At 61.0% G+C, this 56837-nt stretch carries 58 protein-coding genes, 2 pseudogenes and 2 other annotated features (2 of these 62 only partly in view); of the genes and pseudogenes, 24 read left to right on the top strand and 36 right to left on the bottom strand.

Annotated features, from left to right (window positions below):
- Positions 1-2125, bottom strand: the 5' portion of a protein-coding gene (locus IY145_RS01675; protein WP_196406642.1) for an ATP-binding protein. It extends 929 nt beyond the left edge of the window; 2125 of the gene's 3054 nt are visible here — the first part of the coding sequence; its start codon is at positions 2123-2125; the stop codon falls past the left edge of the window.
- A gap of 328 nt (positions 2126-2453) precedes the next feature.
- Between IY145_RS01675 and IY145_RS26120 the strand changes: the two genes are divergently transcribed.
- The gene (locus IY145_RS26120; protein ID WP_281433654.1) at positions 2454-2582 is read left to right on the top strand and encodes a hypothetical protein; all 129 of its coding nucleotides are present in this window, start codon (positions 2454-2456) and stop codon (positions 2580-2582) included.
- Between the two features lie 286 nt (positions 2583-2868).
- On the opposite strand, the gene IY145_RS01680 is transcribed toward IY145_RS26120, so the two are convergent.
- The 10 genes from IY145_RS01680 to IY145_RS01725 form a co-directional block, all read right to left on the bottom strand.
- Positions 2869-3273 carry a hypothetical protein gene (locus tag IY145_RS01680; RefSeq protein ID WP_409455278.1) on the bottom strand — a complete coding sequence of 135 codons (405 nt, stop codon included), beginning with the start codon at positions 3271-3273 and terminating at the stop codon, positions 2869-2871.
- A gap of 248 nt (positions 3274-3521) precedes the next feature.
- Positions 3522-3872: a hypothetical protein gene (locus IY145_RS01685; protein WP_196406644.1), complete on the bottom strand. Its 351-nt coding sequence runs from the start codon at positions 3870-3872 to the stop codon at positions 3522-3524.
- Between the two features lie 94 nt (positions 3873-3966).
- Positions 3967-4503 (bottom strand): hypothetical protein, encoded by a 537-nt coding sequence (locus tag IY145_RS01690; protein WP_196406645.1) that lies wholly within the window; start codon positions 4501-4503, stop codon positions 3967-3969.
- Positions 4504-4542: 39 nt separating this feature from the next.
- Positions 4543-5970: a hypothetical protein gene (locus IY145_RS01695; RefSeq protein ID WP_196406646.1), complete on the bottom strand. Its 1428-nt coding sequence runs from the start codon at positions 5968-5970 to the stop codon at positions 4543-4545.
- Between the two features lie 9 nt (positions 5971-5979).
- Complete coding sequence (locus tag IY145_RS01700) at positions 5980-7314, bottom strand: DotG/IcmE/VirB10 family protein (RefSeq protein ID WP_196406647.1); 1335 nt, start codon at positions 7312-7314, stop codon at positions 5980-5982.
- The gene (locus IY145_RS01705; protein ID WP_196406648.1) at positions 7315-8271 is read right to left on the bottom strand and encodes a DotH/IcmK family type IV secretion protein; all 957 of its coding nucleotides are present in this window, start codon (positions 8269-8271) and stop codon (positions 7315-7317) included. It abuts the gene before it with no gap.
- A gap of 16 nt (positions 8272-8287) precedes the next feature.
- A complete protein-coding gene (locus tag IY145_RS01710; protein ID WP_196406649.1) occupies positions 8288-8914 on the bottom strand; it encodes a DotI/IcmL/TraM family protein in 627 nt (208 codons plus the stop codon).
- Between the two features lie 295 nt (positions 8915-9209).
- Positions 9210-10535, bottom strand: coding sequence for a hypothetical protein (locus IY145_RS01715; RefSeq protein ID WP_196406650.1), 1326 nt, complete (start codon positions 10533-10535; stop codon positions 9210-9212).
- 73 nt (positions 10536-10608) lie between these two features.
- Positions 10609-11058 carry a helix-turn-helix domain-containing protein gene (locus IY145_RS01720; RefSeq protein ID WP_196406651.1) on the bottom strand — a complete coding sequence of 150 codons (450 nt, stop codon included), beginning with the start codon at positions 11056-11058 and terminating at the stop codon, positions 10609-10611.
- Between the two features lie 811 nt (positions 11059-11869).
- Positions 11870-12178, bottom strand: coding sequence for a hypothetical protein (locus IY145_RS01725; RefSeq protein WP_196406652.1), 309 nt, complete (start codon positions 12176-12178; stop codon positions 11870-11872).
- A gap of 2 nt (positions 12179-12180) precedes the next feature.
- Here IY145_RS01725 and IY145_RS01730 point away from each other — a divergent pair, with 2 nt between their 5' ends.
- Together IY145_RS01730 and IY145_RS01735 are read left to right on the top strand one after the other, a co-directional pair.
- Positions 12181-12732 carry a hypothetical protein gene (locus tag IY145_RS01730; protein WP_196406653.1) on the top strand — a complete coding sequence of 184 codons (552 nt, stop codon included), beginning with the start codon at positions 12181-12183 and terminating at the stop codon, positions 12730-12732.
- A 12-nt stretch (positions 12733-12744) separates the two neighbouring features.
- Complete coding sequence (locus IY145_RS01735) at positions 12745-13953, top strand: hypothetical protein (RefSeq protein WP_196406654.1); 1209 nt, start codon at positions 12745-12747, stop codon at positions 13951-13953.
- Between the two features lie 314 nt (positions 13954-14267).
- Here IY145_RS01735 and IY145_RS01740 read toward each other — a convergent pair whose 3' ends face one another.
- Positions 14268-14648 (bottom strand): hypothetical protein, encoded by a 381-nt coding sequence (locus IY145_RS01740; RefSeq protein WP_196406655.1) that lies wholly within the window; start codon positions 14646-14648, stop codon positions 14268-14270.
- Positions 14649-14960: 312 nt separating this feature from the next.
- Here IY145_RS01740 and IY145_RS01745 point away from each other — a divergent pair, with 312 nt between their 5' ends.
- Genes IY145_RS01745 through IY145_RS01755 form a run of 3 tightly spaced genes read left to right on the top strand, consistent with a single transcriptional unit; the run spans position 14961 to position 19082 of the window.
- Entirely contained in the window at positions 14961-16088 is a 1128-nt protein-coding gene (locus IY145_RS01745; protein WP_196406656.1) for a hypothetical protein, read from the top strand.
- 53 nt (positions 16089-16141) lie between these two features.
- Positions 16142-18529 carry a DotA/TraY family protein gene (locus IY145_RS01750; protein WP_196406657.1) on the top strand — a complete coding sequence of 796 codons (2388 nt, stop codon included), beginning with the start codon at positions 16142-16144 and terminating at the stop codon, positions 18527-18529.
- Position 18530: 1 nt separating this feature from the next.
- Entirely contained in the window at positions 18531-19082 is a 552-nt protein-coding gene (locus tag IY145_RS01755; protein ID WP_196406658.1) for a hypothetical protein, read from the top strand.
- 606 nt (positions 19083-19688) lie between these two features.
- Here the strand turns inward: IY145_RS01755 and IY145_RS01760 are convergent.
- The 4 genes from IY145_RS01760 to IY145_RS01770 all read right to left on the bottom strand — a co-directional run bounded on the left by IY145_RS01760 (position 19689) and on the right by IY145_RS01770 (position 21834).
- Positions 19689-20201 (bottom strand): hypothetical protein, encoded by a 513-nt coding sequence (locus tag IY145_RS01760; RefSeq protein WP_196406659.1) that lies wholly within the window; start codon positions 20199-20201, stop codon positions 19689-19691.
- Between the two features lie 22 nt (positions 20202-20223).
- The gene (locus IY145_RS25225; protein WP_210332587.1) at positions 20224-20754 is read right to left on the bottom strand and encodes a hypothetical protein; all 531 of its coding nucleotides are present in this window, start codon (positions 20752-20754) and stop codon (positions 20224-20226) included.
- Complete coding sequence (locus IY145_RS25230; RefSeq protein WP_210332588.1) at positions 20751-21341, bottom strand: hypothetical protein; 591 nt, start codon at positions 21339-21341, stop codon at positions 20751-20753. The genes IY145_RS25225 and IY145_RS25230 overlap by 4 nt, the downstream gene beginning before the upstream one ends.
- A 61-nt stretch (positions 21342-21402) precedes the next feature.
- The gene (locus tag IY145_RS01770; protein WP_196406660.1) at positions 21403-21834 is read right to left on the bottom strand and encodes a hypothetical protein; all 432 of its coding nucleotides are present in this window, start codon (positions 21832-21834) and stop codon (positions 21403-21405) included.
- Between the two features lie 564 nt (positions 21835-22398).
- Between IY145_RS01770 and IY145_RS01775 the strand changes: the two genes are divergently transcribed.
- Positions 22399-23130 carry a DUF1186 domain-containing protein gene (locus IY145_RS01775; RefSeq protein WP_246721703.1) on the top strand — a complete coding sequence of 244 codons (732 nt, stop codon included), beginning with the start codon at positions 22399-22401 and terminating at the stop codon, positions 23128-23130.
- A gap of 131 nt (positions 23131-23261) precedes the next feature.
- On the opposite strand, the gene IY145_RS01780 is transcribed toward IY145_RS01775, so the two are convergent.
- On the bottom strand, positions 23262-23543 hold the full coding sequence (locus IY145_RS01780) for a hypothetical protein (RefSeq protein ID WP_196406662.1): 282 nt from the start codon (positions 23541-23543) through the stop codon (positions 23262-23264).
- On the opposite strand from IY145_RS01780, the gene repC (IY145_RS01785) reads away from it, so the two are divergent.
- Complete coding sequence (repC, locus tag IY145_RS01785) at positions 23532-24839, top strand: plasmid replication protein RepC (RefSeq protein ID WP_196406663.1); 1308 nt, start codon at positions 23532-23534, stop codon at positions 24837-24839. The genes IY145_RS01780 and repC (IY145_RS01785) overlap by 12 nt on opposite strands.
- 207 nt (positions 24840-25046) lie before the next feature.
- Here the strand turns inward: repC (IY145_RS01785) and IY145_RS01790 are convergent, their stop codons facing one another.
- Together IY145_RS01790 and IY145_RS01795 are read right to left on the bottom strand one after the other, a co-directional pair.
- Complete coding sequence (locus IY145_RS01790; protein ID WP_196406664.1) at positions 25047-25469, bottom strand: hypothetical protein; 423 nt, start codon at positions 25467-25469, stop codon at positions 25047-25049.
- A 26-nt stretch (positions 25470-25495) separates the two neighbouring features.
- Positions 25496-26326, bottom strand: coding sequence for a hypothetical protein (locus IY145_RS01795; RefSeq protein ID WP_196406665.1), 831 nt, complete (start codon positions 26324-26326; stop codon positions 25496-25498).
- A 278-nt stretch (positions 26327-26604) separates the two neighbouring features.
- Between IY145_RS01795 and IY145_RS01800 the strand changes: the two genes are divergently transcribed.
- The 4 genes and pseudogenes from IY145_RS01800 (at position 26605) to IY145_RS01815 (ending at position 31606) form a co-directional block, all read left to right on the top strand.
- The gene (locus IY145_RS01800; RefSeq protein ID WP_196406666.1) at positions 26605-27420 is read left to right on the top strand and encodes a ProQ/FINO family protein; all 816 of its coding nucleotides are present in this window, start codon (positions 26605-26607) and stop codon (positions 27418-27420) included.
- 569 nt (positions 27421-27989) lie between these two features.
- Positions 27990-29765, top strand: coding sequence for a tetratricopeptide repeat protein (locus IY145_RS01805; protein ID WP_196406667.1), 1776 nt, complete (start codon positions 27990-27992; stop codon positions 29763-29765).
- A gap of 556 nt (positions 29766-30321) precedes the next feature.
- Positions 30322-30771, top strand: a pseudogene (rpiB, locus tag IY145_RS25490) (ribose 5-phosphate isomerase B).
- 217 nt (positions 30772-30988) lie between these two features.
- Positions 30989-31606, top strand: coding sequence for a hypothetical protein (locus IY145_RS01815; protein ID WP_196406668.1), 618 nt, complete (start codon positions 30989-30991; stop codon positions 31604-31606).
- Between the two features lie 23 nt (positions 31607-31629).
- Here IY145_RS01815 and IY145_RS01820 read toward each other — a convergent pair.
- Positions 31630-32180 (bottom strand): annotated as a pseudogene (locus tag IY145_RS01820) (recombinase family protein).
- A gap of 176 nt (positions 32181-32356) precedes the next feature.
- On the opposite strand from IY145_RS01820, the gene IY145_RS01825 reads away from it, so the two are divergent.
- From IY145_RS01825 to IY145_RS01835, 3 genes are all read left to right on the top strand, one after another.
- Entirely contained in the window at positions 32357-33445 is a 1089-nt protein-coding gene (locus IY145_RS01825; protein WP_196406669.1) for a hypothetical protein, read from the top strand.
- Between the two features lie 209 nt (positions 33446-33654).
- Positions 33655-35091, top strand: a complete 1437-nt coding sequence (locus IY145_RS01830; protein WP_196406670.1) for an IS1182 family transposase — start codon at positions 33655-33657, stop codon at positions 35089-35091.
- A gap of 485 nt (positions 35092-35576) precedes the next feature.
- Positions 35577-36814, top strand: a protein-coding gene (locus IY145_RS01835) for an IS3 family transposase (RefSeq protein WP_210332579.1) whose coding sequence is annotated in 2 segments (ribosomal slippage) — positions 35577-35874 and positions 35874-36814 — 1239 coding nt in all. Because the reading frame shifts where the segments join, the coding sequence is not laid out codon by codon here.
- Positions 35867-35983: a sequence feature (AL1L pseudoknot), on the top strand. It overlaps the preceding gene by 117 nt.
- A gap of 132 nt (positions 36815-36946) precedes the next feature.
- Here the strand turns inward: IY145_RS01835 and IY145_RS01840 are convergent.
- Positions 36947-37837 (bottom strand): 3'-5' exonuclease, encoded by an 891-nt coding sequence (locus IY145_RS01840; RefSeq protein WP_196406671.1) that lies wholly within the window; start codon positions 37835-37837, stop codon positions 36947-36949.
- Between the two features lie 52 nt (positions 37838-37889).
- Positions 37890-39041, bottom strand: a complete 1152-nt coding sequence (locus IY145_RS01845) for a phospholipase D family protein (protein WP_196406672.1) — start codon at positions 39039-39041, stop codon at positions 37890-37892.
- 94 nt (positions 39042-39135) lie between these two features.
- Here IY145_RS01845 and IY145_RS01850 point away from each other — a divergent pair, with 94 nt between their 5' ends.
- A complete protein-coding gene (locus tag IY145_RS01850) occupies positions 39136-39603 on the top strand; it encodes a MucR family transcriptional regulator (RefSeq protein WP_196406673.1) in 468 nt (155 codons plus the stop codon).
- Positions 39604-39773: 170 nt separating this feature from the next.
- On the opposite strand, the gene IY145_RS01855 is transcribed toward IY145_RS01850, so the two are convergent.
- Together IY145_RS01855 and IY145_RS01860 are read right to left on the bottom strand one after the other, a co-directional pair.
- Positions 39774-40361: a hypothetical protein gene (locus tag IY145_RS01855; RefSeq protein WP_196406674.1), complete on the bottom strand. Its 588-nt coding sequence runs from the start codon at positions 40359-40361 to the stop codon at positions 39774-39776.
- A 48-nt stretch (positions 40362-40409) separates the two neighbouring features.
- Complete coding sequence (locus IY145_RS01860; RefSeq protein ID WP_196406675.1) at positions 40410-40784, bottom strand: hypothetical protein; 375 nt, start codon at positions 40782-40784, stop codon at positions 40410-40412.
- Positions 40785-40991: 207 nt separating this feature from the next.
- Here IY145_RS01860 and IY145_RS01865 point away from each other — a divergent pair, with 207 nt between their 5' ends.
- Positions 40992-41237: a hypothetical protein gene (locus IY145_RS01865; protein WP_196406676.1), complete on the top strand. Its 246-nt coding sequence runs from the start codon at positions 40992-40994 to the stop codon at positions 41235-41237.
- Positions 41238-41361: 124 nt separating this feature from the next.
- On the opposite strand, the gene IY145_RS01870 is transcribed toward IY145_RS01865, so the two are convergent.
- Positions 41362-41652 carry a hypothetical protein gene (locus tag IY145_RS01870; protein ID WP_196406677.1) on the bottom strand — a complete coding sequence of 97 codons (291 nt, stop codon included), beginning with the start codon at positions 41650-41652 and terminating at the stop codon, positions 41362-41364.
- Positions 41653-41755: 103 nt separating this feature from the next.
- On the opposite strand from IY145_RS01870, the gene IY145_RS01875 reads away from it, so the two are divergent.
- Positions 41756-42391 carry a hypothetical protein gene (locus tag IY145_RS01875; RefSeq protein WP_196406678.1) on the top strand — a complete coding sequence of 212 codons (636 nt, stop codon included), beginning with the start codon at positions 41756-41758 and terminating at the stop codon, positions 42389-42391.
- Between the two features lie 247 nt (positions 42392-42638).
- Here the strand turns inward: IY145_RS01875 and IY145_RS01880 are convergent, their stop codons facing one another.
- Both IY145_RS01880 and IY145_RS01885 read right to left on the bottom strand, forming a co-directional pair.
- Positions 42639-42920, bottom strand: a complete 282-nt coding sequence (locus IY145_RS01880) for a type II toxin-antitoxin system RelE/ParE family toxin (protein WP_036288787.1) — start codon at positions 42918-42920, stop codon at positions 42639-42641.
- Positions 42921-42923: 3 nt separating this feature from the next.
- Positions 42924-43418, bottom strand: a complete 495-nt coding sequence (locus IY145_RS01885; RefSeq protein ID WP_196406679.1) for a hypothetical protein — start codon at positions 43416-43418, stop codon at positions 42924-42926.
- Positions 43419-44026: 608 nt separating this feature from the next.
- On the opposite strand from IY145_RS01885, the gene repA reads away from it, so the two are divergent.
- The 3 genes from repA to repC (IY145_RS01900) all read left to right on the top strand — a co-directional run bounded on the left by repA (position 44027) and on the right by repC (IY145_RS01900) (position 47830).
- Complete coding sequence (gene repA, locus IY145_RS01890; protein ID WP_036288781.1) at positions 44027-45244, top strand: plasmid partitioning protein RepA; 1218 nt, start codon at positions 44027-44029, stop codon at positions 45242-45244.
- Positions 45241-46263, top strand: coding sequence for a plasmid partitioning protein RepB (gene repB, locus IY145_RS01895; protein WP_196406680.1), 1023 nt, complete (start codon positions 45241-45243; stop codon positions 46261-46263). Before repA ends, repB begins: the two co-directional genes overlap by 4 nt.
- A gap of 232 nt (positions 46264-46495) precedes the next feature.
- Positions 46496-47830 (top strand): plasmid replication protein RepC, encoded by a 1335-nt coding sequence (gene repC / locus IY145_RS01900; RefSeq protein ID WP_196406681.1) that lies wholly within the window; start codon positions 46496-46498, stop codon positions 47828-47830.
- 42 nt (positions 47831-47872) lie between these two features.
- Here the strand turns inward: repC (IY145_RS01900) and IY145_RS01905 are convergent, their stop codons facing one another.
- The 4 genes from IY145_RS01905 to IY145_RS01920 form a co-directional block, all read right to left on the bottom strand.
- Positions 47873-48787, bottom strand: a complete 915-nt coding sequence (locus IY145_RS01905) for a recombinase family protein (protein WP_196406682.1) — start codon at positions 48785-48787, stop codon at positions 47873-47875.
- 3 nt (positions 48788-48790) lie between these two features.
- On the bottom strand, positions 48791-49285 hold the full coding sequence (locus IY145_RS01910) for a nucleotidyl transferase AbiEii/AbiGii toxin family protein (protein ID WP_196406683.1): 495 nt from the start codon (positions 49283-49285) through the stop codon (positions 48791-48793).
- Positions 49282-49905 (bottom strand): type IV toxin-antitoxin system AbiEi family antitoxin domain-containing protein, encoded by a 624-nt coding sequence (locus tag IY145_RS01915; protein ID WP_196406684.1) that lies wholly within the window; start codon positions 49903-49905, stop codon positions 49282-49284. Before IY145_RS01915 ends, IY145_RS01910 begins: the two co-directional genes overlap by 4 nt.
- Positions 49906-49967: 62 nt before the next feature.
- A complete protein-coding gene (locus tag IY145_RS01920; RefSeq protein ID WP_196406685.1) occupies positions 49968-50126 on the bottom strand; it encodes a hypothetical protein in 159 nt (52 codons plus the stop codon).
- 105 nt (positions 50127-50231) lie between these two features.
- Here IY145_RS01920 and IY145_RS01925 point away from each other — a divergent pair, with 105 nt between their 5' ends.
- Positions 50232-51347, top strand: a complete 1116-nt coding sequence (locus IY145_RS01925; RefSeq protein ID WP_196406686.1) for an RHE_PE00001 family protein — start codon at positions 50232-50234, stop codon at positions 51345-51347.
- Complete coding sequence (locus IY145_RS01930; protein ID WP_196406687.1) at positions 51340-51519, top strand: hypothetical protein; 180 nt, start codon at positions 51340-51342, stop codon at positions 51517-51519. The genes IY145_RS01925 and IY145_RS01930 overlap by 8 nt, the downstream gene beginning before the upstream one ends.
- A gap of 1 nt (position 51520) precedes the next feature.
- On the opposite strand, the gene IY145_RS01935 is transcribed toward IY145_RS01930, so the two are convergent.
- A protein-coding gene (locus tag IY145_RS01935; RefSeq protein WP_210332579.1) for an IS3 family transposase occupies positions 51521-52758 on the bottom strand; the annotation gives its coding sequence in 2 pieces (ribosomal slippage) (positions 51521-52461 and positions 52461-52758; 1239 coding nt in all).
- Positions 52352-52468: a sequence feature (AL1L pseudoknot), on the bottom strand. (Overlaps the previous gene by 117 nt.)
- Before the next feature lie 19 nt (positions 52759-52777).
- On the opposite strand from IY145_RS01935, the gene IY145_RS01940 reads away from it, so the two are divergent.
- Complete coding sequence (locus IY145_RS01940; RefSeq protein ID WP_246721677.1) at positions 52778-53377, top strand: SMC-Scp complex subunit ScpB; 600 nt, start codon at positions 52778-52780, stop codon at positions 53375-53377.
- Between the two features lie 75 nt (positions 53378-53452).
- Here the strand turns inward: IY145_RS01940 and IY145_RS01945 are convergent, their stop codons facing one another.
- From IY145_RS01945 to IY145_RS01960, 4 genes are all read right to left on the bottom strand, one after another.
- Positions 53453-53719 carry a hypothetical protein gene (locus IY145_RS01945; RefSeq protein WP_196406689.1) on the bottom strand — a complete coding sequence of 89 codons (267 nt, stop codon included), beginning with the start codon at positions 53717-53719 and terminating at the stop codon, positions 53453-53455.
- Between the two features lie 333 nt (positions 53720-54052).
- A complete protein-coding gene (locus IY145_RS01950; RefSeq protein ID WP_196406690.1) occupies positions 54053-55246 on the bottom strand; it encodes a sensor histidine kinase in 1194 nt (397 codons plus the stop codon).
- Positions 55247-55594: 348 nt separating this feature from the next.
- A complete protein-coding gene (locus tag IY145_RS01955) occupies positions 55595-56077 on the bottom strand; it encodes a transposase (RefSeq protein ID WP_196406691.1) in 483 nt (160 codons plus the stop codon).
- Positions 56028-56837 carry the 3' portion of a transposase gene (locus tag IY145_RS01960; protein ID WP_196406692.1) on the bottom strand. It continues 108 nt past the right edge of the window, so the window shows 810 of its 918 coding nt (coding positions 109-918); its start codon lies off the right edge, out of view; its stop codon occupies positions 56028-56030. Before IY145_RS01960 ends, IY145_RS01955 begins: the two co-directional genes overlap by 50 nt.

The following is a 56837-nucleotide window of genomic DNA, read 5'->3' on the forward strand; positions in this document are numbered from 1 at the left end:
CGAAGAGGTCCGAGGCCTGCTCCGCCGTCATGGCGATGGTGAGCTTGCCGAACATGTCCTTGACCTGGTCGGTTCTCGCGGCTCCGACCAGATCCTCCAACACAGGGACGGAGTGCCGTTGCGCCACTTCGGCGAGACGATAATTTCCGACCGCGCATAGGGCCTGCACCACGTCTCGCCAATGCGGCTCGTCATGATGCAATTCGATGCCGTGTTGTTCGATCGCTGCATCGATGTGAGGCTCGACCCCGCGCCGATAGCGCTTGGGCGACGCCCCCGGAACATCGGTGCAGAGCCGATAGGCTTCGTCGATCACGATGCCGATCATCTGGGTCATGCCTTCGAAGGGCGTGCTCTGATCCGGCGGCAGCGTGATCAGCGCGAGAAAATTCTGCAAGAAAGCCTTTTCGAGCGGCAGCGGATATGCGCAGCCGACCTGCAGGTCGAAGACGTTGAACTCGAAGCCCGGTGCGAATTGCATGCGCGTGTAGATCGCCTCGTGCCGGCGCTGTGGTCCCAGGGCTTCTTGAATGAGAAGCACGAAGCCTTCCGCCGAATCCCCGATATCGACCTTGCCGATTAGCGGCAGCTTCGCCCCGACCGCGCCGAGCGCGACGGAGCTGAGGCAGAGGCCGAGGTTGATCGTATTGGCCAGCACCGATTTTCCCGAACGGGGCGGCGCGACGAATGTGTCGAGCACCTGCGGCCGCTTCGAGCCGCCGGACGGGTCATAGGGCCACATCGCCCCATTCGGCTGGCGGAACAGCACGCTGCCTCGGTCCCAAGGGGACGCCGTTCGTCCCCAAGGCAGCATCGCCAGCACGTCTCCGATCAGCGCCACCGATGGCGGCGCCGTGGACGCCAGCGCCAGTCCCGGCACGCTGCTCATGACGCCTTCGAGCGGATCGCCGATGACGGTCGTGCCCCGGCAATTTCCCCAAGCCTCGAGTCGCTGCTTCAGCGTCGACAGTCGTAGCCGCAGCTTGCCCACTTCTCCGAACGGAGCCCAGGTCGCAAAGGACGCCCGCAGGCGCACCGCGATATGGTTGTTGTTTTCGCGCTCGCGCTTCAAAAGCTCGAAGGCGCGGGTGATGTCCCGATTGCCGGGGAACATCCACAAGAACTGCGCGCCGGCGCTCTTCAGGAGCATGTCCGAATTGCCGCCGCCCTCGATCAAGAAGGAGACGCGCCAAGGGACGCGATCCTGCCCGAGCCGCGACGACAGCTCGACGAACGGCCGCGGGTCCTCCGGCCCCATCGTCATATCGACGCAGCCATAATCATAGAGGCCGATCTCCACCCTTTGCCCGTCATGGACGACGGCGTCGGAGTCGAAGAAGAAATCGCGGATCGCCGGCCACATCAGCGTTTCCAGGATCGGACGCTCATCCTTCTCATCCGGCCAGCGCGGGCGAAAGGCGTCTCCGACCAGGGTCGGACGCCAGGCGGAACCGACCGTCTCGCGATACATGGCCTCGCGCGCGACCACCAGAGCATCATGGGCCGAGATTTCCGTCGCGGCGACGTCGAGCCCTTTCAACGACGACACGACGCGCGAGACGAAGCCGCTGTGTCGCGCCGCCATGACGTCGCTGCGCAAATAGTATTTCTGAGCGTCGCCGATGTTCGGGCATTTCTTGGCCAGCGCCGCCTGCTCCTCCTTCATCTGCTTGCGCTCTTCCTTGGTGAGCGTCGTCGCGCGCGTCCACAAGATGAAATACGCCGCCTCCCAGCGCATCATGCCGGTCCAGAGCTTTTTGCGTTCCTCGAAAATATCGCCCAGCTCCAGCCCGATTTCCTTGGCGATCTCCCGGCAGGCCGACATGTTGACGCGCTCGATTTCGACGGCCGCGAGATCGGGATCGGAGGCGTACCATCCGACGATCGCATGTCCCCTATTCTCCAGCGTTCCCGAGATGTCGATGCGCATGGCGTTGGCCAAGCGATCGATATCGGCCCGCGTCGACATGCGGCGCATGCCGCCGAGACGAAGGAAGCTCACATAGTCGCCTTGCTTGGTGACGAGCGCGTCGCCATGCGCGGCTTCGATATCGCAAAAGCTGGTGAGGGGCTGCTTCGCTATCAACGACATTGCGGCGAGCCCACGAGATATCCAATGGAGCATTATCTATCTCCTCAAAATCGAAGCGAGCCTCTCCTTGACGAGCAAGCGCGGATAAATGTCGCAGCCGTCGACAAAAAAAGCGTCCGAGCGATAGCAAGCGCGCGCCGCCGAGCAGCTCGTGGCGACGGGCGTAGGAATTCTGCGATACGAACGACAGAGCTTCGGCGAGATCGCGCGGTGAAGACGTGCCGAGGCGCTGCTTCGCGATCACACTGCGCTCGACGAGGGCGGCATAGGCCGAGCCGGCGGCGAACAGATCGCCAGGACTGTTCGCGGGAAGGGGATCGAGAGGCCACGACACGGGTTTCTCGTGTCTCGCGAAAGACGAATGCACGCGATGCACGAGCGCATTGACGGCGCCCTGCGTGAATTCCGGCGCCCAGATCAGGATGGCCTCGCGATCGATTTCGGGGCGTTCGAGATTTTGAGCGAGGCAGCACAGCGCGCAGCCAAATGACCCATCGGTAGCTTCCGATCGCCCTTCGCTCCAGTTCGTGATCTCGCATCCACAATGCGGGCAGCGATCGGCGAATTCTCGTGCGCGCGGCTGCGCTGCCGCGAAAGCGGGCCGTTTGCTATGGCTCGTTGCCGATAGTGAAAGAGTGAGCATCGCGCCGCGCCGATCTTCAAAAACTGATGCGCCCTCGCCGGTCTTCGGCTTTGCGACCGAACCACCGGCGAGGGCCGATTGTCCCCTGCGCCTCGCCGCGTCACGCCGGCGAGGAACAGGAGAGCATTGGGCATCACTGGAAGGTGATGACGCCGGCCTGGTCGGTCACTTTCGCGCCCGCGCCAGTGGTCGTGTAGGAGGCCTTCTGGATCCACGAGCCGCCGGCGACGAACAGACCGGTCAGCACGAGACCCGTGAGACCGGCGGCGACTTTCCCGCTCTCGCGATTTTCCGGCTGACGCGACTGCCACAGGAACCAGACGCCGGCGACGAAGGTCACCAGAGCGGCGACATACATAGCGGTCGAGCCGGCGAAGCCGCCGGCGGTCGAGAACTCCTTCGAAATGCTCTGCACCTGCGAGCCGAGCGTCTGGCCGGCGGCCTGAGCAAAGGCGCTCGTCGCTCCGAGAGAAACGGAGAGCGCCGCGCCGGCGAGCAACGACGACACATGGGATTTGATTTTGGCGATGGTCTGCAAGTTCATCTCCTTCGATTGAGAGAGCGCCTCACGCCCTCGAAAAAAAGTTTCGGGCGAAGCTGTGCGAATATCGAGCGTCGCGTTTGTACGCCGAAAAATATTTTTGTGAGCCTATCGCTGCCGAGCGCAGAGATGGGCGCTCACGAACAGCCACACGCCGGGGTTCATCGCGATCCCCCAAAACAAACCCTTCGCGACCTTCTCGTACATGGTTGTTGCGGGCGCCACGAGGCGATGGAGGAACCGCCTCATTGCGGGCCTGCGAGGAGAAGCATGCTCATTCCGGCGAGGCCGACGCCGACCGCCGGAACCATTGCGATATCGGCCAGCCCGTATCGTCCGGCGTTGATGAGAAATAGCCGCGCCCAACGGGCTATGGCCCAAAGATAGACGGCGCAGCTCACCAGCGCCGCCAGCCCGAAATAGAGCCCCATCGCTGTGGCGAATCGTTCCGCGAGCGCTTGCTTCTCGGCGAGGTCGAAGACAGTCGATGCCGACAATCCGAGACCCGCCATCGAAAACAACCACGAATAGAACAACGCCCAACCGACCAAGGTGATCACGATTGGAAGCTGCTTCAGCTTCTCGACAATCTGCATGATGTTTTCTCCGCGCTGGAGAGCGTTTTGGATCAAAGGGGTCTGCGTCGGTGCGCTGGAACGCGAATGCAAATCGACGGACGCCCTCGACGGTTCACGTTCGAAACACGGAAACCAGCCATGTCGCGATGGTCACGACATTGATGAGCATGATCCCGAACATGAACTGCACGCCACAACCGCCGGGGCTACGATTGCTGCGGCCCGCGATCACCGCATTCCAGGTCAGCATCGCAAAGAAGCAGGACATCGCGCCGACGGCCTGGAAGAACCCCTGGAACAGCGTCACGATATTGACGACGGAGTCGCCAGGAGTTTGTCCCAACAGATTCCCATTGACCGTCGGCGCCGTGTAGCTCGTCATCGCCCCGATCGACACTTGCAGATTGGTTCCGGCCGTATTGTTCGCCATCGTCAGAATCGACGGAAACGACGCGAAGGCGCCCGAGAGGACGAGCGCCACGAACGGAACCCAGGGACGGCCGCGATAGGGATTGTGGCTCTGTGATTGTGTCCAGAATCCCCATCCGGCCGACATGAACAGCGCGAGCGCTGTCAGATAACAAAAGGTCGGCAACAGAATCGCGATCGCGTTGCCGATCTCTCCTGCGAAATTGACCAATCCTTGCACGTCAGCCCCCTTCTACCGAATGCCGGGACGCCGACCCGCTCAGCGGATCGGCCCCTTCTCCGTCTGCACGACCCATTCGGTCCCGCGCTGGCTGATCTTGGTGACGCGCCCATAGCCCGGCACATGCGCTCCGATCCCGATTTGCAGCGGCGCGATTTCGTCGCCACTACGATCGAGCTCGGCCAACATGGCGAGTCCCGGCGACGCCGCCTGCACACGATATCGGGCGGGCGGAGTGGGAGTGTCGGGCTCGTTCTTCGTCGACAAGGACGCCGGGACGACGCCCTTCATCGCGGCCGGCCGCGTGGCCGGGGGCGCGACGGGGGGGCTCGCTTGTTCCGGCGGCGATGTCGGAGTGGCTTTCGCCGCGTCGAGCGAGCGTTGGGCCTCGCCGAGGTTCAGCCGGCGCTCGAAATCGTTCAGCTTCGCCTCGATGGCGCGCGCCGTTCTCTTGTCGCTGTCCTGCAGAGTGGCGATTTCCTCCCTGGTGCGTCGCACCAATGTCGAGAGCTCGGTGATCATGCCGAACAGCCTCGTTTCCATCTCCAGCTGCTTCTCTTCCGCCTTGACGGGCGAGTCCGGCGGCAATGACGCGACGCGCTTGATCCCTTCCTCTCTCACCTTGGCGGAGGGCTCGCCCGTGGAGGCCGGCGCCACAGCGACCGTCGCGATCGGGGCGGGCGACGTCGAGGCGGGCGCAGCCGCCGCCTTTGCGGCGACGGCCGGCGCGACTTTCGGCGCCTCGGGAGCCGCCGTCGCGGGTCTTACGCCGACCTCTCCGACGACCTCCGCCGACACCGGAGCGGGCGCGGCGCCGGCGAGGGGCTTTCGGTTCTCACGGTCCTTTTCTTTTTCGGGGCTCCAGAACGCCTGGACCTCCTCTGCGATCTTCTGAGGGGGCGACGCCGCCGGCATTTCCAAGGTGCGCTCGACGCGTTCGTTCAGCGGCACTGCAGCGAGCTTCGACGCCGGAGCCATGAGCCCGGCGTCGACGCCTTTCTCCGTCACCCCGCCCTCGAAGGCTCCGCTATTCGGCAAAAGAGCGACTGCGGCGATGGTCGCGACGCCGAGAGCCGCGAGAGAAACAGAAGTCGCGAGCTTATAGCGTTCGAACGGATCGAAGAGGTTCGTCCGCGCCTTCTTTTCTGCGGCTCGCGGAGCCGGATCGGTCTCGGCGACGAACGGGGCGTTCGGATCGGCGTCCGTGTCCGCGCCCGTTCCCGAGAAAGGCGGCTCCTCCTTCGCCGCGGCGGCGATAGGCTTTCCTCGGGGACCGAGGAATTCCGTGCGGATGCGCGCGAAGCTGGTCGCGATCGACGCGGCCAGCGTTTGCTTGTCAGAACCCTTGTCCTCCTCGGACGAGGGCTTGTTCGGCGCCGTCTCGGCGTCCGACTCCGGTAGGCCAAGCGCAAGCCCTTTGTCTTCGTCGCGTTCGACGAAATGCAGATTGGCGGCGACATCGCTCATGGTCTTCTCCTACTTCGTGTTGAGACTCGCGGGATCGACGCTCGCCGTTTCTGGCGGTGCGGCGACATTGGACAAGAAGATGACGCCGACGCCCGCATTGGCGGCGAGAAAGACGGTCGCGCCCTTCGGCGTTTGCTGTTGCAGCGTCTGTCCGATTTGTGCAGCCGCCGCGCCGCCGGCGATGCCAGCCTGCTGTCGGAAATCCAGCTTGCCGTAGCTCTGGATCATGCCGCCGTACGGCGTGTAGCCGATCGTCGAGTTCGATAGCGCGATGGCCTGTCCGAGACCGGCGACGAAAGCCGCCGCCGTCGGCAGGGCGAAGCGTTCGATGTAGTGCTGATCGACGCTGGTCGCGACGGCGGTCTCCATGCTGTCCGGCGCGATCACCAGGCCTTGCACGTTGATCGTCTGACCGTGGTGCTCGACGGAATTGATCCGGACAACGAGCCGCTCGGTGTCGCCGAACAACGCGCCGACCGCCTGGTTCTTGGAGAAGGTCCCGATCATTCGGTCTCCCGCCAGCGGTCCCGTGTCCGCCTGCAGGACGATCGGTCCTCCCGTGTCGGAATTGACCGAGAGCACCGTATGGGCGTAGACGCCGCGCCCTGCCGGGACCAAGACGTTTTCCGCCGCGCGTTGCTGTTGTTGCGCCGGCGGCGCCGAGCGCGTGCTCGTCGCCCGCGGCTCGACGCGGTTGCCCTGCCCCGGCGCGAGATCGTCTCGGACATCCGTCGCCGGCGCCAACACCAGATCCGTGCGCGGCGGCCGTCCTTCCCACTGCTTGAACAGATCGCCCACCGCCTGCCGGAATTGCTCCTCGTTCGCTCCCCCGTTCGCGTTCGCGTTCGTGCTCGGGCTCGGGGGCTCGTTGGCGGCGACCTGTTCGACGCGCGCTTCCTCTTGTGGTCTTTCGGGCGGGACGTAGATCGGCGCCGGCTCTGGTATCGGGACCACTGCCGGCTCGGGCGGAGGCTCGGACACGGCGACCTCCTCGGGCTCGCGCCGATCGACGAGCCGCAGGGGCGCCGCGGCAGGCAGGGGCGGCGTATAGGACGCCCCAGACGCGAGCGCTTTGTCCGCTTGGCTCTGCGCATGTCGCTTCAGCAGCGCGTCCTGCGCCGGATTGCTGTGCATGCCGCCCGGCAGCGGGTCGACCTCCGGCATTTTGGCGACCGACGACTCGGGGAGAGCCGGATGCGAGATCGACGAAACGCCGATGAGAAGCGCGGTCATCGACACGCCGACCACGGCGATCGTGACGATCCGAGCCGGGCCGCCCCGCCCGCCTCGGTTGAACTCGCGAAGCTGCGACAGCAGCGGGATCTTGGAAAATAGGTCGGACATTCAATCCTCCGTCAAAGAGGCCGAAACGGTGCGTCCCTGATGAGAGAGCAGCACGACCGGCGTCGCGGGAAGCTGGTAGACGGTGAGGCCCCCTTCGGCGGCCTCCGACGCCGTCCATTCCGGGGAGATCAAGGTGAGACGCGTGCGCAGATAGACGCGATCGCCGAGCCGCCACGCGCGCAGCTCGTCAGGAGAGACGCCTCGAACCGACATTGGCGTCGCCTCCGCGGGCGGAACGCCGTCCAGCATGGCGGTGAGGAACGGCGCCGCCGTGTCGGGCGCGCTCGCGCGAACAGTCCCCGCCTTCGCGTTCGGGCCGCGCTCCGCCACCTGGATCGAGATATCGGCGTCGTAGCGAGCGCCCCCGCCGATCAACAGGAAGCTGATCGGCTTCGGCGCGCCCTGCAGCGTCACCACGAGTCCGCCGCGCGGCTGTAGCGACATCGGCGTGATCTCCAGGACGTTCGATCCCTTGGCAGGCGTGCAGACGTAAAAGCCCGTGGCGGCGACCGCGGGGCCGCTGGCGTTCTGCCCTGTGTTGCAATTCCCGCCATCCGTCACAGCGGCCGGATTGCTATTCGTGTCCCATTGGATCGGCCATGGCTCGCCGGTGCGGTCGAAGAAGGAGATCGCAGTCGGATAACCCTTGACGGTCTGGATGATGTTGACCGCCTGCCCCGGTGCGAAGGACACATTGACGCGCCGGCTGGCAGGCGCCGCGAACTCCGTCGTCGCCTGTTCCTGCGCGCGCTTGTTGTCCCCGAAGCGCTTGCCCAGATCCCGGATCATTCCGGGCGTCAGAGGAATGATGTTCGCGGCTCGATCAGCCGTTCCCGACGCCTGCACGCCGCCGCCGTCCGCGGCTCCAGGAATGCTCGCCGATTGCTGCGCCAGACCGTGCGAAACAGTCGCCAACAGGACGACTGCGGCGCCGCATAATATGCGTTTGTTCAGCATCTTTTCGTCCTCATTGCTATTGGCGAACCGCCACGAGCTCGTCGATCTCCAAGCCGTCCAATCGATCCTCGTCGTTCGTTCTCGTGACGAGCGCTTTGATCACGAGATTTTGCGTGATGTTCTGCTGGCTGTTCTGGCAGGTCTGAACGATCGGAACTTGGATGCGGTAAGCGAGCGCTCCCGCGATCGTGGCGACTTCGCTGATGACGGCGGCGCGCTGCGCCTGCGCATAGCAGAGCAGCATCGACCGCTTCATCGTGTCGAAATTCTTGGTGTCCACGACGCTGGTGGCGAAACTGTTCCAGCCGCGTTTGGAGAATCTTCGACTCGCAGCGGAAAGCTGCTGCGGATAATCATTGTAGTTGATGTTGTAGGGAGCGAGCGCGGCGCGCGTCGACCAATCGAGCAGCTGCGCGTCGTCGACGATCGGCGTGTCCAGCGCAGTGACCTCGCGCGTTTTCCTTCCGTCGATCACAAAATATTTCGGGGTCGGCGGATGCGTCCACAGATACGCGTCATGGACCGCGAAGACCGTCGCCAGCAGCGACGATCCGATAGCCAGGCCGATGGTCTTGGATAGAAGAGACGCCTGAAAATCCGGATCGGACAATCGGCGATTGATCGCGGCGTGTTCGTTTTGCATGAAGCCATCCCTCTCGAATAGATTCGACGTCGACGATCATCGAGAGGGTGCGTGCGAATATGAAGCGACAAATTATCGAAGCGCTACGCTCGCCTTCTTTCGCGAAGCGCGCGAAATGACGAGGCGTCACGACGGGCTGCGTCGCGACCGTCGCGGTCGAACGACATTCGCTCACTCTGCGAATCGTGCGACGTGCACACCCGCGCACATCGGCTCACGCGCAGCGCTCGCCGTTCGCGCAGAAGCGTGCGTACAAGTGAAGTCAGCTTTGTCGGAATGCTGTCGCAGACGAAGTCTATATCGTGAAGTCGAAGGGCTTCGACAGGCATTTCATGGCGCGCAGGCTCACGCCCCGTCGAATCTCGATGCCGGCCGCCCACGCATCGTCTTTCCGCTTTTGCGCGGCGGCCGCGACGAGCTGCGCGCTCTTGCCTGTCGTCGCATTTCGTCTCTTCTCGTTGCGCTTCGCCACGATGGAGATTCGATAATCTCCGGGCGCATGGAATATCAAGCGTCGCGTCGCGCCGTCAGCCTTCGGAGTAAGCACTTTCATCGCGTCCTCGTATCGCTGCCGATCGAAGGTGAGGCTTTTCGCGCTTTTCGAGCTGAGATGCAGCCGCTCGACGTGGCTGCCTACGCACGAACGGCCGAACCCTGCCGCTTCTTGGATTGCGGGCTTGCTCATTCCGCCGAGGATCGCGATGGCCGTGATGACGTAATTCTTCGTGCCGTAATGGCGCACCGTGTCCACATTGGTGGGCAGTAGCCTCGCCATGAAATCCTCGACCGCCGCATGCCACTCGGGTTGCGTCTCGGCGGACAATGTCGACGGCTTCGCTTGCCGCGGAGTACGCGGCTTTTTCACTTTGGCGTCGACGAGCGACGCTTCCTTTTGCGATTGGGTGGGGCGATCGGAAGGAGGCGTGGCGAGCGACGGGTCCGCCGGTTCCACTTGCGTCGTCGGCGCTTCCTGCGTTGTCGCCGCCGCTTCCGCCACGGGGCAAACCATAGGCGTCGATGAGACGTTCGGCGCTGTCTGCAGCGTTTCCGGTGTCTCATGCAACGTCGGCGTTGCGAATGTTTCGGGGGACGGCTGACGATGCGTTCGCCTCCGTTTTCCCGTCGCAAGCGCGGAGGCCGCGTCGCGCGTCGTCGCCGTTGCGGCGGCGGGTTTCTTTGGCCGCTTGGACTTCCGACTACCATCCGTCTTCGGCACACGTCGCGTGGGCAAGCCGATGCGGCGCCGCTTTCCATAGAGCGAACCCGCGGAACGCCCGAGAAATTCGGCCAATGCCGGGACATGGACGCCACAGGTCCATCCGACGATGAACAGCGTGTGATCCATCAGCGACCATGCGTTCTTGCGTGGTCGGAATGGCTTTTCGAGCTGATCCAGGCCGATGGGAATCCCACGGTCCGAGATTTCGTCGAGGATGGTTGTTCGCGTACTGCCCAAATAGGCTGCGATGGCGTCGACGCCGAGACCGGCGCGCAACATGCCTTCGATGAGGCCTTCGGCGCTGGCCAATTCTCGGCCCAAAAGCGCCAAAAGCAATCCCGCCTCGTTGGGCGTGGCTTTGAAAAGGGTGGTTTCAAATGAATGACGATCGCAATCGAGCATGGTGTCTGCTCCGGTTCGTGCCGAAGCAGGCTACTCATGCGTTATGGAATGTCAACCTAAAATACGGGTCCGGTTATCGAGGCGGCTTCCCTTTCGATCCATCTTTGAGAAATTTCATGAGCTGTTCGTGAGATGCAGCCACTTTCTCAACCTCTTTGGTAAGCGCCTTGTCTTGTTCGTTGCGGGTATTCATGAACTCATTCAGCTTATCGACCACATGCACCAACTGGTGAACGGACCGATCCGTCGGCGCAGCTTGCAGCTCGGCGTCCGAAAGCAAATCCTCGATCGGCGCCTTTAGACCGGCGGCGATCCGCCGGAAAACACTCAGCGTCATATTCTGTCGTCCGCGCTCCGTGAGATATATGTACGCGGAGCTCACACCTGCAACATTTCCGAGATGCTCTTGCGTCATTCCCGCATCAACTCTCAATTTTTTGATGCGACGGCCAATTTCCACCAGGAACGGATCGGACCCTAGCTTTTCGTCCACTGGCTCTTTGACTTCCTTTTTTTTGGTCATACTCATCTTCCCCAGCTTTTCAGGCCCGCGCGCCGCGACTGAGCATATTCAGCCGCCCCATCGGCGCGAGCTTTCCCCTCATAGCGATCCAATTCGATTCGATTGAATTCTACATTTCGATTTCCGTCGTCATTCGCGCAGACCGATAGCACGCTTCGTGGCTCACACTGGAGTCATACGCTATGCGAGCCACGACGATCCTGCCAATCCTTCTCTTTTATGTATGCCCGTCCCGGTCAACGCCGATTTTGCGATGCTGCAGTCCGAAAAAGGCGACACCCCGCCCGCGACGGCGGCTTCCGCTCCCCCCAAACTCGTGGCGAAAGGGCAGAAGACCCGCAGGGAGCTGAAGCCCCCCCGCGCCCGCGGCTTTGGAAATCGTATCCCGCTCTCCTTCGCAATACGGCAAATCGTCCCGTCTCCGGTCAAGGTCAGGTTCGCCCGCGAGGACGATCGCGGCGCCCTCGTCGATTGGCGCGGCGGTCGACCATGGCCGAGCGTGCTCCGCGAGGCCGTTCGTCCGCTCGGCCTTCGTGCGGTCGTTCGCCAGAACATCGTTTCCGTCACCCCTAGATAATTCGGCTCGTTATTCGCGCACAACGCTTCGACTCTGTCGTCAAGCGGAAAAGGAGGCCGAATGCCCGATCTCGTCACAATGGACATTGGCGGCTGGCTCCACCCGAGCCAGCTAGATCTCATGAGCGAGCTGCCCGACGCGGCTCGACGCGCGGAGTTGGACCCTACGATCGAGTCGGCGGTCGTCGCTCTCGGCGTCGCCCTCGACGACGCCGCGTCGCTCGACCCGCCAGGCCTAGCGCAATGCATTCGAACCGATCCGGCTCGAACCTTGTTCCAGTCCGTGCTCGCGCAGCTCGGGAGCGAACGCCTCCTGCGCATGCTCGATTGGTTGACCGAACCCGATAAGCCCGACCGGCAGGTGATACTCGCCGCTCTCTTCGCGCTCGAGGCGGGAGACGCCACCGAGGCAATCTGTAGAGCGACGCGATTTGCGAGCAGGCATGCGCTGCTCCGACGCATCATCGCCCACATTCGCATCCGCTCTCTCGCCCTCTGCGCGATGGAGCGCCATCGAGACAAAACCAATCAAAGGAAACTTCATCGATGAGACGAACGATCATCTCGGCAACCTTTTCGATTGCCCTTTCCACTGCCGCTCTGGCGCAAACCGCGCCGCCGTCCGGTTCCGCAGGCGCGTGCGGGACGCTCTACCAACAGGCCGCCAGCGCGGCCGCCGCGCGCATCGCCGCGGACGACAAGGACATTGCACCGCCCCAGACCGTCAAATCGCTGACCTGTCTCGACAATATCTTGAAGGGCGTCGGCCTCAATGTCGTGGTCAATCTCCTGGACCCGACGAACTTATTCAACGCGATCGAAGGCCAGCTCTGCAACGCCGTGACCAACGCCTGGAAGAAGGCGCTCGGCAGCGCTCAGTGCGGCATCACGCTCAGCGGCTTCAATCTCGGCGCGTTCAACTTCGGCGGAAGTCTCGGCGGCGGTCTTTCCTGCCCGAAGCTGAGCTTCGGCGGCGGAGGGCCGCCCATGGGCTACATCGGAATCGGTGGGGCCGGTGGGAGCGGCAGTCTCTATGTCAACGGCTCCGGTCGTGCGCCGACCGGATACACGCTTCCCAACTCGATCGGCCTTTGGTGAGGAGCAATTTCAATGAACAAAACCTCTCATCTTCTTTCCGCGACGACCGGCGTCGTTCTCGGCGCGATCGTCTTCGGCGCGTCACCCGCAAGTGCGCAATTGGCTGTCTTGGATGCGACGTCGATCGCTGTTCAGCAGGCGCTGCAAAAGCTTCAGGACCAAGCCAACAATTTCTTGAACACGATCACGAGCCAGTTGGGTCTGAGTGGTCCTCTCGCGAGCTTGCTCGGCTCCAGCACCTATGGCGACGTCACGACATTGCTTCGCCAGGGCTTTACCCAAAACGCCAATTACTCGAAGGCGCAGGTCTCTGCCCAACGACAGATCGCCGACGCGTCGAACACCGCTATGGCGCGGTTCGAGCGCGATAAGCGAAACGCCGTGATCCGCGACGAGCATGTCGTCAGCCCATTGCATTGCGCCCATCTCGACAACGGACAGACCATCACTGTCGGAGCGGGCCAATCGTGGAAAGTCGCCAGTGCGATCCAGATCGTCGCCGACCAGCGCGGCGAAGCGGCAAAGGGCACGCCTTCCTATTATGGAGCCTCGCAAGCCGTCGAGGCGATCAATATGCTTCACTATTCACGATATTGCTCGGCGGACGAAGCCGCTGCGGGCCTTTGTAGCACGTCGCAACGTGAAAATGCCGATCAGCGTGCCTCTTCGCTGTTCGGCACAGGCACCTATGACGGCCAGGACGGCGTCAATTCCGCCAATGATTACGTCACCAATCTGATCCAACCCATCGTGCCGACGGCGCAGCGCGGCGGGCAAATGACGTCGCTGGTCGCCAAGGAGGCGTCGGTCCGGCGCCGTCAATACGAGTCGCGCATCTCGCTGGCGCGTAGCGTTCTCAACGAAGTCCTCGCCGCTCAATCGCCGTCGATCCCGCTCAATGCCGCGCAGAAGCAGCAGATGCAGAACGAAGGTCTTACGGCCGTCGACACCGGCTCCTGGGTGCAGGCGCTGCAACTCGACGTGCATCGCCGCTACAGCGACGTCAATTGGGCGGCGCAGCTGCAGAGCATGACGCCCGCCGCGGTCGAACGCGAGATCGCCAATGAGCTCGCCGTCACCAATTATCTGCTCCTGGAGAACTACCGGATGGCGATGAAGAACGCGAGCGTCAACGCGACGACGCTCGCCGCTGTCGCCGAACGCGACCTTCAAACTCTGAAGCCCGCCGTCGAGCTGCCGACCCCGAACCTCTCCAACTGATCGACCCATGCTCTCCACCGCAACAAATTCTTCTCCATTTCTCTGTTCCACGAGGCTAGCATCCCATGCCTACCGAACCCGAGAATTCTCCCCCCAAGCCCGATCCGACCTCTGCTTCTGACGACCGGCGCGTCGATGCGCCCAACGCGCAACATGTCGAGGAGCTGCGCGCCGAGCTGAACGGCGCAATGAACCCGCGCGAGCGCAAGGCGATCGGCGAAGAGCTGACCCGCGCCCGTGACTATATGGCGACAGCCGGGCTGCTCGCCGTGCTGGAGGAACAGCGGCCGCGGATCGAAGCGCGGGATCCGCAGCTAGCCGCTCGCATCGATCGCGTTGGCGACGCGTTCATGGACAATCCGATCGAGCGGCTCCGCGATCCAAAATTCAAGACGGATCTCGCCTATGCTCTCGAAGACACCGAAAAACTCGTCGAACCGTTGCGCGTGGACAGGGACCTTCGCGACCAGCTCACGCAACTGGCGGCGTCGAGCCCTGGGCTCAAAAACGAGCAGATGCGCAGTCTTCTTCAAAAGACCCAAACGCTCGACGACCCCGATCTGGTCCAGCGGCTTCGCGATAAGGCGGCGGAAATCGCCGCCAAATCGAACCAGACGACGAAGGCAGTCCAGGGCGAAATATTCGCCCTGTCCTTCGAGGTGCTGGAGGCCCCACGCCGAGAGGCCGTCGCGCAATCGATCGCCAATCCGCCGATCGACGTCGAACGCCCGACCGCGCAGCCTCCTGTCTCCGCTGTCTCGTCTGCCGGTCCTCCGGCGAACGGACCGGAACCGACCGTCGAAACTCGGCTCGGCACTTCGAGGCAGGCGGCGATCGACGCCTTAGATGATCCGACGGCCGGCTCCTGGCCAGCGAATTTCGATCGTGCTCCGAGCGACGCCGCACCGCAATCGGAGTCCGAGGGAGCATCGACGCGACCCGCGACCGCCGAAGGATCTCCGCGTAATGTAGCGGCTTTCGCTGCGCCGGCAGATCCGAGCGTAACCTTGCGCGACAAGCCGGCGGACGAAGCCGCGAATACACCCCCCTCGCCCCCGGATCGAAGCAAAATCGAGATCGCGGCCTTCGATGCTGCGCCTCCATCCACGGCCCGCGCGTCGACTGTTTCCGAGCCTGCCCAGGACACGCCGAACGCACAGGCGAAGTCCTCGCAATCGCCGTCATCCGAAGGTCCAGCGCCTGCTTCGCGCGGCGCTCCGGCTCCCGCGACGCCTGCCAATGACGACCGCAATCTTGCCGCCTCCGCCGCTCGACCCGCCTCGCCGGCGACGCCTAGCAACGCGCCGAAAGCGCCGGCATCGTCGGGAGCGCCGGACGAGGACGAGACTGATCCCACCACGAAACATGAAGTGCAATTCGTGCAGGAAAAGCTCGTCGTCGGCGGCGTGTTCGGGAAGGCGCTCGGGGCCGTCGGGCGCTCCGCCAGCGCCATCGGGCGAATCCTGGAGGCCGCCACGCCGTCGTCACAAGCGGCAATGCAGCCTGGCGCTCAACAGCCGCGCGAGCAATCGGCGCGTGAGAAGCAGGCGAACACCGAAGACGTCCAGCGGCGCCTGCAGAACTTCGAGAACACGCGCATGCAGTCCAAACGCAACGACTCGATGCTCCACGCCGCCGATGCGTCCGGGTGTGCGGCCCTCGATGCGATGGGCGCGCTTCGAGACGCGCCGGGAGCCTCGATCCTTAATCGTATCCAGGACGCCGCCGCCAACAACAAGGGCGGCATGAATGTCGTGCTCGAGGGCATGAAGGCCGGAGGCCCGTTCGAAGGGCTGCGCAAGGAATTGAAGGCTGCGATCGGTCAGAATAACGCATTCGGTGCCGCTTACGATCGAGCCGCCGAAGCGCTCATCCAATACGGTAAGGACCGAGGAGCGATTATCTCGGCTCTTGCCTCAAATCCCAATGCTTCGAACTGGAACGAGCATTTCAAAAAGCTCGACGCTGCCGTCGGCGAAGCCGCTTCCTCTATTCCGAAGAAAGAGGGCGACGGTAGCATGCTGGAGCACCTCGGCGAAAAGGCCCGTGAGATCGTCGAAAAAGTGCTCGAAAAAATCAAAGCCGTGTTTCACCGAGATCCCGAAGCGCGGCCCTCCCCGAGCCCGGGACCCTGACGGCCTCTTTCGCCACCCGAAATCGCTTTGGCCAATCGACACGCGAGGACATCATGTCACGCCGAATCTTTCCCACCCTATCGATCGCCCTCATCGCCCTGGCTTATGTCGCGCCGGCGCTCGCCCAATCCGCCGCGCCGACGACGCCAAACTACGACGTCAGCTGGTCCGCGCTCGATCCCGGTCAGGATTGGGCCGCGGAAGTGATCAAAGCCGTCTTCCCCATCAACGGAAGCAGCTGCAACGGCGGAGCGCAATCCGCGACATGCACCGGCTCGGCCGCCACTGTCATCGGCGAGCTGCTCGGTCGGTTCACCGGCTTCTCCATGGCTCTCGGCATGTTCTACGTGTGCTATCTGACCATCTGGAATATCTATCGCACGGCCGAGACCAGCAATCTGCTCACCAACTCGATGACCTCGATGTTCGTCGTGAGGATTGGCTTCGCCGCCATCATGATGTTTCCGATAACGTCCGGCTTCTCGATCGGCCAGGCCGCCGTCGTCCAAACTTCCATGTGGGGCATCGGTATGGCGGGATCGCTCTTCAAATTCGCGATCAAGGCCATGGGGCCGGATGCGATGGTCATCGCCACGCCGATCATCCCCGGCACGAAGAATATCGTGCTCGGCGTCCTGGAGAACGAGCTCTGCCGAGCCTTCGTCAACGAGGCGACCGCCAATCCGCAAATCGCGCCGGCCCCGACGCCGACGCTCGTTTCCGGCTCGACCACCTGGGCCTATTCATTGTCCCCCGGCAATCAGACGGGCTCGCCGAGCTGCGGCACGATCACGGTCAACCAGCCCTCCGGCGCGCAGCAGCCGATCGCCGGCGTCAACACGGACATGACGGCCAAGCAGAAAGAAATTCTGCAGAACGTCATAACATCGGATATTCGTCCCGTCGCCGAGAGCGTCGCGAAAAGTTATTGGCAGACGAAGCAGACCTCGGCGCTCACCCCACTGCTCGCCGCCTATCAGAACGCGACCCGAGATTACACGCAGCAGCTCACCTCCGCGGCCAGCGACATTCAGAAGCAGCTCCAGAACGCCATCAAGCCGCAAGACGCGCGCGCTGGGAAGCTCGGTCTCATCAACAATACGACGACCGATTTGTCGACGCTCGGATGGGCTTCGGCCGGGTCCTATTATCTGACCTTCGCCCAATTGAACGGGCGCACGCTGTCGCTGCTCAACGACCTACCGATCGTCAATGGTCCGAGCTACAGCGGCTGGAGCACTGCGCTCAAGACCGATCTCGCCCCGCTCATCCAAGCCAGCGACAACTTCCTCGCGCAGTTGCGCACCTATGTGAACACCGCCGACGGCGCCAATCCTCCGACCGGCAACGCCGACACATTCGGCAACGCTGCCGCTCGCGAAGGCGGCTCGTGGATCGAGCGGGTTTTTCGTTCGATCAATCTCAACGAGCCTCTCTTGAACTATATCGCGAACAGCATCTCACCGACGTCGAACCAATGGTCTGATCCGTTCGGCTCGCTCATCACGCTCGGTCAATATCTCATGACCGCGGCGCTGACTGCCTACGGGCTCGCGATCGCGGCGTCGTCCGGGACCGTCCAGACGGGAGCGGCCGCCTTCTCTTTGCTCACCGGCAATTTCGCAGGCGCGCTCGCCGCCGCCGGACTCGCCACGGTATCCGATGTCTTTAAGGCGCTGTTGACGCCCTTGTTCTTCGGTCTCCTGGCGCTTCTCATTCCCGGGATCATGATCGCCTATGTCCTCCCGATGATCCCCTGGGTGATGTGGATCGCCGGCGTGACCGGCTATCTGATCCTGGTGATCGAGGCGGTCATTGCAGTGCCGCTCATGATGGTCGCGCATATGACGTTCGAAGGCGAGGGCCTGCATGGCCGCGCCATCCAGGTCTATGAGCTGCTCTTCAACGTGCTGTTCCGGCCGGTCCTCATGCTCCTCGGGCTCTTCGCAGGCTATTTCGTGTTCTCGTCGGTCTCCTGGCTCATTCGTATAAGCTTCGGAGTCGCCGTGCATTTCGTTCTCGAAAAGGGCTGGTTCGTCACCAATCTGATCGGGCTCGTCGTCCTGCTGGCGATTTTCGTCTTGCTGCATATCGTCGTCGCGATCAAAGCCTTCGGACTGATCTCGCTCATACCGCATCATGTGCCCAAGATGCTGGGCTTCTCGCCCGCGAACCGTGTCGACATGGACGAGTTCAGCAAGGCGGCCGCATGGACAGGCACCGAGGGAACGATCAAAACGATCAACAGATACGCGAGAAATCAGTTGTCTGACTCGTCGGGACAAAGTGGCGGAAACGGTGTAGGGTCCTCTTCGACCCGAGCGTTATCCTCTCCGCGGAAGGGTATCACTGGTCCCGCTGACAGCTCGGCGAAAGGCGGTAACGTCGACTCGACCTTGAGCGCACAAACGGACGTCGGAGATCATAATAAGGAGGCCTGAGATGAGTGACGACGACGAACCCGGCTCCGGGAGTGGCCTCCTTTGGTATGCGGCGGGCCGTTCCAGCGGCTATTCGAGTGGTGAAGCCGATGGCCTTGAGGATGGCAAAAGGCGTGGCTTTCGCAATGGCGAACAAGCGGCCCTGCGCAATCTCAACGCCCGGCAGGACGCCGAGTATCGCGCCGGCTGGCGTTCGATCCATATCAACGATTTCAACGCCTGGATGGACCTCCTCAATGAAGAGCGGAGGCGCAACGCTCAGCTCGCCGCGGAAAACGAATCCCTGCGACAGTCTCTGGCCAACTCCGATAGTCATGGCGAAGAGACTTCCAGAAAGCTGTTGAAGACACAGGATTTCAGAAGCGGCATGGAAGAAACGCTTTTGACCCTCCTCAAAGCCTCGGAGCAAGGCAAAGCGGGCCGTCCGGAATATGCGGAGCTCAAGTCGATAATGTACCAGATGTTCGACGCATGGTCGAAAGGCGAGATCCTTTCCCGCCCCGATGCTCTGGGGCCGCGCATCGCCTATCTTTGGAAATCACTCGATGATTGACGCGCCGAGATAGGGCGCCAAATTCGCGCAGCCTCGTCGCATGATCGGCCTCCCGAAAGGAGACCATCATGCGACATCTCTTCCTCCCCTGATTTGCCTCGCCTTCCCGCTCGCGGCGTGTTCCTCGGGAAATGTCCACGCCCCGGCCGATCACGACGCGCCTCGCGCCCCCACCGTCCGGCATCCCTTCTACGACCCCTACGCCGCCTATGGCGAAGCCAACGCCACATGGCGGCCGTCGGTGATCGATAGGAACGGAACCGTGGTCAAGCCGGTGGAACCCTCCACCCAGGCTACGCGGCCCAACTACGAATCAGCGCCTTGGGCGACCGGGGCCGCGGGGGGCTCCCGCAACGCGCCTCCCGGCACGTTCTGATCGAACTCCGCGCGCGATTGTCGGCCGGGCGCGTCGCCCGGGCGAGTTGGCGTCGCTCACAGTTGCAGGCGAAATGGGTCGGGCGATGCGCGGACAAAACCTGCGCATCGCCTGAACCTTTTTCGCCATGCTGGAGATCGTTCAGAAATTGTAGCGCACCGTGCCTTTCTCGGTGCGGTCATCGACGCCGCCGAGAACAGGCGGCGTCGACCCGGAAATGCGCGCGCGATTCAGCTCGGCCAGAATTGCTCGGACGTGGTGAGATATTCCCACGCCGTCGCCAGCCGCCGCGTTCGGAGTTGATAATTTTGCAACGCGCTTTGGAACGCCGTCAGAAACAGAAATAAGCAGAACGGCGCAAACTCCAGAACCGGCGCTATGCTCCAAGACGCCCATGGCGTGATCGCGATCTCGAACAGCCAGTAGGCGAAGAGCGCCCACGCCGCGCCGAAGAAGATATAAGCAGCCAGCGCGCTTTGCCGGCGACGGCGCTGCAAGAGAACCTCGACCTGCCAGACCTTCATTCCGTGCAGAAACGCCGTCGCCTCGAGATCGAAGTGGCGATCTTCATCGACTCTGAACCGCGTGTCGCGTCGCGCTCCACGACGAACCGTTGCGATCAAACCCGACAGCATGCGGCCGCCTTCGGCGACTTCGGGCTTTGGGAATGTGCGTCCCGGAATGGAGCCGATCCACCTCACCCCGCTCCATGCTCGGTTCAGCCGCGAAACCCGTTTCGGCATTTCCGATCGTGTCGGTTTCCATCTATCGCGCCGCATGGCTTTCGCTCCCTATCGATGAGATCACTGCATTCCAATCCTCCGGCAGCCCGTCGATGCGCCCCTCGGAGCCATCCTGCTTGCGCCAGATCACCGTCGGCGTCCCGCGCAGCCCGATCGCCTCGGCGATCGCCATGTTTCGTCGAAGCAGATCTTCCGCTTCGTTCGACGCCGGCCCGTTCAAATCTCCATGCGACCAGGCCGTCGCCATTTGATCGGCGGGCTTGCTCAACATCGCCAAGGCGCTCTTGGTGCTCCGGCCTTCATCCTCATAGTCCAGCACTGACACAGGGATGATCGCGACGAGCACTCTCCCGGCCGCGGCGAAAGGCTGCATCTGCTGCAGGGCGCGGACCGAATACCCGCACAACGGATCGATGAAGACGTAGATCCGCGGCGCGGCTTCGGAGCCGATCGTTCCAAAGGTCGCGCTACGGGCGGCCTCCAATGCCGAGATGGTCTTGTTCCGTCCGGCGCTGCCTACGGCTTCAGTCTCCTTCTCCCCGCCGATCGTCACTGTCGGCGCCACCCCGGTAAAGGAGCAACTTGTTCGCGCGTGATGTTTTTTCCGCTCGCGTCCCACATCACGCCCGGGATCACTCGCTCGCCGTCGGGCGTCGCATAGAACACCTGGAACTGTCGTCCATTGCGCACGAATAGCCCACGCATCCCATGGCTCGCGCCGAGCTCCGTCACGCGCGATTCGTCACGTCCCGCGATCGTCAGCAGCAGATCCGCCGACAAATCGGTCTGTACGCCGGCGACGATCGCCTCGCCGTCCGGCGTGACCTGCAAGATCATGAACTCTTCGCGCTGTCGCGCGACGACTGCGCGCAGACCATGGGTCGAACCCGCGTCGAATAGCTGCGCGCCGCTCCTCGCGAGATGTCTGAGCGCCGGCATCTGCTCGACGAGTTCCTGCGCAAGGGGAGAAAGCTTCGCCGCGCCGAGAGCTATGCCCGTGGCGCTCTTCGGCAATTCGGACGTGGGCGGGCCTCCCGACCCACCCGCGTCATTCTCTGTTCCAGCCAATGATATCCCTGGTTTGGCCAGGGCAAGCGTCGAGGCGAATATCGTGGCGATCGTAAGCGAGTGCGATTTCATGGCGGTCTCCTTTCGACCACCAGACGCTAGGTGACACGCGCGCGAATGCGGGCCTGAAAAATCAGTTCTCTCCGATCGGATGCTTCTTTAATCCCAGGACACGTCGCTCCAGCTCGCGGCTGGTCTCTTGCACCATGATCGCCAACAAACCCGGCTGCCTGTCGCTTAAGTTCGCGTATTCGCGATAGACCGCCGCTTTGCCCAACACTTCGTCCTCGTTTTCCGGGACGGTCGCCACGATCTGCCCAACCAAATGCTCGATATCTCGAATATCATCGGCGCCGCTTCGTTGGTTGTGTAGCTTTCGCCCCTTCGACGCCTGGCTAGAGGCCCTTTGACGAGAGAACTTCATCAACCGGAAGACGGTTTCGTCGCATTCTCGAAGCAGCGCCCCTTGAATGAGGGCTTGCTGCTGACCGTCCTGCAAAGCGGTCGGTTCGTGCGCGGAAATTACAACGCGCGGCTGTCTGCGCCTCGGCAATGATGCGGTCATTTCGCGGCCCCCTGATCGAATGAAATTATATTGCGTGACGCACATTGCGCGTCTGCTTTCAACGTCGCTGCATCGAAATCAATGCGCACGCAAATGGCGGCAGGTGTGAACCCCGCGCGCCGCCTTCGTCACTGGTCTCCCCCGAACATACAGAAAGCCCGCCCCTAAGCAATCCCCCGCAGTTCCCGCATCAAAAGCCGTCACGACAGCAACGCTTACGCTCTAACTTCCTTTCACGACTCATTCCTTTTCGGCGTCCGCCGGCTGAGCGAGTCGAAATTGCGGATCCTGTCGAGTGAGTCATTTCGACGCACCTAAAAATCCCGCATTGGCGTCGCCGCGCCACCTTCTCGCAACATTCGCGCAGAGGCGCGCCAAAATCGATGCGCGTCGATTCGCGACGAGCATCTCCTCCGATGCAAAAAAAAATGGGTCTGATATGGAACGAAAAGCCGAAGTGAGAGAGACGCCGATTATTCGGTCTAAATTACCGCTTACGCTTCAGAAGCGGGCGCGAGTCCGGCGCCTTGTCGATCATAAGGAGCATCCATGACGCCTCCCGCCATGACCCCCGAAAAGATTTTGCGATCACTCACCCGCCGCTATCTTACCGACGGGCGCTTACCGAAAGGCGCGCTCAAAGAAGCTTCGCGCAGACGCGACGAGATGCTTCCTCTCTTTCTGATCGAGATCGAGAAATATCTTTCTGCATCTCCGAAAGAGCGCGCTGACAACCCCACTCCTGTGCTGCTCATCTTTTTCGTTCTCGGCGACTGGGGCGATAAGAGCGCCTATCGACCGCTCGCCAGCTTGATCCGCTGTCCGGAATTCACCGATTATCCGGGCTTCGAATCCGCGTTCGACGAAATCGGCCACCGTGTCATCGCCGCCGTGTTCGACGGGGATCCCGAACCTCTCTTCGAGGCCGTGCGCGATCCGAAGGCGCATAGAATCGCGCGCCACAATATCCTCATCAACGTGCTTGCGATGCTCGCGTATCAAGAGAAGATCGATCGAGAAGTCGTCGCCAATTTCTTGGTCGACGTCTACGAACAGCTCGACGATCACCCCATCGTCTGGCTCGGTTGGGCGACGCTCGCTGCGCGTCTCGGTCTGTCCGCGCTTCGGCCGCTCGTCCTCCAGGCGATCGCGGAGGAGCGTTTCGACGGATATGAGATCGACGAGTTCGACGGGGATTTGAAGCGCGCGATCGCGCGACCGGGCGCTGAGGATATCAATGAAGATTTCTCGCCGTTCGACGGCGCCTACGAGGAGCTGAAAGCGCTTCTCCCGTAGGGCGTCATTGTCCCACCGCTTACGGGGACGCCAGGCGGGACCTCGGAATGGCGCGCCTGAATCGTTTGCGATCTGCGGCGGCGCATGACGCCTGAGTCACCGGTGACGACGCGAGGATCGCAAACACATCATCAAACAAAGGAGACTGAGCGATAGCGTTCGATTTTCACTGCATTGAATTCGCCGCGTCCGTCGACGACGCATGCGGCCGAACCGCTTTCAAACGAACGATCGGGAGTTTCATCACGCAAAAGAATAGGCCTCCGAAACGTCGCCGCTCCGGAAGCCCTCAGCCGATCCATTAGCAAGATCAGAGGACCACTTCCAACAATCGCTGTCAAGAGTCGGCGCCGTTTCGGCGAGCGGATTTCTTTTGCCTGAACCAGAAAAGGCAAGGGATCGTGCAGACACATTTAACGACGCCGTTCGGGCGGCGGCCGCTGTCGCTCGCCATGGTGGCCACTCAGATTGCAACCAGCGAATTTGCGGGTCAGCCCAGCGCGACAGACGCGGTCGTCCACAAATGGCGGCTGTTTCGCTCCCTCACCGAAGCCAAGAAGATGCTCGGAGTCACCGATCGGGCGCTATCAGTTCTACACGCTCTGTTGACCTTCCACCCGGAGACCGCGCTCGCTCTGGCCAGAAATGCCGGCGCGCCCCTTGTCGTCTTTCCCTCGAACAAGGAGCTCTCCATCCGCGCGCACGGCATGGCGCCATCGACCCTGCGCCGCCATCTCGCCTTCCTCGTCGATGCAGGCCTCGTCATCCGACGTGATTCTCCCAACGGCAAACGCTTCGCGCGACGGCGGCAAGATAAGATCGAAGCGGCCTTCGGCTTCGATCTATCGCCGCTCGTCGCGCGTGCGGCCGAGATCGAGCGCCTCGCAGAGGAGGTTCGAGCCGAGGACAGAGCGATCGCGCTCCTGCGCGAACGGATATCCCTGATGAGACGCGACATCGTCAAAATGATCGTGATCGGCCTGGAGGAGGCCATTTCCGCGGACTGGGAAGGCTTGCACGGACAATATCTGTCGGTCGCCGGACGCTACGCGCGGTCTCTGTCGAGAGCCGATCTCGACGCCCTGGCGGACGAGCTCGCCGTGCTCGCCGAACAAATCGGCACGTTGTTGGAAACGCGCGCTAAAGAAGGAAATATAAGCGCCAATGACGCCTCGAATGAGCGCCACATACAGAATCAAACCACAGACAGTCATGATATTGATTTCGGCCTTCGAGAAGGCAGGCCCCAAAGGCCCGAGCCGGGCGGTTCAGATCCCGGCGCCGCGAGAGCCGAGCGCAGTGATCCCTCCCGCGTCCACGGCCGGGCGGCCGGAGAGAAGCGCGCGGCGCCACGCGCCGACTCGCTCCCAATGACGCTCGCCGCGTGCCCCGATATCGTCGACTACGCCAAGGGCGGCGAGATCGGCAATTGGGCGGAGTTTCGGGCCGCCGCGGCGATCGTCAGACCCGCGCTGGGCATATCACCCGACGCCTGGGCGCACGCGCTGGACGTCCTGGGCGAACGCGACGCGTCGATCGTCGTCGCCGCGATTCTGCAGCGTGGCGATGAAATCAAAAGCGCCGGCGGTTATCTGCGCGTCCTCACAGCCAAGGCCGAGCAAGGCGATTTCTCTGTCGGGCCGGTGCTGATGACGCTGCTCCGGCGCAGAGCGTCAAAATCCGCGGCCTGTCGTGAAGCCAGCGGCTAACCGAAATCATTGCGTGGAAAATTGATTGGGCGGGCGGTGACGCGGCCGAGCGCATTTTGCTCGACTGCGCCGCTACGGTGCTCCCGCGCCGGCGCCTCGAGCTCGTCATCAGTCGTCTGGAGACGCCATCGCCACGACAGCAGGTCAGGGCGATGGCGCGGATCGGAATTCGCGCGGAGCATTCAATGAAAAGTGCTCGGCGGACTGCTACTGACGTTTATACGGAATGGCGTTGCCGATTCCGATCCTCCCGTTCGACATCAATGTCGGCACGCAATCCGATGCTGGTCCGGGCGGGCTCAGCTTCGTATGCCAGGGTCGCAGGACGTCCTTGTGGATCCAGGCCTTTAAGCCCTGACCTCCCCATATGATCTCGACGAAGCCATCGACCTCGTTCATCGGCCATTTTACGAAGGCGGCCACCCCGCTATGTCCAATCAGTTTGGAAGCCTCGGTCGGCGCCGCGAACACCGGAGGAACCGCGCTACGATCAAATCTCCGTTCTTCGGGGATGTAGACTCTGAAGCACTTATAGCCTTCGATCGGCCTCACTGAAGTGAAATCGCCAGCCCCTCCGGTCTGCATCACGAGGAGGCTTACGGTAAAGATCGAGCTAAACAATGGTGTCATGATGCTTTCTCCTTCGCGTAATGCGGCTAATTGAGCACGGTCTGTCCGGCCGCGGGGCCGACGCGGTTGGCGATGGATTGCCGCCAGTCGCCGACCGTGGTTGTCGCAGTGATGCCGTTCGCCGCCATCGCTTGAGGCGACAAGCGGACAATTTCTTCGAGGTTGTCGCTGTTCTTGGCGTCAGCCAAGGTGACGGAGGTCGCCGGTCCGAATTGGTAGTAACCTCGCACGTCGGTGAATGTTGGATCCGGTATGCCGTTCTCTTGGAGATACGTGGCGCCGTTGTATTCGTATTGCGCTGCGCCCCAGGCTTGATTGGCGGGATCGCTTTTGCCGGCGAGGCTCGTGTCGATCCCGGCGTTCGGATTGTCTGCCGCCGCCTCATTGATCGTTTCCGTATAAGTCGCATTGGTCATTTGAAACGCCCCGGAGACTGTGCCAGCGCCCTGGACGTTTTTGCAGCCCGATTCCATGACGCAAGTGGCTGCGAGCGACGCGCAGCTCACCCCGACGGTCGTGGCGGCGTCGCACGCCTGGCCGCCCCAGGATTGCGCGTTCATCGTTTGCAGTGGATCGCAGCCGCTGCAAGCGGTGTAGTCGATGTTGCCGCCGCCTCCGGAATTGTTCTCTCCCCCGGAGCCGACGTCGGTCGAGCCGGTCGGATAGGAGAATTGCGGCGCGCCCTTCTCCGCATACGTCGGATGAACCGTCTGGGGGAGCCCTCTTTCCGTAACCGGAACAGGATCGCCGGCAAAGGCAGGACCGGCGAACGGCAGCAGGAGAGCGACGGCGAGCCTCGTTACGTTTCGGCGACGGGTTTCGCCGCGATAAGTTGGTCGAGTCAAAAATGAGAACATGGGACCTCCTCGTGTCGGAAGACGTCCCGAGCCGAACATGGAGGTGCGCGTATCTGAATCGAAACTTCCCTACTGCGCGTCGGTCTTGCCATGCGCGCCGATCTTGCGTGAAATTCCATACTGGGCGGTCGGCGGTGTGACGATAGTGGCGTGATTGCGGCCGCAGCCCGTGAGAGGCGATGCCGCATGCGTTCTCGATCAGAAGGAGCGATTGTCGATTGCGCGGCTGCGTCGTTTGGTCCCCGGTGTTTTTTCGCCATTCACGAAGACGGAGTCTCATGATCGAATCGACAAAACACGAAGCGATCGCCCAATCGCAGGGGGCGATCGACCGGGAAGCACGGGTGCGCTCTCATGCCGAAGTGCGCGCTCTTCTCGACGAATTGATCGACGCCTTCCCCGCCTGTTTCAAGCGACATGGCGAGAAGCGCCAGCCGCCGCTTGCCGCCGGAGTGGAGGCGGACATCCTCCTCCGCCGGCCTGGCTTCGATCCCGAACGGCTGAAGCGAGCTCTGCAGGTCTACACCGCCGGCCCGGAATATTACCGCAGCGTGATCGCCGGACTTCCGCGCGTCGATCTCGATGGCGTCGCGCGAACGGTCGTCACGTCCGACGAAATCCAGCAGGCCGAGAAGCTTCTCGCCGAGTTCGAGAGCAAAGCGCGGTCGCGTAAAGTGGCGGCGAGCGAAGGTCATGCCGTGCTCGCCGCGCTCGTGGTGAGTTTTCCCGCCTGCTTCAAACCGCGTGACGCCCGCGGTCGACCGGCTGTCGCGATCGGCATTCACGCCGAGATCCTCGAGCGCCGTCCGGATCTCGACCTGGCGAGGGTGCGTAAAGCTCTATGGCTCTATGTGACCTCCCTCGATTATTTGCGCGGGATGACAGCCGGGGCGCCACGCGTCAATCTGGAGGGTATGGTGACGCAGACGGTCACCGAAAGCGAAGCAACCAACGCCAAGCACCGTCTCGCCTTTCTCCGCGATCGGATGAAGGCTGCGCGAGTGGCGGCACAGGAAAAGGCGCGGCGCGAGAATGGCGCTCCCCGCGTCGACGCCTCTGCGCAGTCGAAAGCCACGGTCGCCGGCCCCCTCTAATCGACCGAAGTCGGCGTCTGATCGTCCTCGAAAATCCGCCGCCACGCATACTCGCCCCGCGACAATTCGAAGCGGCGTCTCGTGACCCCGTCAGGAGAAGAGCCAGTCGGGAATGGCCGAACCGGAGTGAACACAGGGATAGGAGCGCCGCGGTTGGGGACGGGATCACGTGCTCCCTGCTGCTGGGAGTCCGTATAAGCGCAAAGCCGGATCTGACGTCGGAGCTCGAGACAGCCGCCTGCGTAGTCGCTGGGGAAACATGCCTAAGGGGAAGAAAAAGCGACCGCGCTGCGAAAGGGTTCGATCCGTTTCTGCGTGAAGCGCTGGGGCAGAGGTCCATTGCGTGGGATCTATGGGGGCGAGGTCCCGTTGAAGCATGTCGAAGGCAACGCGCTCGGTGAGCCCGGACAGCTCCGCGGCGTCGATGTCGCTCGATTTCCCTGCGACGCGTCGACAATCCGAGCCATCGGAGCCTCCGGGCGACATCCGATCTCTTTCGGCTCGATCCGGTTAAATCGTCGGCAATCCGAGACGGGCATCTAGATCTGCTCTCGCCAGGGTTCGGATCGATGGACTCGACTCGGAACGAGCGCGGTTCTATCAATGCGATTATCGAAATTGCCGGAAATCGTCGCAACCGAACGGTCGTAATACTTCATCCCGAGACGTGTCTCTCGTGGTCGTCGACGATCGCCATTTCGGTCGAAGGAATCGCGGATGAAAAGATTGCGGTGGCCGAGATGAGCACTCCGATTCCTCGTCTGTCCGATAAGGCGACCGAACAGGCTCTCGCTGCGCTCGACAGGGGCGACACACGCGATGCCCTCGACAAGCTCACAAAGGCGATAACGTTCGACGCCTGTAACGCTTACGCATACGCGACGCGCGGCTTCCTCCACTTCGACCTCGGCGATCGCGATCGCGGGTTCGCCGATCTGGCCAGCGCCATCGAGGCGGCGCCCGAAAACGCTGCTTGGTATGCCTTTCGAGCCATTCTCTATCGGCGCATAGACGATCTGCCTCGCGCCATAGCCGACCTCGACAAGGTGTTGGAAATCGACCCTGACGACAAGGTAGCGGTTCTCGAACGCGGGACGTGTTTGCACTGGCTGAACAAGCGGGACGCCGCCATCGCCGATTTCACGAGGGCGCTCACGCTCGACCCCGGTTCCGACGAAGCTTATTATATGCGCGGGCGCACTTGGTTCCAAAAAGCCCGATATCCCGACGCTATAGCCGATTTCACCGAGTGTCTTCGAATCGCCCCGACGCGTGTCGACGCTTATGTCGCGCGCGGCGAGACTTTTGTGAGCCGTGCGAACCGACCGAACAACAAGCCAGCGAAAAGGCTCCTCTATTTGAACAGCGCCATTGCCGACCTCGATCGCGCCATCTCGCTCGCCCCGAGGAATTCCGACGCCTATAGGTGGCGCGCCCGCGCTCATCGCTCGGTCGAACGCTTCGACGCTTCCATCGCCGATTTTACCAAGTCGCTGAGTCTATGCTCCGAAGCGGAGACCCAGGATCTCTATGTCGATCGCGCCGAGACCTATTACGCCAGATGGATGCAATCGCGAAGAGAGGAAGACTTCGACCTCGCCATAGCCGATTTGAGCGTCGCGGTCGCGCGCGATCACGATTGCGGTTATTGGCACGATCTGCTCGTCGGGTATCATATGGATCGGGGATGCTTGCGTTACGGAGCCTCGCAATATCACGCAGCGATCGCCGATTTCAGCAAAGCGATCGAGCTCGGCGGAAACGCCGATCCCCATTTGGTGGCCCAAAGCTTCGTGCGGCGGGGCGGCGCTTATTTATCGGCGGGTCTCCTTGGTCTTGCCATCGCCGACTTCACCGAGGCTCTCGCGCGCGAACCTGGCGATGTAGAGGCCCGTCGCCACCGCGGCCGGGCATGGCGCGCCAAAGGCGATCACATCAGAGCCATTGCCGATTTCACGGCGGTCATCGAGCAGCGTCCTGCCGATCTCGACGCCTATCGTTTGCGGGCTCTGGCCCGGTGGGCGATCGGAGAGCGCGACGCGGCCGCCCTAGACCTGGCCGAAGGCATCAATGTTGCGGATCGAGCACCTTTCGAGACGGATCGAAAGAGACGCGACATCGCCCAGGCCCATGTGCTCATGTTTGCGGGGAGGACGGACGAGGCGCGGCAGCTCTATTTGAAGTGGCGCGGCGAACTGGGCAGTGAGGATATCGGAAGTCTCGTCTTCTTGGCGCCGACGTGGGAGCAGACAATTCGCGAGGAGTTCAACGAATTCTGTGAGGTGGGGATCCATCATCCGTTGATGGATGAAATCGCGGCCATTTTCCTCGGTCCAGCGAGCTGACCCAGTTCAGCGGCGCTGTGGAGGATGCTCTGATGATCGTCGCGAATGCAGGCGAATAGGACGAGGGAGACCTCGCATTGCGAAAATCGGTCGTGGGGTGCCGCGCACGGTCGGCGTCTAGGCTCTTCGGCTCAGGAAGTTCCGAGCCGTTTTGCGGTCAACAGGTCTTTCATCGACTCGAACCGATCCTCCCATCTCTCATTCTCACGGGCGTTCTCGAAAAACTCGCAGTCTTCGCCTTCCATTTTGATCCCAGCGCGCTCTGCGCGCTCTCGCTCGATGCGCATTAAATGGTCGTGCAACACGCGCGGATCAAAGGTCCGCCGATCGGCCGCTACGGGCCTCATCGCAGCTCAATCGGAGCCATGACAATGGCAAGGATGCGCCATAAGCGGACCTTCTGCGCCAAGAGGGTGTGCGGCTCGGGCATGGGGCGTCATCCTCTTCGTTCACTCGCCAGGGTGATGCGGGGGCGGCACCTGAGCGCTTAAAAAAATCAAATGCGTCAGCCGGGACATGACTGGCTTTCGAAGCAGGATGGCGCTACCGACAAGACATGATAGCCAATAATCGCATCGTCCTCTCCAGCGACCACGCCACCATTCAGCTCCGACAGGCCATTGCCGGTCATATCGCGGAGCATGGCTGGGAGGTGGTCGATATCTGACCGACAACGCCGGAGAGCACACACTTTCCTAAGCACGGGGAAGCGGCAGCGCGACTGGTCGCCTCGGGCGATTGCCGGTTTGGCATCATCCTGTGTGCCACAGGCCAGGGCATCATGATGGCGGCGAACAAGGTAAAGGGCATCCGTTGCGGCGTCTGCGCCGACACATTCTCAGTTCGCATGATCCGCCAACACAACGACGCCAACATGCTTTCGATTGGCGCGCGCGTGGTGGGCGAAGGGCTGGCTCTCGATATCGTGGACGCGTTCCTGACCGTCGACTTCGAAGGCGGGCGGCATGCCACACGGGTGGAGATGATTGGGGCGCTGGAGGGATAGCGCCTTTCTCTACTTCTCTCTTGGAAGAATTTGGCTGAATTCAAGAGTTTCGAATATCATTGTACGTATATGAAACATATAGATAACATTGCATTTTTGTGCCGTTTTGCACGGCACAGCGGCGATGCCGCTGTGTTGGAACGCCGAAAGGCTCCGCTTGGTGCTCAGCCGCTGGTCCCGACCGCGTTCATGAACTAACATTCGGCTTGACCACTCCATGATTGGCTGGCCAGTTAAAGAACGTGGCTTTGGACAGGCTTTTGACGCGAGAGTTCAACCGATGGCAATCCAGAGCTCAGTGTCATATTGGATTAAGATGGCCGGCGCGGGGTGCGGGGTAGCTGCAGCAATTATTGCCGGAGTTGCTGCTGTGCTTGGGAATATGAAGGAAATCGTAGAGTCAGCAGAAAAGTTTATAACATTGTTTCAAAAGCCGTCTGTGCAGACAGAGCTATCAATCCGGGACGTTAGAGCAGTATTCGTCTATCAAGACACAGATGTATTTTTTCGTCCGAAGCAAAATATAAATGTAGAAATAGAGGCTGTTGTAACTCATTCTGGTCCCGAAAAATGCAAAGCAGAACTTGGAATTGAAACTAAAAACGGGCAGGTTGTAAAGTATTACGGGAGCATGGATAAGATTGTAGGCCGTGAATGGAAGATAACAAATATTATAGATATTGGAGATGGCAGCTCAGAAATCCCATGTGCATTTCATATATCTGTTCCTCAAGAGCTGTTTGCTAAAACGGCCACGTTCCGTCTTCTGTGTGATAAGAGCGTGACGCCGTATGTCAATATAGCTCTACCGAATCCTGAGCCGCCACCATACTGAAGAAGGCGGTGATTGGGGGTTTTTCAGGAGATATAGCGATAGAGCGTCGCCTTGGAAACTCCGAAGCGCGCGGCGACTTCCTTGGAGGTCAAGGAGCCGTCCGCGAGTAGAGCCTTTGCCGCCACCGTGTCCTTTTCCGTCAGGCGGCGAGGCCGACCGCCTTTTCTGCCTTTGCGCTTCGCCTCGGCGAGTCCGGCGGCTGTGCGTTCGCGGATCAGGGCACCCTCGAATTCGGCTATCGCGCCGAGCATGTGAAAGACCAGCATCCCGCCCGACGACGACGTGTCGATTGCATCCGTCAGGGAGACGAGGCCGATCCCCCTGCCCTTCAGGTTTTCGGCGGTTTCGATAAGCTGCTTCAGAGAGCGAGCCAGCCGGTCGAGTTTCCAGATGACGAGCGCGTGTCGCCCTCGCGCAGCATGTCGCGCAGGAGGCGCGTCAGTTCCGGCCTGTCGGCGCGTGCGCCGGAGGCCTTTTCGACGACGACGCGCTCGCATCCCGCCTCACGCAGCTTTTCAAGCTGGAGTTCGAGATTTTGATCGAGCGTCGATACTCTGGCGTAGCCGATCCGCATGGTTTGGTTTAGTCTCATTACCGGTCGAGAGGCTGGCAGAATGAGACGCAGGTTTCAAGACTAGTTTTGAGACGCGAAAAGAGGCCTACAGCGTCACCGCCGAGGCCTCCTGGCGAGTCTATCATTGCAGTCAGTTCCCCTTAGGGACGCTGAATTGGGGGAAAGCCTTGATAACGATGGGCAGCACATGGGCGGCTTCCATGCTAAGAGCTATGGCAATAGCAGTAGTGTATTCAATGACACCGTTCGCATGTGGTTCAGCAAAAGCTGGGTGTGATCCAAAGGAATTTCGAGATATAAGCTATGATACATATAGAGATATGACCAGATTTGCGCTTCTAAATACAGTTAGTGAGACGGAAATTGGTAGCATAGAACAAAAATTTGGCGGAAAGATCATAATACCATATGTTAATGTCCCCGCATCTGGAAACTACTCTCAGCTGAAACAGCAACTTCGTCAGGTGAGCAGACTTACTAAAGTGAATCTTGATAAAGAGATAACGAGTTCGCTGCTTCATATTGGATGGACGCGAGAGGGAAATGTTGCCTACAAAAACTGTCTTGATGCAGGCAATGGCCCGGCAGTTTTGTTATACATCGGCGGCGAACCAGCGAATGACGAATACGCAGAGGAATTTGTTGTTGTGATAAAATACCAACCTAATACATCGACAGAGGCTCGGAAATTTGCGATAAATTGTGTGACTGGGTGTTCTGCTTTGCCGTCAATTATACATAATGACTCTGGCCTTATTAATAAAGGTCAGGCGGTCGCTGTAAAAATAAAGCGGAATGTAAATACGAGACTGCAGCTAAGCGCTTCCGTGGAAGGAGCCGATGCTCCTGCCATTTTGACTCTGCCGTCGGCTCCGCCGACACTTCAGACTGACGATATTTACTGGAGAATAGACACCGTAAGAAGAAAGTATAGTTTTTGTTTTCCTGATAGCGCTCAAAGCGATTACAGATTGTGTCGAAGGACTATTGATTATGCGCCAGACGATAGAAATTTTCCCTGCGTTAAGGGGCCGTTTGATGTTAATCAGCAGCCAATAAGCGGGACTGTGCTTGGAAATGGAGCAGAATTAGTTATTGGTAGCGGGTTCATATCCAAAGAATATGAATTTGGCAACGGAGGAGCAATTACGTCGTCTAAGGAAAGTGAAACATCACATAGGGTGTGCTTTAGCGCTGGGTCTGGCGCAGAGGGACATTTCGCAAATTGGACAGTGGGAGTTACGGTTGTATCTGTGAGGAAATGACAGACACTGGATTCCAGTAGGACTTTTGTACCGTCGCCGCGCACCCAAATTTTCAATGGGTTGGGTCGTGCAAAAGATACGCGCGAAAGTCGAGCGGCGCTTCGGTACAAAGGTGTCCAGCTTCCGCGAACGTCCACTATGGGTCCAGGCTGTGTGAAAACCCGCTCCGATGGATTCCTCTAGCGAGAGCTTTGTACTAGAATCGGGGCATGACGCACATCCCCGGCTCCGATCGATCGCAGTTGCTGCTTCTGCCCGAGGCGATCGATGATTACGTCTCCGATGACAATCCGGTCCGCTTCGTCGACGCCTTCGTGGACGCGCTCGACTTAAAGGCCGCTGGGTTCGCGCGAGTCGAGGCGAAAGCGACGGGGCGTCCGGGCTATGCGCCGGGCGATCTGCTCAAGCTCTACATCTACGGTTATCTCAACCGCATCCAGTCGAGCCGGCGTCTCGAACGAGAGGCCAATCGGAACATCGAGCTGATGTGGCTGATCGGCCGCTTGGCGCCGGACTTCAAGACCATCGCCGACTTCCGTCGCGACAACGGGCCGGCGATCCGCGCGGCCTGCGCACAATTCATGGGGCTATGCCGCCAGTTCGACTTGTTCACGCGCGCCGTCGTGGCCATCGACGGCAGCAAATTCAAAGCCGTCAACAACCGTGACAAAAACTTCACAGTGAACAAGGTCGCCAAGCGGATCGAGCAGGTGGAGGCCAGCATCGCGCGCTACTTGTCGGCGCTCGACCAAGCAGATCGACAGGACAACGATCTCGCCAAGGCGAAAGCGCCGCGCCTGAAAGAGAAGATCGAGGGCCTGCGCAGACAAATGCAGTCGCTCAAAGAGATGGAAAAGCAGGTCGAAACGGCGCCCGACAAACAGGTCTCTCTCACCGATCCCGACGCTCGCTCGATGGCGACAAGCGGCAAGGGCACTGGCGTCGTCGGCTACAACGTCCAAATCGCTGTTGACGCCGAGCATCATCTCATCGTCGCGCACGAAGTGATCAACGACGGCACGGACCGGGCACAACTGGCCTTCATGGGTCGTAAAGCGCTCGAGGCCATCGAAGGCGAAGAAGTCACCGTGCTGGCCGACCGAGGTTATTACAGCGGCGAGGAAGTGCTGGCTTGCGAGGGAACTGGCGTGTTGCCTCGCGTTCCCAAGACGATGACCTCCGGCAAAGACAAGCTTGGCTTCTTCACGATTCGAGATTTCATCTATGATGCGGATAACGACAATTACATATGCCCTGCCGGCGAACGCTTGACCAAAGGAAAGGCGCGCTCCGATCGCCAAGACAACATCGACCACTACCGCAATCTCACGGCTTGTTCGAGTTGCGCCCTCAAGCACAAATGCACGCCCATGAAACACAAGCGCGTCAAGCGCTGGGAGCACGAAGACGTTCTCGATAAAATGCAGACTGCGCTCGACCGCATGCCCGACGCCATGACCATCCGCCGACAGACTGTTGAGCATCCGTTCGGGACGCTGAAGGCATGGATGGGCTCAACCCACTTCCTGACCAGGACCCTGGGAAAGGTCAAAACCGAAATGAGTCTTCAGGTGCTCGCCTACAATATGAAGCGGATGATCAACATCGTCGGGATCAAATCGCTGATGGGGGCGATCACAGCCTGAGCGCCGCCAGCAACGTCCTGATTCTTCTTCGTCGTGGAACCAGAAACCCTTCGCGACGGCTCCCAGGCGGAGTTTCCACACGGCCTCGGTCAGAGTTCCCCCTTCGCCGCGCCCAAAGGGAAGGTCGCACCATTTCCCGCCGTTCGTCCCGTTCACGACCCCACCTCCATCTCGATCAGGCTGTCGCTGGCGAACCGGAGCGGAGCTCCACCATAGGCGCGTTCCGCCGAAACGACTTTCCGACCTTCTGCTGTCAAAAAACTCGATTTCCGACTGTCCGACCTTTTCGGGCGTACGCTTGATTACCCTGCGCCCTCAGCAGCCACCTCCACGAGATCGTTCCACGGCCGCTCGTGTCAGCGCAAAGCTTCTCGTCCGGCGTCGGGAGAATTATTGGGACCCCATGTCTATCAGGACCGGACGAGTTTTTGATAGTGAACCGCGCCGGGATTGCCGGAGGCTCCAAGCCTTGAGAGGATGGAGCCATGGATACGAAGAAGAAGACATCGAACAGATTTTCACCTGAGGTTCGGGAACGGGCGGTTCGGATGGTGCTGGAGCACCGGGGCGATCATGCCTCGCAATGGGCGGCGATCGCCTCGATCGCGGCGAAGATCGGCTGCACGGGCGAGACGTTGCGGAACTGGGTCCGCCAGGCGGAGCGCGACTCGGGCGCCCGCCCTGGCGCGACGACGGATGAGCGCGAGCGGATCAAGGCGCTGGAGCGCGAGAACCGCGAGTTGCGGCAGGCCAATGATATCCTGCGCAAGGCGTCGGCTTATTTTGCGGCGGCGGAGCTCGACCGCCGCTCGAAACAATGATCGCCTTCATCGACGATCACCGGGACAAGCACGGGGTCGAGCCGATCTGCAAGCTGTTGCCGATCGCCCCTTCCACCTATTGGGCGCATGCGGCGCGCCGGCGTGACCCTGCGAAGGCCTCGGCCAGAGCGCGCCGAGACGCGGTCCTTCGCAAAGAGATACGGCGCGTCTACGACGAGAACTTCCAGGTCTATGGCGTACGCAAGGTGTGGAAGCAGTTGGACCGGGAGGGCGAAAAGGTCGCGCGCTGCACGGTGGCGCGGCTGATGCGGAACATGGGGTTGCAAGGGATCGTGCGCGGCCGGCCGGTCAAAACGACGGTGAGCGACCGCAAGGCTCCATGCCCGCTCGACAAGGTGAACCGGCAATTTCGGGCGGCGCGGCCGAATGCGCTGTGGCTGTCCGACTTCACTTATGTCTCGACTTGGCAAGGCTTCGTCTATGTGGCTTTCGTGATCGACGCCTTCGCTCGGCGGATCGTCGGCTGGCGCGCCTCGCGCACGGCGCATGCGGGCTTCGTGCTCGACGCGCTCGAGCAGGCGCTGCATGATCGTCGGCCGGTTCATGGCGGCGGCCTCGTCCATCATAGCGACCGCGGCGTTCAATACGTCTCTATAAAATACACCGAGCGCCTCGCCGAGGCCGGCGTCGAACCATCGGTCGGCAGCGTCGGCGACAGCTACGACAACGCGCTCGCCGAGACGATCAACGGGCTCTACAAGGCCGAGCTGATCTGGCGACGCGGGCCGTGGCGAAACTTCGAAGCGGTCGAGTTCGCCACGCTCGAATGGGTCGACTGGTTCAACAATCGAAGACTGCTCGAGCCGATCGGAAACATTCCGCCGGCCGAAGCCGAAGCGCGCTATTATGCGCAACTCGAGGAGCCCGCCATCGCGGCGTGACTCAAACCAAATGGCCTCCGGCGATCCCGGCGCGGTTCATAGCGCAAGCGCAAGGTCGATTGGATCGACGCCAACCGTCCGTCGAAAGCGATCACCGCATACTGGCCGCAACTCGACACTGCCGACGAAGCTTCAACAGCGATCGGAGAATCTGTCATACGCATCGATCCGACGAACAAGCGGATCGTATTCGCTGCGGTAGATCTCCGTTGTCAGAAAACGAAGCTCGGCCTCGCGATCCTCGTCGCGGACATCGATGTACCACGCCCGAGGCGGGGCGCCCTGGCCGTTCCACCGATAGCCGCGCGCCTTCAGGGCGTCCTTCAGGTCGAAAGGCGAATTGTCCGCCCAGATGCGCCAACTCGGTCTGCGGGCGGCCTCCAGAAGTCGGGCAAGCGCGCTGCCGCCGCTCTTCGGCAACTCGGTAGCAAGCAATTCCACCGTCGCAAGGCAATCGTGCTCGGCGCGATGGCGTTCGTAGAAGAGCCCGATGGATTGGATGAGATATGCGAGCTTGCTCCCCTCAAAGCCTTCGGCGGCCCAATCGATCTGCGTCATCGAGCAGGCCCATGGCTTCACCACGAATGCGGCGCAGAAGCGTTCCACGAACCGCCGGTCGAAGGCCGCATTGTGTGCGATCACCACATCGGCCGACGCCACGAATGCAACTACTTCCGCCGGATCGATGGAGCGGCCTTCGACCATCGCGTCGTCGATGCCGGTGATCGCCGTGATCTGTGGAGGAATCGGACGACCGGGATCCCGCAGCTTCTGGAAGCTCTCGCCGACGGCGTAGACCGTGCCGTCGAGCCCGTAGGTGAACGGCATCATCGCTAGTTCTATGATCTCGTCGCGCAGCGGATCCAGCCCCGTAGTCTCGACGTCCACGACGACTCCAACGCGCACCTGTGCGCCCGCAGGCGGCACGATCGGGTCGCGGACATGCAGGCGCCTGAGCACCTTGTAGTCGCCGGACGCCACCAGCGTCCGGGCCATGGACTCCAGTTCTTCGTCTCCGGTCATCGCGCTCCCGACCTATCCGGACCGACAGCGGCACCCGCCGCGGATCCGACATTCAATAGGCGAGATCGTGCAGCGGCACCCATTTGTCGCCCTTTTCGCCGAATACGGATCGCCATCTGTCCCTCAGCTTCTTGATGTCGGCGCGCGAGATCGTCATCCATTCGTCCGCCCCTAATGGAATTTTCCTCGCTCCATAGAGGGGGATGGATATCGATGCGGGGCGCTTTACCGCGCTTTTCCGATCCGCGACGTGCCAGAAGTGCGGATCGTCCGACGTCAGATCGATAATCCATGCGTTCCAATGATACCCGCCGAGAGACTCCTCCTCATAGTCGTCGACGGCATCGAAGTGAACTCCACTCGAATAAAGGTCAAGGGGCGGCGTCATCTCTCCGGATTGCCAGCTTTTCTTCCATTTAACGTGCTGACGTTCGCCCTCCTTGCTTCTTTCCTCGCATTCGTAGTTCACCACCCAAATGGCTCGATCCTCCAGCCGCGCCTTGCGGGACAGAGCGTCCGTCACGGAAAATTTATCGCCGAGCAGGGACGGTCGATTTCGCCTTCGCGACGACCACATCTTTTTCGCGATGGCGATGATTTCGTCGCCGACCTCCACGGTTTCCGGAAAGCCGTGGATTCTGTCGAACCAATCCTTCGCTTCGAGCAGCAATTCGGGGGAGGTCGCATCGATGCCGGCTTCGATGTTTCCGTCGAGTTCTCGATCCTGAAGTGAGAGCCCCGACGCCGATGCGTTCGCCGAGGTGATGACGACCCTTCCAGGTGTCCAATAGACCTTGGCATGCAGGCGCGAGTTCGTACGAAGACTCCAACCCGCGCGCGATTTCACGATTGCTCGCAGACCTTCGAGAGCTCGCGGGTTGCATGCGCCACTCGTGGCATCGCAGATCAGGCGGACCCTTTTTGCCTGCCATGTCTCAATTCCGAGCCGCTCGATCGCGTGGCTTCCCCAGAACGCGACGGCGAGAGCGATCTCCTCTTCTTCGGATTTGAGGAATTTCGCCACCGTGTGGAGAGTGTCTTGCCCGTCTAGAAATTTCATGCCAATCGCTCCAATTCCGCCGATCATCGCCATTACTAAATTATTTGTAAGTGACTGTAGCCAAATGAAAATGAAAATCAATTCTGGATCAACCTTGCCACTAATCAAAATGGTAGGATCGTTAAAACCGACGCGACGTGGCATTCGCCTGTTCCGACATTCCGGGTTCGCCCCGGATTGCTTTCCAAGCCAATATCGAATTCTATCTACGCCGAATCAATATCAGCGGGAGCAAGAAATGGCCGAAGTCGAAGACAAGTCGCTGGTCGCGCAAATCCTCTCGTCATACCTGTCGAACAATATCGTCGCGCCCGCCGATCTCTCCTCCGTCATCGAGACCGTGAAAAAAGCCTTCGGCGGCGTCGATTCCGTCGCCGCAACGGGCGAGGCAACGGAGAAGAGACAGCCTGCCGTCCCGGTGAAAAAGTCCGTTGCGCCCGACGCCATCACCTGTCTCTGCTGCGGAGACAAGTTCAAATCCTTGAAACGGCATATTCAGGCCGAACACAAGCTCACGCCCGACGAGTATCGCGCCGCGTTCGACCTGAAGAAGGACTATCCGATCGTGGCGCCGGATTACGCTGCCCAGCGATCGGCTTTGGCGAAGTCGCTCGGTCTTGGACGTAAGGCCGGCACCAAAGCCCGCCCCACGCCGAAGAAGGCGGTCAATGGACGCGCGCCCAAAAGGGCGGCGGCGAACGCGTGACGTTGTTGCGCTATCAGCTCGAGAAAGGACTCGTGCTCGACCGTCCCACATAGGAGTCGGAGTTCTGGACCGTGACGCAGGGATCACGGTGTTTGGTCGCGGAAGTGGCGAGGGACGGTCCGTGCGCTCGGCGGACGCCACTGCTGACACAGATCTCGAGGCGAGGTATGCTACGTCACCCACAGCCTCTGCGTATTCGTGACGCGCCACGTCGATCCGATCTTAGTGAGAACGACGGCAAGCACCGAATATTCGTTCCTGGGTCGAGTCGCGTCGGCTCCCGCGACGAAACTCTCCGACATCGAGAAGGTGACGATCGCCTTGCGAAAGCGCGGGTCGAAGAGGGGAAAGGAAAAGCGCCCGCGAACGATCGGAAACCGACCATCACCATGCGTTGCGGCGACCAGTTGCTCCTGCAAAGCTGTTCGGGCCTCCGCGGGAGCGCAGATGGCTCCAAAGCCATCCGCGTGAATTATCGTGGCTGGGCGCGTCCGTCGACCCGATCGCGTGCCGGGGCCTGACCGCAGGATCGATCCCAATTCGGTCCGCGCCAGATCGTCGGGAACGGCTTCGACGCCCCAGGCCTCGTCGAAACGGCAACGTTGTTTCGCTCCGATCTGCTGCTCGATCTCCGAGACGACGAGCGCGAGGACCTCCTTTGCTTCGAGCGCCATCCGGTCAGCGCCGGCGGACTGCTCCGGCATGACGCAGGCCAGCAACGCCCCGACGAAGCCGGCGCGGATCGGGCGAAACGCCATTCGGACATCCTCCCTCGAATTCGTCCCGAAAGCGCGCCGCGCTCGTCGCTATTTCGATCGCGACGTCAGTTCATAGACGGAGGAGCCGTTGACGTTGATCGTCACGCCGCCGCCGACACCTTGGTTCATCAGACTCAGATTGACGTTCACCGAAACGATTCGGCAGTCCGCCTTGTAGACTTCGCTGAGTGGAGTGCATTCGGCGACCGAAGTTTCGTAGATCCGTCGTCGCACGCTCTCGATGAGCTTTTGCTGATCTTCCGCAGTCATGCCTTGCGGGATCGGCGTGAACTGCTGCGGAACGGAGACCGTCACGCGGATTGCGCCGGGGGAAGTCATGCCGAACGATTGAGCGGCTGCCGCAGCGACGCAAACAAGGGAAGCGACACCAGCGAGCGACAGAACTTTGCAAATCGTCTTCATGAAATCCTCGAAACTGGTTTATCGGCAGTTGGGCGGCATGGAATAATGAACGAGCGGCCAGAGGCTATCACGCCCTCTCGGCGGGAAAAACTGTCGCGCATGCATGAGGCGCATTAAAATGCTTCCCGGTGATCGACGCGCGATCGACATCGAAAAGCATCGTATCCGATTAATGCGATTGAAACCGACGATCGATAGATCGAAGACATGAACTGGCGGACTGCAACTCTTCTCTTTGCTCTCGGTACGACAGGCGCCTTGGCGACCCCTACCGACGATCCGATGTACGACACTGCGGAAGCAAAAATTGCAATCCAGTGCCTGCACAAGGCCAACGATGCCCGCATCGAACGTCGTGTCCCGTTCGCGGAGCAATATTTTCGCTCGGCGTGCGCCAAGGAGATGAGCGTCTATATTTCGACCGACCCCGACGCAAAAAATCAGATCAAATAAACGTTTGACTATTTTATCTGGGAAGACGGCGTGCATCACATTCGCTGAATTCGATCCTCGTCTTTTTTCGGACGCTCACGTGGCCGGAATTGCCGATGCCGTTGGCGCGAACGAAGCGACAGTTTCAACTCCTCCTGGTGTTCGCGAGGCGGAACATGGCCGACATTTGGCGATCCTGACCTGATGTGGTGGACGGCCCTCGCACCAGGACACGGATCTGCCAAAGTGCAGTCGTTTTCTGAGCGGCCATCTGGAGGAGCCATTCGCCATGCAGGCTACGACAATCGGGATTGACCTTGCACAGCACGTTTTCCAAGTTCAGCGCCCATCCGGGCTCGCGATCGGCTGTTTCGGGCTTTCTCCTGCTCACCACTATGGCGCGGCGGCGAACTTCGGCCTTCGGATGCGGGTTCAAACGGTCATAAAACCGCGTTCGCCGACCTGGCGGTCCGATGGACGCACATGCTTTCCCACGCTATCGTCAGTCGGCGCGACACCATCCCGCTCAGAGGAACGACGTGGCAAAACGGCCCAATTCGCCCACGGCGACCGACGCCCAAGTAGTGGCGTTGCTCGATCGTTACCAGTGTCCCGTGCCATTCCACGAAGTCCGTGCGCGGCTCCTCGGCAACATCGCCAGCCCTTCCTCGACGTCACCAATCGAGACCGTGAAGAGCCTGTGGGGTGGTGAACTGCCTCCGTTCGATTCGATCGACGAAGCGAACGAACTCATCGGCGCGCTCGTCATGGGTCTGTGGAACCGATTGACGAGGCATCAGGATCGTAGCGATCCGTTCCGGCTGATGCGAGTGCAGTCACGGGTGAACAGAGAGGAAATCATGTCGCTGGCGACCATGCGAAGGCAGGAGCTGGATGGATTCGCGGAGGGGCTGTTCGGGGGCGCCGAGGAATTGGATCTGTCGGAACGGGCCGTTGACGCGATGACCGTGCTCTCCACGCTCCGGGCGATGTTCGTGGCCATCGAAGAGGTGACGGGAGATCCTACGAAGGTGGCGAATGAGACGGATTTTGCCGAGACCCTCGATCGAATGCGAGAGATGACGCTCACCGCCGAGAAGTCGATCCATGCCGTGGTTCTTGCTTGCAAGCGCGCCCGGGCTTCGGATTTCTCAGGGGGCTTGCGAAGAGGTTGACGTTACACTGAGACGGCGGGCCGTGAGCGGCGGCCTTGAAATCCGGAGGCGAATCGCTGGCGCACGTAAAGGGCGCTTGTTCGTCGGTTGTTTGCGCTCCTGTAGATCTGCGCGAGCGTCGCAAGCATGCCGGGCTAACTCAGGCGGAGATGGCTCGTCTCAGGGGATGAGCCTGTCAGGCTATCCGCCGACTCGCCCGTTGCCTCATCGGCTCAAGGGCCAACCGTTGATAAACGTTCGAACCATTTCATGACTTCGGCCATTGTTGCGCGCCGTGCAGTACGCGGACCAGCTCGACGTGTGTCTCGGCGACGCGATAGACGACGATAAATGGCGTGCGTGGTACGAGCAGCTCGCGTGTGCCGCTCAGGCGGCCGGGCCGCCCGGAATTCGGAAACTTTCGTAAGCGTTCGACTTGAGACTCGATTTCATCCCACATCGCGAGCGCGGCTCTCGGCTTGTCCTTCGCGATGTGTTCGACGATACGGTCGAGGTCTTCGCCGTAGCTGTCGCGGCGAAACAGGCGCACGCGCTAACCGTTGTGTTCGGCGGCCCGACGCGCAAGCTCGGCGCGTTTTTCGGCCGCTCGTTGCGCCCATGAGTCTTCGTCTAGGAGTCCGATCTTGCCGGCGTCGATCCTGTCGAGAGTGCTCTGCACCTCGGTACGAAACCACATGTCGTGCTCCGCCGCCTCGCGCTGCTTGCGTAACCGTTCGGCCTGGTCGGGGCGTCGGCGTGCGCCGGGGTCTGGTTCATAGGCTTGCGCGTCCACCTCGAAACGCACGACGCCGAGCTCGTCACGCACAAAGGCTGCCGCCGTGGCGAGGTTGCGCCAGAGGCGGGGTTTGCGAGCGCGCTGGGCGGCGATGGCGCGCTCGAGGACGCCGTAGCGTACAAGGACGGCCCATCCGCCCTTCTGGCCGAGGACGGTCGCACCGCGAACGGCATGCGCCTCGACGAGGCTCTGAACGGCTTTGCCGTCGATGATGTCGGGGACGGCGGGTCGCTGCGCCACTTTTCGAGCCATGGGTTCTGAGTGTGATGGGGTGGATTATTCAATAATCACGCGCGTATGTCCAGTCGGCCCATTATGACCTGGGTGAAATGCGCTAGGTGGCATCATGCCGAACTGCCGCGCGTCGATAGTTGGGCGGACGCACGCGGCTGAGCTGAACCGTAAACACCCGTGAGACTACGGTTGAAGCGCACGATCTTTCAGAGGGCTGGGCGCGTCTCGCGGGCGGTGACGGCGATGGATTTCGAAGGAGAGCCGTCGTTGACCTCGGCATGAATAAGGGCGTCAGGAGGCTCACCCCGTGTCATCGCGTGATGGATGCTATTTTCGGCCGCCCGACTTCTGTACCGGCGCCTCCCCTCCCCTCCCCTTTCCACATCGGGAATCCTCGAGGTCGTAGCGTATTAAGGTGTGGGCTGTGGGCGTTCTGCGTCTCCTTGGATAGATAGGGTTCGTTCGGGACTAAGTCCCGGGCAAAACTCCTTGTTCTCATCGACGGGGCGTCGATTAGCATTCCGTTAACTCAAAATCGCTGGACGTGTTTGGAGAATCGTGGCTATGTCTGACGCTCTAGGGGCGTCAAAGCGCCCTCTGACCGTCACAGGAATGCTGGAACGTTGATGACAGCTTTGACCTCGGCCAGCGTAGCCGGCGAAGACGCAGTCGACAAGATTGTGCATCACGCCGAGATTTTATCTACACATCTTCAAGATGTGCGCGAACGCATGTACCCACCTAGTGCAGAAAAAGGCCTCCGGTACTTCATGACGAATGAGGTATCCAAACTCACATCGATCCCTGAATCCACTTTGCGAACGATGTCGATTGAGGGAAAGGGCCCCGCGCCCGCTCGTCTCGATAACAACCATCGTGCCTATACTCTCGCTCAGATCAATGAGCTGCGGCAGCTATTCGCGCACCAAAAGCCTGCGGACGCTTTGCGGTTTCTTCCCCGCCGCCGTATCGGCGATCACCTTCAAATTTTGGCTATCGCGAATTTTAAAGGAGGGAGTGCAAAGACCACAACCAGTGTGCACCTCGCTCATTACCTGGCGCTCCAAGGCTACAGGGTCCTTGCAATTGATCTCGATCCGCAGGCCTCTTTATCTGCAATGTTCGGTGCCCAGCCCGAAGTGGATGTTGGCGAAAACGAAACTGTCTATGCAGCGCTACGTTACGACGAGCGACGTCGACCCCTACGCGAAATCGCTCGAAAGACCTACTTTTCCGGTATTGATCTGGTTCCTGGCAACATCGAGGTCATGGAGTATGAGCATGACACGCCTCGGGTGCTAGCAGAGAAAACTGGCAACTTTGGCACAGTATTTTTTGAGCGTCTTCGCTCAGCGATCGCGGAAGTCGAAGACGATTACGACGTCGTGATCCTGGATACGCCGCCATCGCTAGGCTTTTTAACTCTGGGAGCGATTTATGCAGCGACGGGGATGATCGTAACGGTCCATCCCGCGATGTTGGACGTCGCGTCCATGAGCCAGTTCCTTCTCATGATGGGGGATCTTGCGATCGTTATTCGCGACGCAGGCGCGACCCTTCGCCAGGATTTTTTCCGTTACTTGATCACGCGTCATAATCCAAATGATCTACCGCAAACAGAAGTTGTGACGATGCTTCGGCATCTCTTTGGCAGCGACGTGCTTGTTCCGACAGCGATTGAAAGCACAGCGGTCGAGGCTGCGGGACTAGCGAAGCGCAGCCTCTATGAACTGGAGCCAGGGCAGATAAGACGAGATACATTTCACCGAGCGCGCGAATCGATCGACGCGGTGAATGAGCGGATCCTTGGGCTGATCACGGAGAGCTGGGGACGAGCGGCATGACCAAGCGCGAACCACGAAAATCTATCATCGCAAATTTCGGCTCCCTCTTAAGCGATCAGCCAGGATCATCTGCAGGCAGCACCGCGGAGTCCAGCGTCGGTGGCAGGACCGTAGCGCGAGTGGGCGCGGGTGTTATAGGCGCGACCCAAAGAACCCTCACCGACATTAGGGAGGAACGGGACCGGCTACGCGCTCAACTTGAGAGTGGCAGCGGACTGGAGGTCGATCCTGATCTAATCGAACCTTCGCCATTTCCAGACCGGCTCCCAGACGACTCTGAGGAGGACTTTGAAACGTTCAAAAGACAAATCGAGGATGAGGGTCAGAAGATCCCCATTCAAGTCCGGCGCCACCCCGGTTCCCCCGGGCGCTATCAGGTAGTCTATGGGCATAGGCGGTGGCGGGCAGCCAAAGAACTCGGCCGTCCCCTCAAATGCATGATCGTGGACTATTCGGACAGCGAACTTGTTGTCGCGCAGGGAATCGAGAATGCGGCGCGACAGGATTTGACGTGGATTGAACGAGCTCTTTTCGCTTGGCGCATGGATGCCGCTGGGATCAAGGCTAGGGATATTCGAGCTGCCCTGGGTATTGACGACCCTGAGCTTGCGCGGTTCCGCTCTGTTTGTCGGGCTATCCCGGAAGGGATTCTTGAGGCGATCGGCCGAGCTCCAAAAGTAGGACGACCTAGGTGGGTCGAGCTTGCGGCAGCTTTGACAGCGGATCCGAGCGGCTTGGCCAAAATCGAAAAAACCTTGGCAGCTGACAAGGTCTTGGGGACTCGATCTGACGACCGATTCCGAATCGTGCTTGGAGCATTGAAGGCATCGTCAGCCGAACAAGGACGGGATGTTCAATTACTCGCAAAGTCTGGGAGGGCCATCGGCAAGGCGACGTTCAAAGGTGGAGACATCAGATTTAGCCTTGCTCGCGAACATTCTGAGGCGTTCTCAGAATTTCTGAGAGGAGAAATTCCACACATCGTGGAACGATTTCTCGCGAGAGAAGAGGAGGCCTGAAAGCGGCCCCATGCTCGAGAAATGCCCGATGGAGTCGAGCCAATTTGAACGCAATTTAGAGGAAGCAACCTAGACGCAAAAGAAAAAGGCCCCCGAAACCAAGTCCCGGAAGCCCTTCTCGTTCTGTAGCAAGCCGAGATTCTCACTTCCGCGAATCACTGTCAAGCGTCTCGTGAGAGACTGACGTCGTTTCGGCGAGCGGATTTCTTTTGCCTGAACGAGGCAAAGGATCATGCAGACACGTCCAACGACGCCCTTCGGGCGGCGGCCGCTGTCGCTCGCCATGGTGGCGAGCCAGGCCGCGACCGAAAATTTCGCCGCAAGGCCGGGCGCATCCGATACTGTCGTCCACAAATGGCGATTGTTTCGCGCGCTCACCGAAGCCAAAGAGTCGCTCGGCGTCACCGACCGAGCGCTATCCGTATTGCACGCGCTGCTGAGCTTTCACCAGGAGACAGCGCTCTCTTTGCCGGAGAAGCATTCGACGTCTGCCGAAGCGGGTTCCGCCAGCGGCGGCATCGTCGTGTTTCCCTCGAATAAGGAACTCTCGATCCGCGCCCATGGCATGGCTCCGGCGACGTTGCGGCGGCATCTCGCCTGCCTGGTCGACGCCGGCCTGATCATCCGCCGCGATTCACCAAATGGCAAACGCTTCGCCCGCAAAGGGCAGGGGGGAGCCATAGAGGACGCTTTCGGCTTCGACCTCGCGCCGCTCGTCGCGCGTTCGAGCGAAATCGAGAACCTCGCCGAGGAGGTGCGGGCCGAAAACCGTGCGATCGCGCTGCTGCGCGAAAAGATCACCCTCACCCGACGAGACATCGTCAAGATGATCGAGACAGGATTGGGGGAGGGCGTTTCGGGCGACTGGGACGACGCGCACCAACAGTATGCGACGCTCTCGGCGCGCTACGGGCGGGGGCTTTCGTGCGCCGATCTGGAGGCTTTGGCCCGCGAACTCGCCACGCTGGCTGCCGAGATCCACAAGGCGCTGGAAAAGCACATAAAAGCTCAAAATATGAACGGCAATGAGTCCCAAACTGAGCGTCACATACAGAATCAAACCACAAACTCTTTCGATCTTGAACCTAGCCTTCAAGAAGGCCGGACCGATCCACCCCAGCCAAACCTCGAACAGAGCAGGGGGCCGATCGTTCGAGCGCCGGAAGTATCCTCGGAACGCTCTCAAACTGTCGATTCCAAGCCGGCGCTTCGAGCCTATCCGCTCGGCATGGTGCTGGAGGCCTGTCCAGACATCGTCGATTACGGCAGAGGCGGCGAAATTTCCTCATGGCGAGACTTGGCTGCTGCGGCGGCGACAGTGCGCTCGGCGCTCGGCGTTTCGCCAGACGCCTGGTCGCAAGCCTTGGACGTTTTGGGCGAGCATGACGCCGCGATCGTCATCGCCGCGATCCTGCAACGCGGCGAGGAGATTAAAAGCGCTGGCGGTTATCTCCGCGTCCTGACCGAAAAGGCGAGGGCAGGGGAATTCTCGCTCGGGCCGGTGCTGATGGCGCTATTGCGAGGAAAGGCTTCGAAGGCGGTGCGAGAACGCAAGAGGACGGGATGATGTCGGGATGGATTTTCGGACGAGCCTCGGCAGTCAGCTCGATCACCGTGTTTCGGCGGCGAGCAACCGAAGTTTTTCCGCGCGGTCGAGCAGGCTTTTGACGGAGGAGGGCGCCCAGCGGGCTCCTCCGCGCGGCGTGCGTTCATACATGGCTTCGAGCTGCGCGCCGATTTGCGCGAGCGTCAGATCGGGATTGGCCCGTTTGATCCCGGCGACGAGCGTGACGAGGCGCTCGCTGCTGACTTTTCGGCTAGCGGCTTGATGGAGGAGGCGGGGCTCGATCAAACCCTCGGCGACGAAGCATATGACCGCGCGCTTCAGGCGCTCGACGGTCCATTGGGGCAGGGGAGCGCCGTTGGCGCCATCGCGCTTGGCGTTGAGCACGCGCACGACATCCTGCCAGCGGTGATCCGGGCGCATTTGCCGGACGACCGGCAGCCAATGTTCGGCCGATCGATTGACGCGCTCGAAATAGTTTGCCGCCTTGGCGTCGACGATGCGCTGGATGGCGTCGCGGTCGCCAGCGCGGAGTTTTGGATTGCCGCCGATGCGGCCGCGCTTTTTGGCGGCGCGCAAGCCGTCTTTGGTGCGCTCCTGGATCAAGGCGCGCTCCAACTCCGCCACGGCGCCGAGAACCTGCAGGGCGAACCGGCCTTGCGGGGTCGTCGTGTCGATCGGATCGGCGAGCGATTTGAAATGCGCGCCCTTGGCGTCGAGCTCGGCGATCACGGCCAGGAGATGCGACAGCGAACGGGCCAAACGGTCGAGCCGCGCGACGACCAGCACGTCGCCGCGGCGCACCCGCGCCAGCGCCTTGGCCAGTTCCGGCCGCGAGGCCTTGGCCCCCGACATGTGCTCGCGAAATATCTCTACACAGCCGGCCGCCTTCAGCACATCGGTCTGCGCGTCCGTGACCTGGTCCTCGGTCGAGACACGGGCGTAGCCGATCAGGGGCATGGGTCAATCTCCCCAAGGCCCGCCGACTGGCCATTTTCCTAAACTGGTCTGTTCGTCGGTGGCGGACAGAAGGACCGGCATCAGAAATGAGGCGATCGACGGGATAATTTGGTTCAGCGGCTCCGGCGCCATCGCGATCTCGGTGCGCCGAAGGAAGGCTTGCCACTGCGTTTGCTTCACCGGATCCACGGCGAACGCCTCTGAAAGTCCGAATGGAATTTCGGTCGGCGGCGTTGTTCCGCGGCGCTCTGGGTTGCCGGCGCCGAGAAGATCGAGGTCGCCGGTCGCGCGATAAGGCGTCGGCCCCCACAGGCTGAAGGGGATAGCGCCTATCAGGATGAACCGTTCTCGATGCTCCGAAACGCTCAACCGATACAGGAGCTTTTCGATCGCGTAGCGGGTGAGGATCAGCTGAACATTCTCACCGGCGGCCCGCGCACGCTGGGTCAGGCGGTCTCGTAACGAGGCCGGGAGATTTTTGAGCGGCTCTCGTGTCACGAAAGCGCCGCCAGATAGGGTCCCATGACATTCTGGACGCGATCGATGGCGGCATAACGCCAGATTTCGTCGCGCGTGGCCCGCTTTTTCGTCAGGCAGTCCCGTAGCGCGTCGATAGCCACGTCGAGGCCGATTTTGCCGCGATACTTGAAACAGTCGGCCACTGTTTTCGCTGGCGATGTGATGGGGACGACCACCCGATCGACGAGCTGCTGCTCGACTCCGGCTTTCAGCGCCTCACCGCTGGCGCGAAGAATCTTCAGTGTGACCGGCGGTCGCCTCGGCGCCCATGCCTTTGAGGGCAGGAGCATCCAGACCTGGGGCGGAAGCTGGGTCGTCAGCTCATGGAACTGCAGGGCCGACAGCAGTCCGATGACCCCATTAGGAACGGATTTCGATGCCTCGGCGAGACTGCGATGGGCGCTGATTTGGCCGCCCGCGAGTGCGTAGAGTCCCCGTCCGGGTTGCGTGAGCAGTCCCTCGTCTCGGAGGCGTTGCAGGTAGATACGCGGGACTCCTGCCGCTTCGAAATCCCGCGAACGAGCGATCCCGCGGTCGCGAGCGACGGCGAGAGCGAGTTCCTTCAGGTTTTTGGCCTGGATCGTGGGCGTTTGTTGCATTTGTCAGGTTGATATCACGAAACACCTAGAGTGTGCAACATATGTTGCAGAATTGGATGACATTACAAATCGGTCGTTTGAAAACGCAGCCGAAGGCCGAAGTTCGCCGCCGCCATATAGAGGCGAGCAGGAGAAAGAACCGAAAAAACAGCCATTTTTGCCGATTTGCGGGCCGAAAGCTCGCCTCCAGAGCCGTTCGGAGGCTTGCTTTCGGCGGCCACGGCGACGCATTTCGATCCGGCAGGCGAATGAGAAAAAGGCATCCTCTATCACTCAAGGTAAATTCGAAATAACTTGATGAATGTTTCGATTCGCTCGGAATTAAAATGGGGTTAGATCTTCCCGCCTCTGTTTCATTCGAGCGCCTGCAAGCGCCCTTCGAGAGCGCATCGGACGCCCTCGCGCGTTTCGACGAACGGCTTCGCTCCAGTCCAGTCGCCGAAGCGTTCGTTCTTCGCGCGCATTTCCACGATGCCTGCGCCGCCTTGTGGCGCGCGGGCGAATTCGTGCAGCTCGAAGACCTCGTGCTTCATGACGCTGGAATGGACGTGCGCACGCCGACGCACGAACTCGTGCGAGCCCATGCCATTCTGTTGACACGCCGTGGCATAGCCGAGCGCGAACCGGCGTGGGCGTTGACGACCGATGGTCTCGCCAGTCTACGCGGCGCATGGAGACCACAAAGCGTGGCGCGCGAGCCGACCAATGCTTCGCGCGCCATGGATGAAGCGGCGGATGGGGAGCTGGATGATGAGGACGGCGAGACGATCAGTACAGGAGAATTCGACGAGATCGATGAATTGCTGGCGCGAACGTCACGTGTGATAGAGCGAAGCGAGCCGGCGCCTCTGAAGCGGGACGACTCTGGTTTGGTTTACGACGAAGATTGGGACGAGGAGGCCCGCCTCGCGGAGTGGCGCGAGTGTCTGGGCCGCACCCAGAACCTTCCGCCTTTGATGGCGGCGAGCGTCGCGCTCGATGCTTGGGAGGAGATCGAGCCGTTACAGCGCAGCGCTTGGCTCGGCCCCTTGCTCGTCGCGGCCTTGCTACGTTCCCGCGGAAAGACGCGGCACTGTCTCACAGCGCTGCATTCGGGATTTCGACAGGTCAAATATCGCCGAGTTGGACGAGATGACTTTGAATCTCGATTGCTCGCTTTCGCGTGTGCAATCGAAACGATGGCGAAGGCGGACGCGAAGGAACTCGACAGATTGACGCTCGCGCGCGAGCTCCTGCTCAGAAAATGCAAAGGCCGAAGAGCGAATTCCAGAATGTCGCAGCTCGTCGATTTGTGTCTTGCTTCGCCGGTTGTCACTGTCCCTTTCGCCGCCAAGGAACTTCGGGTCTCTCAACAAGCCGCCACCACGATGATCGGCGAACTCTCGTCGAACCTTCGCGAGTTGACCGGGCGTGGGCGATACAGGGCTTGGGCTGTTGTCTGAGGGATCCGAGCAGCCGGCCGGTCTGTTCGATCGAAATCTCGCCGGCCTCCCCGACGGCGCGCGTCGGCGCGAATGGATGGGCCGCGTCGAGGCGGTGATTTTCGCCGCGCGCGATCCGCTGCCGCGCGAGGCGCTGAACCGCGCCGGGATCGCCGGAGGCCATTTGGTTTGAGTCACGCCGCGATGGCGGGCTCCTCGAGTTGCGCATAATAGCGCGCTTCGGCTTCGGCCGGCGGAATGTTTCCGATCGGCTCGAGCAGTCTTCGATTGTTGAACCAGTCGACCCATTCGAGCGTGGCGAACTCGACCGCTTCGAAGTTTCGCCACGGCCCGCGTCGCCAGATCAGCTCGGCCTTGTAGAGCCCGTTGATCGTCTCGGCGAGCGCGTTGTCGTAGCTGTCGCCGACGCTGCCGACCGATGGTTCGACGCCGGCCTCGGCGAGGCGCTCGGTGTATTTTATAGAGACGTATTGAACGCCGCGGTCGCTATGATGGACGAGGCCGCCGCCATGAACCGGCCGACGATCATGCAGCGCCTGCTCGAGCGCGTCGAGCACGAAGCCCGCATGCGCCGTGCGCGAGGCGCGCCAGCCGACGATCCGCCGAGCGAAGGCGTCGATCACGAAAGCCACATAGACGAAGCCTTGCCAAGTCGAGACATAAGTGAAGTCGGACAGCCACAGCGCATTCGGCCGCGCCGCCCGAAATTGCCGGTTCACCTTGTCGAGCGGGCATGGAGCCTTGCGGTCGCTCACCGTCGTTTTGACCGGCCGGCCGCGCACGATCCCTTGCAACCCCATGTTCCGCATCAGCCGCGCCACCGTGCAGCGCGCGACCTTTTCGCCCTCCCGGTCCAACTGCTTCCACACCTTGCGTACGCCATAGACCTGGAAGTTCTCGTCGTAGACGCGCCGTATCTCTTTGCGAAGGACCGCGTCTCGGCGCGCTCTGGCCGAGGCCTTCGCAGGGTCACGCCGGCGCGCCGCATGCGCCCAATAGGTGGAAGGGGCGATCGGCAACAGCTTGCAGATCGGCTCGACCCCGTGCTTGTCCCGGTGATCGTCGATGAAGGCGATCATTGTTTCGAGCGGCGGTCGAGCTCCGCCGCCGCAAAATAAGCCGACGCCTTGCGCAGGATATCATTGGCCTGCCGCAACTCGCGGTTCTCGCGCTCCAGCGCCTTGATCCGCTCGCGCTCATCCGTCGTCGCGCCAGGGCGGGCGCCCGAGTCGCGCTCCGCCTGGCGGACCCAGTTCCGCAACGTCTCGCCCGTGCAGCCGATCTTCGCCGCGATCGAGGCGATCGCCGCCCATTGCGAGGCATGATCGCCCCGGTGCTCCAGCACCATCCGAACCGCCCGTTCCCGAACCTCAGGTGAAAATCTGTTCGATGTCTTCTTCTTCGTATCCATGGCTCCATCCTCTCAAGGCTTGGAGCCTCCGGCAATCCCGGCGCGGTTCACGCTGACGAGACTCGTCGGAGACGCGTGCAAGCTCGACGATCTCATCGCCGATATCGTCGACGAATTGCGGGCGCGGCCCTATGAGTTCGTCTTCGTCGCCGGCGGCTATCAGTTGCACACCAAAGCGCGTTTTGCAGAGGCGATCCGGGCGGCGAGTTCTGCGGACCCGCGCGACGCCGGCTCGCCGGAACTGACGCCGACCGAACCTCTGACCGTCACGGCCATCGCCTATCTGCAGCCGGCGACGCGCGCAGAGATCTCCCGCCTCGTCGGCAGGGAGATCAGCCGCGACATCATCGCCCGCCTGAAGCGTCTCGAACTCGTCGACGCAGGCCTGCGCGCGCCCGAACCCGGGGCGCCCTTCGCCTATGTGACGACAAAGAAGTTCTTGGAGGTCTTCGGCCTCGCGACGCTGCGCGACCTCCCGGACATCGAGAGGCTCGAGGACGAAGGCTTGCTGCAGCGACCTCGAACCGAGGCGGAACTCGACGGCGCCTTTGGACTTTCTGGCGAGGATGGCTCGACGTGCGACGACGCCGAGCTCGAAGACGCCGGCGACGACATTTAGCGAATCGAGCCGTCCCGCATTCCATCCTTTCGATGCGTGCGGACGACGCCGTAGGCGGCCGACAACGGCTGGCGGCTAGAGCTGATAGATATAGGACTTGCTGACCTTGTGTCGCTGGGCGATCTCGGCGACGGGAACGCCGCTCTTGCGTTCCGCGCGTAGCGCCTTGCGGAAAGCCGCGAGTTCTTTTCCGGACCGTCGGGAGTTGGTCTTCCCGGCAGTGCGTGAAGCTGTCTTCTGCTTGCTCGGCTGGGAGCCCGGCTTCTCGTTCGCCGCGAGGATCGCCTGCACGGTTTCGACGATCTTTTGTAACTGGCTAACTTGACGTTTGTTGAGCGCCATGGGTCCTCTCCCGAATCAGGATGAGGACAGCTACACGAACTCAGCCGCAACGCAAGTTTCTCCTTCATGTCGCTTAGCGCTTCTGTGTCTGCGTCGGCTCACAGAAATCGGCGCTGAGGTCATCGCCCCAGTGGCCGAAGTCACAAAAGGTCGGAGGCTCGGCGCCTCGAAGAGCCTGCCAAACCGGGCTCTTTCTCGATAAGACGGCTGAGCCCCCGCGCTCTTGAACTCTGCCCTATTGGCGGCACCCGAACATGGGTTGTTTCTGAGACGTCGTTGAGCCGCCGTGTCAAATACATTCGTTTGTTGGCCCTGCAGTGACGAGTCAAAGTTTCAAGGCGGCAGACGGATTTCGAGTGAGCGAGGTGCGTTAGGTTCCGCCAGAGGCAGGTCGAAGCTGAAGACCGCTCCACCGTCGCTCTTCTCCTTGCCCCATATTCTTCCGTAATGCGCTTCGACGATCGAGCGAGAAACCGACAGGCCGATGCCCATTCCGCTCGCCTTGGTCGTGGCGAAAGGCTCAAAAAGCTTCCCTTGCATGGTCTTCGACAGACCCCGGCCGGTATCGGCGATATCGACTCTGATCATGTTCGGTTTTTCGTTCGAGGTGGCGATGGTCAGCTCTCGCCTCGCAGAATCGTTCATGGCTTCGCGCGCGTTCCGTATCAGATTGATCAGAACTTGCTTTATCTGAACACAATCCGCGAGCACGGCGTCCTTCTCGGCGCCGAGCACGAGAGTTACGTCGACGTTGGCCTCCTTTAGCGCCTCTGACGTGAGGTCGAGCGCCTCGTCGACCAGTCTGTTCAAGCCGCAGATCGTCTTGTCGGACTCTCCGAAATCCACGAATTGTCGCATGTGGCTCATAATCTGCCCCGCGCGCATGACCTGTTCGGCGGCCAGATCCAGCGTGTCCTCGATCGACGCGGAACGCCGGTTCTCCGGCAGTCTCGCCAGCCGTTGCGCCGTCTTGAGGTAAATCGCCGTGGCGGCGAGCGGTTGATTGAGCTCGTGAGCGAGCGCGGCCGCCATGCCGCCCATAGCGGTCAGACGCTCTTGGCGCATCAGATATCGCCGCTCCGCGTGGGATTGCCGAAGCTCGGCCTCCGACATTCTTTTCCATGTGCGGCGCAGCATTTCGGCGGCGCAGGAGATCATTCCGCAACTCGTCAAGAACATCCCCAAGGCCAGCCAGTCGCCCGGGGCGGAAAGAGGGCCGAACCATAAATGCGCCATCAGGGCCGCTGCGATGGTCGCCGAAGAACCGGAGATCAGTCCGCCGAAAAGCGCCGCTACGGTCACTACCGGATAGAATGTCACGTAAAGGACGCGTTCGCCCAGCACGTCCGTTGCTGTGTAGCGCCAGAACGCCCCGCAAATCGCCGCCACAAAGCCGATGAGTGACCGCCTAGATGCTGGAGCGGCGTAAAGGGACGCGAGCAACTCCATGAGCGCGTCCAGTCGCCGATTCAGCCTCGACGAAAGGCTGGAGCCGAACGCGGTCTCCGACCGTTCCTTGGTATCCAAGTGCGATATCTCCCGCCCACGCGCCCGCCGTAGCATCGGCTAGATCCCGCGCGGGCCCCCTCGCTTAGTTTCACATTATGTAGGCGCCGAATATCGATATTCCCCCCGCGGGCGCAGTTTCGAGCGTCGGACCGTTTGAGGCCGCATCGTCGAGGTCGAGGAGATGGCCGCCGAGCGATTTTCATGCAACAACGCACAGATCCGAACATCCGAGCATCGATCACCAATGGCGCGGGAGCTCTTTCCTCTAGCCGAATATTGCTTAGACTCCGCAACAGCGCCCGCTGCAGCGTAGAAGGATGAGCCGGATCGTGAATGACTGGAACTCTGCTCTTTACCGGGTCATCCTCACTTTCCGTGCTCGGCGATCGACGAAACCGGCAACATGCGTGCGCGCAGCAGTTCGGCGCCTGCGCGACCATACATCGAGCGCTTCAGCGTTTTCAGGCGATTGATCTGCCCCTCTGTTTGTCCGTTGCTCCATGTTTCCGTCACTCCATTCCTGACGGCTTCGATGTCGCGGCGCAACGTGCGGACGAATCGCTGGATTGCGAATAGGCTGGAGCGGTTCGCGTCGTTCAGCCACGTTTCGAGCCGCTTCGCGTTCTTGCTACGAAGAATGCCGCGAAAGCGCATGGCGAGGCTGCGCATTATGACAAAGTCCGGAGAAGCGTCTTTCAGAGCCGCGACCTTCGCCGCCTGGGCCGGCGTCAGCTGACCGCGCGGTTTCATACAAAGTGCTGCGGCGACAATCGGTGAGATCAGCCACCCCGTCTCTGGATCAATAGCGCGAGGCGCCGCTGGCGTGTCGGCATGGACACGCGTTGGCATCGTCGGAGCCGCTTTCGCGCGCTCTGGCGCGAGTACAGAAGATGACGTCGGTGCGGAATGTTTCGCGAGCCCCCATTGTGCGAGAGCCCGCTGCATATTCGAATAGCTGCCCAAATATCCTCGCGATTTGATTTCCTCGAACAATCGACGGCCCCGGGTGCAACCGTCCGACCAACGTTTCAGAAGGTATTCGCGAAAATATTTCGCCGATGTCAATGTGGGCATTCGTTCTATTCGGACAGGCGCGGTCGTCGCGAGTATCCATTTTTTTGCAGCGCCAGCCAACGCCCAAATCTCTGGCGATATCTCGTACCGTCGCTCGCGCATTTTTCAGGATTTGAACGCGATCGAAGATCGCTTGTCTCGAGCGATGATGCGCTTGCCTCGTAAGGCGCCGATGCTCCGCCATCTCCTGTCGCCTCTTCGTCAAGCGTGAGCGCGCGCCATCATGCTCTTCTGCGGCTGGCGACAAGGCTGGACAAGCCATCCCTCTATCGGCACGACTCATTTGCTTCTCGATCGTCTCCCTCAAATTTTGTAACAGATGGAAGCGATCGGCCACTTGCCGCGCCTGTGGCGCGCCCTCCCTCGCGCCCTGCGCATGAAGGCCGCAACGATCGCGACTGATCTCGACCTCGGCGTGCTGACCGAGCCACACTGCTGTCGACGCGGCCGAGCGATCAGGAAGCACGTCGACGACTTCGCGCCGTTCGAGATCCACCATGATCGTTCCGTAGTTCACGCCCTTGAGCCAGCTCCA

It is taken from the genome of Methylosinus sp. H3A (assembly GCF_015709455.1).
GTDB lineage: Bacteria > Pseudomonadota > Alphaproteobacteria > Rhizobiales > Beijerinckiaceae > Methylosinus.

Bases quoted from the DNA above. Each gene is read 5' to 3' on its own strand.
- IY145_RS01710 (WP_196406649.1), bottom strand. From the start codon at position 8,914: ATGCAAAACGAACACGCCGCGATCAATCGCCGATTGTCCGATCCGGAT.
- IY145_RS01770 (WP_196406660.1), bottom strand. From the start codon at position 21,834: ATGACCGCATCATTGCCGAGGCGCAGACAGCCGCGCGTTGTAATTTCC.
- IY145_RS01775 (WP_246721703.1), top strand. From the start codon at position 22,399: ATGACCCCCGAAAAGATTTTGCGATCACTCACCCGCCGCTATCTTACC.
- IY145_RS01755 (WP_196406658.1), top strand. From the start codon at position 18,531: ATGAGTGACGACGACGAACCCGGCTCCGGGAGTGGCCTCCTTTGGTAT.
- IY145_RS01845 (WP_196406672.1), bottom strand. From the start codon at position 39,041: ATGCCACGTCGCGTCGGTTTTAACGATCCTACCATTTTGATTAGTGGC.
- repB (WP_196406680.1), top strand. From the start codon at position 45,241: ATGACCAAGCGCGAACCACGAAAATCTATCATCGCAAATTTCGGCTCC.
- IY145_RS01780 (WP_196406662.1), bottom strand. From the start codon at position 23,543: ATGTGTCTGCACGATCCCTTGCCTTTTCTGGTTCAGGCAAAAGAAATC.
- IY145_RS01925 (WP_196406686.1), top strand. From the start codon at position 50,232: ATGGGGTTAGATCTTCCCGCCTCTGTTTCATTCGAGCGCCTGCAAGCG.
- IY145_RS01955 (WP_196406691.1), bottom strand. From the start codon at position 56,077: ATGCCAACGCGTGTCCATGCCGACACGCCAGCGGCGCCTCGCGCTATT.
- IY145_RS01730 (WP_196406653.1), top strand. From the start codon at position 12,181: ATGAGACGAACGATCATCTCGGCAACCTTTTCGATTGCCCTTTCCACT.
- IY145_RS01915 (WP_196406684.1), bottom strand. From the start codon at position 49,905: ATGCAACAAACGCCCACGATCCAGGCCAAAAACCTGAAGGAACTCGCT.
- IY145_RS01720 (WP_196406651.1), bottom strand. From the start codon at position 11,058: ATGACCAAAAAAAAGGAAGTCAAAGAGCCAGTGGACGAAAAGCTAGGG.
- IY145_RS01760 (WP_196406659.1), bottom strand. From the start codon at position 20,201: ATGCCGAAACGGGTTTCGCGGCTGAACCGAGCATGGAGCGGGGTGAGG.
- IY145_RS01715 (WP_196406650.1), bottom strand. From the start codon at position 10,535: ATGCTCGATTGCGATCGTCATTCATTTGAAACCACCCTTTTCAAAGCC.
- IY145_RS01695 (WP_196406646.1), bottom strand. From the start codon at position 5,970: ATGAGCGATGTCGCCGCCAATCTGCATTTCGTCGAACGCGACGAAGAC.
- IY145_RS01735 (WP_196406654.1), top strand. From the start codon at position 12,745: ATGAACAAAACCTCTCATCTTCTTTCCGCGACGACCGGCGTCGTTCTC.
- IY145_RS25230 (WP_210332588.1), bottom strand. From the start codon at position 21,341: ATGAAATCGCACTCGCTTACGATCGCCACGATATTCGCCTCGACGCTT.
- IY145_RS01815 (WP_196406668.1), top strand. From the start codon at position 30,989: ATGATTGGCTGGCCAGTTAAAGAACGTGGCTTTGGACAGGCTTTTGAC.
- IY145_RS01905 (WP_196406682.1), bottom strand. From the start codon at position 48,787: ATGCCCCTGATCGGCTACGCCCGTGTCTCGACCGAGGACCAGGTCACG.
- IY145_RS01700 (WP_196406647.1), bottom strand. From the start codon at position 7,314: ATGTCCGACCTATTTTCCAAGATCCCGCTGCTGTCGCAGCTTCGCGAG.
- IY145_RS01705 (WP_196406648.1), bottom strand. From the start codon at position 8,271: ATGCTGAACAAACGCATATTATGCGGCGCCGCAGTCGTCCTGTTGGCG.
- IY145_RS01840 (WP_196406671.1), bottom strand. From the start codon at position 37,837: ATGACCGGAGACGAAGAACTGGAGTCCATGGCCCGGACGCTGGTGGCG.
- IY145_RS01855 (WP_196406674.1), bottom strand. From the start codon at position 40,361: ATGGCGTTTCGCCCGATCCGCGCCGGCTTCGTCGGGGCGTTGCTGGCC.
- IY145_RS26120 (WP_281433654.1), top strand. From the start codon at position 2,454: ATGCACGCGATGCACGAGCGCATTGACGGCGCCCTGCGTGAATTCCGG.
- IY145_RS01795 (WP_196406665.1), bottom strand. From the start codon at position 26,326: ATGTTCTCATTTTTGACTCGACCAACTTATCGCGGCGAAACCCGTCGC.
- IY145_RS01885 (WP_196406679.1), bottom strand. From the start codon at position 43,418: ATGGCTCGAAAAGTGGCGCAGCGACCCGCCGTCCCCGACATCATCGAC.
- IY145_RS01800 (WP_196406666.1), top strand. From the start codon at position 26,605: ATGATCGAATCGACAAAACACGAAGCGATCGCCCAATCGCAGGGGGCG.
- IY145_RS01860 (WP_196406675.1), bottom strand. From the start codon at position 40,784: ATGAAGACGATTTGCAAAGTTCTGTCGCTCGCTGGTGTCGCTTCCCTT.
- IY145_RS01725 (WP_196406652.1), bottom strand. From the start codon at position 12,178: ATGAAGTTTCCTTTGATTGGTTTTGTCTCGATGGCGCTCCATCGCGCA.
- IY145_RS01825 (WP_196406669.1), top strand. From the start codon at position 32,357: ATGGGCAGCACATGGGCGGCTTCCATGCTAAGAGCTATGGCAATAGCA.
- IY145_RS01790 (WP_196406664.1), bottom strand. From the start codon at position 25,469: ATGACACCATTGTTTAGCTCGATCTTTACCGTAAGCCTCCTCGTGATG.
- IY145_RS01945 (WP_196406689.1), bottom strand. From the start codon at position 53,719: ATGGCGCTCAACAAACGTCAAGTTAGCCAGTTACAAAAGATCGTCGAA.
- IY145_RS01865 (WP_196406676.1), top strand. From the start codon at position 40,992: ATGAACTGGCGGACTGCAACTCTTCTCTTTGCTCTCGGTACGACAGGC.
- IY145_RS01685 (WP_196406644.1), bottom strand. From the start codon at position 3,872: ATGCAGATTGTCGAGAAGCTGAAGCAGCTTCCAATCGTGATCACCTTG.
- repA (WP_036288781.1), top strand. From the start codon at position 44,027: ATGACAGCTTTGACCTCGGCCAGCGTAGCCGGCGAAGACGCAGTCGAC.
- IY145_RS01750 (WP_196406657.1), top strand. From the start codon at position 16,142: ATGTCACGCCGAATCTTTCCCACCCTATCGATCGCCCTCATCGCCCTG.
- IY145_RS01805 (WP_196406667.1), top strand. From the start codon at position 27,990: ATGGACTCGACTCGGAACGAGCGCGGTTCTATCAATGCGATTATCGAA.
- IY145_RS01830 (WP_196406670.1), top strand. From the start codon at position 33,655: ATGACGCACATCCCCGGCTCCGATCGATCGCAGTTGCTGCTTCTGCCC.
- IY145_RS01850 (WP_196406673.1), top strand. From the start codon at position 39,136: ATGGCCGAAGTCGAAGACAAGTCGCTGGTCGCGCAAATCCTCTCGTCA.
- repC (WP_196406681.1), top strand. From the start codon at position 46,496: ATGCAGACACGTCCAACGACGCCCTTCGGGCGGCGGCCGCTGTCGCTC.